General features: G+C 59.1%; 55 protein-coding genes (2 of these 55 only partly in view). 25 read left to right on the forward strand and 30 right to left on the reverse strand.

The genetic code is table 11. The features are described 5' to 3' along the window. Positions 1-214 carry the 5' end (the start) of a serine hydrolase domain-containing protein gene (locus tag CLV87_RS21170; RefSeq protein WP_099248199.1) on the reverse strand. The gene continues 914 nt to the left of window position 1, outside the view, so 214 of the gene's 1,128 nt are visible here — the first part of the coding sequence; its start codon is at positions 212-214; the stop codon falls past the left edge of the window. A 65-nt stretch (positions 215-279) separates the two neighbouring features. Further along, complete coding sequence (locus CLV87_RS21175) at positions 280-1,125, reverse strand: DUF6473 family protein (RefSeq protein WP_099249279.1); 846 nt, start codon at positions 1,123-1,125, stop codon at positions 280-282. 154 nt (positions 1,126-1,279) lie between these two features. Between CLV87_RS21175 and CLV87_RS21180 the strand changes: the two genes are divergently transcribed. Then, entirely contained in the window at positions 1,280-2,155 is an 876-nt protein-coding gene (locus tag CLV87_RS21180; RefSeq protein ID WP_099248197.1) for a 3-hydroxybutyryl-CoA dehydrogenase, read from the forward strand. A 9-nt stretch (positions 2,156-2,164) separates the two neighbouring features. On the opposite strand, the gene CLV87_RS21185 is transcribed toward CLV87_RS21180, so the two are convergent. Genes CLV87_RS21185 through CLV87_RS21215 form a run of 7 tightly spaced genes read right to left on the reverse strand, consistent with a single transcriptional unit; the run spans position 2,165 to position 7,594 of the window. Continuing rightward, entirely contained in the window at positions 2,165-3,046 is an 882-nt protein-coding gene (locus tag CLV87_RS21185) for a lysophospholipid acyltransferase family protein (protein ID WP_099248195.1), read from the reverse strand. A gap of 44 nt (positions 3,047-3,090) precedes the next feature. After that, a complete protein-coding gene (locus tag CLV87_RS21190; protein WP_099248193.1) occupies positions 3,091-3,369 on the reverse strand; it encodes an HPr family phosphocarrier protein in 279 nt (92 codons plus the stop codon). 36 nt (positions 3,370-3,405) lie between these two features. Beyond that, a complete protein-coding gene (locus tag CLV87_RS21195) occupies positions 3,406-3,795 on the reverse strand; it encodes a PTS sugar transporter subunit IIA (RefSeq protein WP_099248191.1) in 390 nt (129 codons plus the stop codon). Next, the gene (gene rapZ / locus CLV87_RS21200) at positions 3,792-4,736 is read right to left on the reverse strand and encodes an RNase adapter RapZ (RefSeq protein WP_235872011.1); all 945 of its coding nucleotides are present in this window, start codon (positions 4,734-4,736) and stop codon (positions 3,792-3,794) included. Before rapZ ends, CLV87_RS21195 begins: the two co-directional genes overlap by 4 nt. Next, positions 4,733-5,164, reverse strand: a complete 432-nt coding sequence (locus CLV87_RS21205; protein WP_099248189.1) for an HPr kinase/phosphorylase — start codon at positions 5,162-5,164, stop codon at positions 4,733-4,735. Before CLV87_RS21205 ends, rapZ begins: the two co-directional genes overlap by 4 nt. A 3-nt stretch (positions 5,165-5,167) precedes the next feature. Further along, on the reverse strand, positions 5,168-6,889 hold the full coding sequence (locus tag CLV87_RS21210) for a sensor histidine kinase (protein ID WP_235872012.1): 1,722 nt from the start codon (positions 6,887-6,889) through the stop codon (positions 5,168-5,170). Positions 6,890-6,892: 3 nt separating this feature from the next. Beyond that, positions 6,893-7,594 carry a response regulator transcription factor gene (locus tag CLV87_RS21215; protein WP_099248187.1) on the reverse strand — a complete coding sequence of 234 codons (702 nt, stop codon included), beginning with the start codon at positions 7,592-7,594 and terminating at the stop codon, positions 6,893-6,895. Positions 7,595-7,965: 371 nt separating this feature from the next. Here CLV87_RS21215 and CLV87_RS21220 point away from each other — a divergent pair, with 371 nt between their 5' ends. The 6 genes from CLV87_RS21220 (at position 7,966) to CLV87_RS21245 (ending at position 13,450) form a co-directional block, all read left to right on the forward strand. Then, entirely contained in the window at positions 7,966-9,564 is a 1,599-nt protein-coding gene (locus CLV87_RS21220; protein WP_099248185.1) for a phosphoenolpyruvate carboxykinase, read from the forward strand. Positions 9,565-9,721: 157 nt separating this feature from the next. Continuing rightward, positions 9,722-10,246, forward strand: coding sequence for a DUF3859 domain-containing protein (locus CLV87_RS21225; RefSeq protein ID WP_099248183.1), 525 nt, complete (start codon positions 9,722-9,724; stop codon positions 10,244-10,246). Between the two features lie 223 nt (positions 10,247-10,469). Then, a complete protein-coding gene (locus CLV87_RS21230; protein ID WP_099248181.1) occupies positions 10,470-10,970 on the forward strand; it encodes a type III secretion system chaperone family protein in 501 nt (166 codons plus the stop codon). A gap of 128 nt (positions 10,971-11,098) precedes the next feature. After that, positions 11,099-11,914: a pyrroline-5-carboxylate reductase gene (proC, locus tag CLV87_RS21235; RefSeq protein WP_099248179.1), complete on the forward strand. Its 816-nt coding sequence runs from the start codon at positions 11,099-11,101 to the stop codon at positions 11,912-11,914. After that, positions 11,907-12,245 carry a tRNA-binding protein gene (locus CLV87_RS21240; RefSeq protein ID WP_099248177.1) on the forward strand — a complete coding sequence of 113 codons (339 nt, stop codon included), beginning with the start codon at positions 11,907-11,909 and terminating at the stop codon, positions 12,243-12,245. The genes proC and CLV87_RS21240 overlap by 8 nt, the downstream gene beginning before the upstream one ends. 86 nt (positions 12,246-12,331) lie before the next feature. Continuing rightward, a complete protein-coding gene (locus CLV87_RS21245) occupies positions 12,332-13,450 on the forward strand; it encodes a beta-ketoacyl-ACP synthase III (RefSeq protein WP_099248175.1) in 1,119 nt (372 codons plus the stop codon). A gap of 2 nt (positions 13,451-13,452) precedes the next feature. Here CLV87_RS21245 and CLV87_RS21250 read toward each other — a convergent pair whose 3' ends face one another. Next, positions 13,453-14,616 (reverse strand): benzoate/H(+) symporter BenE family transporter, encoded by a 1,164-nt coding sequence (locus CLV87_RS21250; protein ID WP_099248173.1) that lies wholly within the window; start codon positions 14,614-14,616, stop codon positions 13,453-13,455. A 6-nt stretch (positions 14,617-14,622) separates the two neighbouring features. Further along, positions 14,623-15,225, reverse strand: coding sequence for a thymidine kinase (locus CLV87_RS21255; protein ID WP_099248171.1), 603 nt, complete (start codon positions 15,223-15,225; stop codon positions 14,623-14,625). Positions 15,226-15,557: 332 nt separating this feature from the next. Here CLV87_RS21255 and CLV87_RS21260 point away from each other — a divergent pair, with 332 nt between their 5' ends. Beyond that, entirely contained in the window at positions 15,558-16,016 is a 459-nt protein-coding gene (locus CLV87_RS21260) for a hypothetical protein (protein ID WP_099248169.1), read from the forward strand. Positions 16,017-16,031: 15 nt separating this feature from the next. On the opposite strand, the gene CLV87_RS21265 is transcribed toward CLV87_RS21260, so the two are convergent. Further along, positions 16,032-16,868: a hypothetical protein gene (locus tag CLV87_RS21265; RefSeq protein WP_099248167.1), complete on the reverse strand. Its 837-nt coding sequence runs from the start codon at positions 16,866-16,868 to the stop codon at positions 16,032-16,034. Between the two features lie 123 nt (positions 16,869-16,991). Further along, on the reverse strand, positions 16,992-18,374 hold the full coding sequence (rimO, locus tag CLV87_RS21270) for a 30S ribosomal protein S12 methylthiotransferase RimO (RefSeq protein WP_099248165.1): 1,383 nt from the start codon (positions 18,372-18,374) through the stop codon (positions 16,992-16,994). 104 nt (positions 18,375-18,478) lie between these two features. Here rimO and CLV87_RS21275 point away from each other — a divergent pair, with 104 nt between their 5' ends. Continuing rightward, on the forward strand, positions 18,479-20,548 hold the full coding sequence (locus CLV87_RS21275; protein ID WP_133840870.1) for a hypothetical protein: 2,070 nt from the start codon (positions 18,479-18,481) through the stop codon (positions 20,546-20,548). Here the strand turns inward: CLV87_RS21275 and CLV87_RS21280 are convergent. Next, entirely contained in the window at positions 20,545-21,141 is a 597-nt protein-coding gene (locus CLV87_RS21280) for a LysE family translocator (protein ID WP_166652823.1), read from the reverse strand. The genes CLV87_RS21275 and CLV87_RS21280 overlap by 4 nt on opposite strands. A gap of 94 nt (positions 21,142-21,235) precedes the next feature. Here CLV87_RS21280 and CLV87_RS21285 point away from each other — a divergent pair, with 94 nt between their 5' ends. Beyond that, on the forward strand, positions 21,236-22,126 hold the full coding sequence (locus CLV87_RS21285; protein ID WP_166652824.1) for a LysR family transcriptional regulator: 891 nt from the start codon (positions 21,236-21,238) through the stop codon (positions 22,124-22,126). Positions 22,127-22,181: 55 nt separating this feature from the next. On the opposite strand, the gene CLV87_RS21290 is transcribed toward CLV87_RS21285, so the two are convergent. Further along, a complete protein-coding gene (locus tag CLV87_RS21290) occupies positions 22,182-22,766 on the reverse strand; it encodes a GcrA family cell cycle regulator (protein WP_099248159.1) in 585 nt (194 codons plus the stop codon). 117 nt (positions 22,767-22,883) lie between these two features. Here CLV87_RS21290 and CLV87_RS21295 point away from each other — a divergent pair, with 117 nt between their 5' ends. After that, complete coding sequence (locus tag CLV87_RS21295; RefSeq protein ID WP_099248157.1) at positions 22,884-23,705, forward strand: ABC transporter permease; 822 nt, start codon at positions 22,884-22,886, stop codon at positions 23,703-23,705. On the opposite strand, the gene CLV87_RS21300 is transcribed toward CLV87_RS21295, so the two are convergent. Beyond that, positions 23,695-24,579: a LysR substrate-binding domain-containing protein gene (locus CLV87_RS21300; protein WP_099248155.1), complete on the reverse strand. Its 885-nt coding sequence runs from the start codon at positions 24,577-24,579 to the stop codon at positions 23,695-23,697. The genes CLV87_RS21295 and CLV87_RS21300 overlap by 11 nt on opposite strands. A gap of 100 nt (positions 24,580-24,679) precedes the next feature. On the opposite strand from CLV87_RS21300, the gene CLV87_RS21305 reads away from it, so the two are divergent. Then, entirely contained in the window at positions 24,680-25,894 is a 1,215-nt protein-coding gene (locus tag CLV87_RS21305; protein ID WP_099248153.1) for an acyl-CoA dehydrogenase, read from the forward strand. Positions 25,895-26,133: 239 nt separating this feature from the next. Here the strand turns inward: CLV87_RS21305 and CLV87_RS21310 are convergent, their stop codons facing one another. The 5 genes from CLV87_RS21310 to CLV87_RS21330 form a co-directional block, all read right to left on the reverse strand. Next, positions 26,134-27,405 (reverse strand): amylo-alpha-1,6-glucosidase, encoded by a 1,272-nt coding sequence (locus tag CLV87_RS21310; protein ID WP_099249271.1) that lies wholly within the window; start codon positions 27,403-27,405, stop codon positions 26,134-26,136. Between the two features lie 20 nt (positions 27,406-27,425). Next, on the reverse strand, positions 27,426-28,466 hold the full coding sequence (locus CLV87_RS21315; RefSeq protein WP_099248151.1) for an ABC transporter ATP-binding protein: 1,041 nt from the start codon (positions 28,464-28,466) through the stop codon (positions 27,426-27,428). Positions 28,467-28,479: 13 nt separating this feature from the next. After that, positions 28,480-29,295, reverse strand: coding sequence for a carbohydrate ABC transporter permease (locus CLV87_RS21320; RefSeq protein WP_099248149.1), 816 nt, complete (start codon positions 29,293-29,295; stop codon positions 28,480-28,482). Continuing rightward, a complete protein-coding gene (locus CLV87_RS21325) occupies positions 29,292-30,137 on the reverse strand; it encodes a carbohydrate ABC transporter permease (protein ID WP_099248147.1) in 846 nt (281 codons plus the stop codon). Before CLV87_RS21325 ends, CLV87_RS21320 begins: the two co-directional genes overlap by 4 nt. A 76-nt stretch (positions 30,138-30,213) precedes the next feature. Further along, the gene (locus CLV87_RS21330) at positions 30,214-31,479 is read right to left on the reverse strand and encodes an ABC transporter substrate-binding protein (protein ID WP_099249269.1); all 1,266 of its coding nucleotides are present in this window, start codon (positions 31,477-31,479) and stop codon (positions 30,214-30,216) included. A 229-nt stretch (positions 31,480-31,708) separates the two neighbouring features. Between CLV87_RS21330 and CLV87_RS21335 the strand changes: the two genes are divergently transcribed. Beyond that, positions 31,709-32,722 carry a LacI family DNA-binding transcriptional regulator gene (locus CLV87_RS21335; protein ID WP_099248145.1) on the forward strand — a complete coding sequence of 338 codons (1,014 nt, stop codon included), beginning with the start codon at positions 31,709-31,711 and terminating at the stop codon, positions 32,720-32,722. A 183-nt stretch (positions 32,723-32,905) separates the two neighbouring features. Here CLV87_RS21335 and CLV87_RS21340 read toward each other — a convergent pair whose 3' ends face one another. After that, positions 32,906-33,940, reverse strand: coding sequence for an AraC family transcriptional regulator (locus CLV87_RS21340; protein ID WP_099248143.1), 1,035 nt, complete (start codon positions 33,938-33,940; stop codon positions 32,906-32,908). 113 nt (positions 33,941-34,053) lie between these two features. On the opposite strand from CLV87_RS21340, the gene CLV87_RS21345 reads away from it, so the two are divergent. After that, a complete protein-coding gene (locus tag CLV87_RS21345; protein ID WP_099248141.1) occupies positions 34,054-35,811 on the forward strand; it encodes an acyl-CoA dehydrogenase in 1,758 nt (585 codons plus the stop codon). A 17-nt stretch (positions 35,812-35,828) separates the two neighbouring features. After that, on the forward strand, positions 35,829-36,629 hold the full coding sequence (locus CLV87_RS21350) for a crotonase/enoyl-CoA hydratase family protein (protein ID WP_208293362.1): 801 nt from the start codon (positions 35,829-35,831) through the stop codon (positions 36,627-36,629). 149 nt (positions 36,630-36,778) lie between these two features. Here CLV87_RS21350 and CLV87_RS21355 read toward each other — a convergent pair whose 3' ends face one another. From CLV87_RS21355 to CLV87_RS21385, 7 genes are all read right to left on the reverse strand, one after another. After that, positions 36,779-37,690 (reverse strand): LysR family transcriptional regulator, encoded by a 912-nt coding sequence (locus tag CLV87_RS21355; RefSeq protein WP_099248137.1) that lies wholly within the window; start codon positions 37,688-37,690, stop codon positions 36,779-36,781. Positions 37,691-37,764: 74 nt separating this feature from the next. After that, positions 37,765-38,811: an ABC transporter ATP-binding protein gene (locus tag CLV87_RS21360; RefSeq protein WP_099248135.1), complete on the reverse strand. Its 1,047-nt coding sequence runs from the start codon at positions 38,809-38,811 to the stop codon at positions 37,765-37,767. Continuing rightward, a complete protein-coding gene (locus CLV87_RS21365) occupies positions 38,808-39,800 on the reverse strand; it encodes an ABC transporter ATP-binding protein (RefSeq protein ID WP_099248133.1) in 993 nt (330 codons plus the stop codon). The genes CLV87_RS21360 and CLV87_RS21365 overlap by 4 nt, the downstream gene beginning before the upstream one ends. Positions 39,801-39,805: 5 nt before the next feature. After that, the gene (locus tag CLV87_RS21370) at positions 39,806-40,750 is read right to left on the reverse strand and encodes an ABC transporter permease (RefSeq protein WP_099248131.1); all 945 of its coding nucleotides are present in this window, start codon (positions 40,748-40,750) and stop codon (positions 39,806-39,808) included. Beyond that, a complete protein-coding gene (locus tag CLV87_RS21375; protein WP_099248129.1) occupies positions 40,747-41,727 on the reverse strand; it encodes an ABC transporter permease in 981 nt (326 codons plus the stop codon). The genes CLV87_RS21370 and CLV87_RS21375 overlap by 4 nt, the downstream gene beginning before the upstream one ends. 138 nt (positions 41,728-41,865) lie before the next feature. After that, positions 41,866-43,431 carry an ABC transporter substrate-binding protein gene (locus CLV87_RS21380; protein WP_099248127.1) on the reverse strand — a complete coding sequence of 522 codons (1,566 nt, stop codon included), beginning with the start codon at positions 43,429-43,431 and terminating at the stop codon, positions 41,866-41,868. A gap of 421 nt (positions 43,432-43,852) precedes the next feature. Further along, positions 43,853-44,509 carry a hypothetical protein gene (locus CLV87_RS21385; protein WP_133840872.1) on the reverse strand — a complete coding sequence of 219 codons (657 nt, stop codon included), beginning with the start codon at positions 44,507-44,509 and terminating at the stop codon, positions 43,853-43,855. 299 nt (positions 44,510-44,808) lie between these two features. Here CLV87_RS21385 and nadA point away from each other — a divergent pair, with 299 nt between their 5' ends. From nadA to CLV87_RS21405, 4 genes are all read left to right on the forward strand, one after another. Next, positions 44,809-45,849, forward strand: a complete 1,041-nt coding sequence (gene nadA, locus CLV87_RS21390) for a quinolinate synthase NadA (RefSeq protein WP_370739655.1) — start codon at positions 44,809-44,811, stop codon at positions 45,847-45,849. 6 nt (positions 45,850-45,855) lie between these two features. Next, complete coding sequence (locus tag CLV87_RS21395; protein ID WP_099248121.1) at positions 45,856-47,424, forward strand: L-aspartate oxidase; 1,569 nt, start codon at positions 45,856-45,858, stop codon at positions 47,422-47,424. After that, on the forward strand, positions 47,421-48,269 hold the full coding sequence (nadC, locus tag CLV87_RS21400) for a carboxylating nicotinate-nucleotide diphosphorylase (protein ID WP_099248119.1): 849 nt from the start codon (positions 47,421-47,423) through the stop codon (positions 48,267-48,269). The genes CLV87_RS21395 and nadC overlap by 4 nt, the downstream gene beginning before the upstream one ends. A 397-nt stretch (positions 48,270-48,666) precedes the next feature. Then, positions 48,667-50,316 (forward strand): class I SAM-dependent methyltransferase, encoded by a 1,650-nt coding sequence (locus CLV87_RS21405; protein WP_133840873.1) that lies wholly within the window; start codon positions 48,667-48,669, stop codon positions 50,314-50,316. 16 nt (positions 50,317-50,332) lie between these two features. Here the strand turns inward: CLV87_RS21405 and CLV87_RS21410 are convergent, their stop codons facing one another. Further along, a complete protein-coding gene (locus CLV87_RS21410) occupies positions 50,333-51,190 on the reverse strand; it encodes a LysR family transcriptional regulator (RefSeq protein WP_099248115.1) in 858 nt (285 codons plus the stop codon). A gap of 118 nt (positions 51,191-51,308) precedes the next feature. Here CLV87_RS21410 and CLV87_RS21415 point away from each other — a divergent pair, with 118 nt between their 5' ends. The 6 genes from CLV87_RS21415 to CLV87_RS21440 form a co-directional block, all read left to right on the forward strand. Then, entirely contained in the window at positions 51,309-52,751 is a 1,443-nt protein-coding gene (locus CLV87_RS21415) for an aldehyde dehydrogenase family protein (RefSeq protein ID WP_099248113.1), read from the forward strand. Further along, positions 52,751-53,749 (forward strand): membrane dipeptidase, encoded by a 999-nt coding sequence (locus tag CLV87_RS21420; RefSeq protein ID WP_099248111.1) that lies wholly within the window; start codon positions 52,751-52,753, stop codon positions 53,747-53,749. Before CLV87_RS21415 ends, CLV87_RS21420 begins: the two co-directional genes overlap by 1 nt. Beyond that, complete coding sequence (locus CLV87_RS21425) at positions 53,742-55,406, forward strand: hypothetical protein (RefSeq protein ID WP_099248109.1); 1,665 nt, start codon at positions 53,742-53,744, stop codon at positions 55,404-55,406. The genes CLV87_RS21420 and CLV87_RS21425 overlap by 8 nt, the downstream gene beginning before the upstream one ends. Further along, positions 55,403-55,987 carry a DUF3726 domain-containing protein gene (locus CLV87_RS21430; RefSeq protein ID WP_099248107.1) on the forward strand — a complete coding sequence of 195 codons (585 nt, stop codon included), beginning with the start codon at positions 55,403-55,405 and terminating at the stop codon, positions 55,985-55,987. The genes CLV87_RS21425 and CLV87_RS21430 overlap by 4 nt, the downstream gene beginning before the upstream one ends. A gap of 9 nt (positions 55,988-55,996) precedes the next feature. Then, entirely contained in the window at positions 55,997-57,007 is a 1,011-nt protein-coding gene (locus CLV87_RS21435) for an Ldh family oxidoreductase (RefSeq protein ID WP_099248105.1), read from the forward strand. Between the two features lie 91 nt (positions 57,008-57,098). Continuing rightward, positions 57,099-57,671, forward strand: partial view of a BCCT family transporter gene (locus CLV87_RS21440; protein ID WP_099248103.1) — the start only. Its footprint extends 1,260 nt past the window's final position; only the first 573 of its 1,833 coding nucleotides appear in the window; it begins with the start codon at positions 57,099-57,101; the stop codon falls past the right edge of the window.

The raw sequence follows: 57,671 nt of genomic DNA on the forward strand, positions 1-57,671 counted from the left end.
ACCGGAGCATCGCGGGTTGGGGGACATCCGCAGCCTTGTCGGGCTCCACAAACGGCCGGCCCGAAACTGTTTTGAACGTACCCGGTGCAGGCCAATGCGCGTCTGGAAACCCCTCTTTGGCCAGTACAACAAGCTGCGGGGCCAGAAGAAAAACCAAAAGGGTGGCCGTGATCGCCACCCCAATTCCAGATATCAGCCAAATTTTCCAACGCATGTCACTGATCCAGACCCAATTGCCTGGTTCATCTGAGCATCCGCCGTCAAACGGTCAAGGGCGCATTATTGCTCCTCCTCCTCGCGATCTGTCAGGCGACGCAGCACGCGTTCCAACACATCGGCGGCTTCTTCATGCGCGTAGGGCCCCATCAGCTCGGCGGCAGCGCAGGCGTCAAAATCGCTATAGACCATGCCCTTGGTCCCTTCCATCTGCGCGCTTTCCGAAGCCACGACCTCGGCCACCGCAGAAACGCGCGGGCGCAGGGTTTCGACCATCTGGCGAGTCACAAACAGCGGATCACCGTCCAACGGCGCGTCTGCACTGCTAGGGATCGCATGATCGGCAAACCACAGCAAAACCACCTGCCCGCGCAGCAAGGTCAGGATATGCTTCATCCGGGCGACCCAGGCCATGCGCAGCTCTTCGATCACGATCTCATAGCGGTCTTGCGAAATTTCGGCCAGTTTCCCGAGCATGTGCCGGACAAAGTGGAACTCAGTGAAATCCACTTCGGGATAGAGGGATTCCAGCCGTTCTGAGGCGCGCAAAAACCGGTCATTGCGACGCGGATGCACAGAATAATAGCGATTGGACATGTTCTGCGCGCCCATGATCTGAATGACCTTTGCGACGCTGGAAATCGCCAGATCCATCGAAGCCGGATCATTCAGGTACAGATCGACCCCGGCATTCACGACACCAAAATTCACGCACGCCACGGACATGCGTTTTTCAATCAGGGTCGGAAACGGCGTTTCAATAAATCGCCCATATGTTTCCGTTCCGCCTAAGAATGCGAAATATTCCTTGTCCAACTGTTTGCGCGGTCCGCGAAACAGCACCCGTGAACCGCCGTAGCGGCAAGGATAATATTCAAGGGCCCCATGGCCCCCGCCATGTACTGACATAACACCCACCTTTTCTTTCACCCGGAGCTAAGATTCCCTGAAATCCGTTTCGAAATGGCTAAAGTGCAAATGCGTCTATAAGTTTAGAGACCGCCCCTTGCAGCCCGGTGCAACACAGGCCATTGTTCAGCCAGATTACGAAGGGGACGCTCCGATGGAGATCAAATCAGTTGGTGTCGTAGGCGCAGGCCAAATGGGCAATGGGATTGCCCATGTCATGGCGCTGGCTGGCTATGATGTTCGTTTGAATGACATTTCCAAGGATGCGCTGGACAGCGCCGTTGCCCTGATCCAGAAAAACCTGGACCGTCAGGTCAGCCGAGGCAAGATCGAAGAGGGCGCGCGCGATGCCGCAATGGCGCGCATTCAGACCACCTTGGACCTTGGCGATATTGCCGGAACCGACCTGGTGATCGAAGCCGCGACCGAGCGCGAGGAAGTCAAACACAAGATTTTCGAAGCAATTGTTCCCAACTTGGCCGATCACACGATTCTGACCTCGAACACTTCGTCGATCTCGATCACCCGATTGGCATCGCGCACGGACCGGCCTGAAAAATTCATGGGCTTTCATTTCATGAACCCGGTTCCGGTCATGCAGTTGGTCGAGTTGATCCGCGGCATTGCCACCGATCAGGACACCTATCAATCCTGCCTTGGCGTGGTGGAATCCCTGGGCAAAACCGCCGCCAGCGCCGAGGATTTCCCGGCCTTTATCGTGAACCGGATCCTGATGCCAATGATCAATGAGGCGGTTTATACGCTTTATGAAGGTGTGGGGAACGTGAACAGCATCGACCAATCCATGAAGCTCGGGGCCAACCACCCGATGGGCCCGCTGGAGCTGGCGGATTTCATTGGCTTGGACACCTGTCTGGCGATCATGAACGTGTTGCATGATGGGTTGGCGGATACGAAATACCGTCCCTGCCCCTTGCTGACCAAATATGTCGAAGCAGGTTGGCTGGGTCGCAAAACGCAGCGCGGTTTCTACGATTATCGTGGTGAAACGCCGGTTCCGACCCGCTGAGTTTCAGCGTCAGAGCGTGTCTTTCAACGCCAAGGTACGCTCGCGCAGCCAGGCAACAAATTCGCGCTGCCCCCCTTCAAACCCTTTGATCTCCTCCGGGCCGATAGGCTCTCCGACAACGGGGGTCTGGGGGCGCTTGCAGGCGTGCACCACCTCGTGGATCAGCAACCCCTGACGAATGGTGGGCGAGATTTTGTTGGCGATCTGATACACCCGGCTGTTCTGCCCTGGGAAAAAGATCGGCACCACGGTTGCGCCGGACCGTTGGATCATTTTGGCGGTAAACGGGTTCCAACCCGCCTCAACAGCGGGGCCAAACATGGTCTCGCTCGACGCCACAACGCCCGACGGGAACAGCACAATCACGCCATTGCCCTTTAGGTGCGCCATGGCGCGAGCCCGCATCTCCAGGCTTTGCTCCCGCGCGTTTTCCTCATGCGGGAAGGGCACCGGGATCATGAAGGGATCGATTTCCTCGACACCGGTCAGCAGGCTGCGAGTAAGAATTTTGTAATCGGTGCGCACATGGCCAATGAGATGCGCCAGCACCATGCCATCAACCAACCCATGCGGGTGGTTGGCAACGATAACAACTGGACCAGTCTCAGGAATATTGCGGATTTGCTCTAACGGTGTCCTGAGCTCAATCCCCATCACCCGCAGGGCGCGGGTCCAGAATTCCTGCCCTTCGACCAGCCCTTCTTTTTCGAACCGGCGCACGATCCGCAGCAAAGGGATCTTACCGGTCAGCCATTCCATCACGCGAATGGTATTGGCCTTCCAGGGGTTGGTGAAAGTATTGGCGTAGCTGACCTTGCGCTTGTCGTAGGGAACGGGCTGGTGCACAGGGGCCGCTGTGTCCACCGTCGAGGATTGTGTGCTGTCCACCATCCGTCTGTTCAGTCCCGTATCCAGAGCCCGAGTTTGGACCCGGGCTAGCAATCTTCTCCGAAACGGTCAGCAACCAAGGCTTCGACCGCATCCGCCAAAGCCGTTGCATCCGGCCCAGACGTCTGGACTTCAATAGTGGTTCCTTTGGCGGCTGCCAACATCAAAAGGCCCATAATACTGTCGCCACCGGCAGACATTCCGTCGCGAGAGACCTCTGCCGTTGCGTCAAATCCTTCAACAACTTCGACCAGCCGCGCCGATGCACGGGCATGCAGGCCCTTTTCATTGATGATTCTCAGCTCGCGCGTGGTGGTTTCCGTCATCTTGAACTCTTGTCAGTGAATGGGTTCAGGGCACAATCAGGCCCGGATGTTCTGGCTGTCAATATATTTCCGCCCTGCCTCAAGCGCGACACGGACAGCATCCGCCACAGGCTTGTGACGCGATTTCGCCAGTTTGATCAACATCGGCAGGTTGGCACCATAAAGGATGCGGCGGTTTTCCGGCCGGCAGGCATTCAGCGACAGATTGGACGGCGAACCACCAAACATATCGGTAACGATCACCACGCCTTCGCCCTCATCCACATCATCTGCGGCGGCACAAATCTCGGCTTGTTTCGAGCTGCGGTCACAATCGGCCTCTATCGGGATGGCGGCCATGCCGGGCTGAGCCCCGACAACGTGTTCTACCGCTGCCAGATACTCTCCGGCCAAACCGCCATGTGCCACGATCACGATACCGATCACTCGGACGCCTCTCTTTCCGTCTTTGGGAGCGCACCAGGGGTGAATCGCACCCCACGCCGCTCCAGCTCGCGGTGCCTAGTTGACACCTGCCAGCCATTCTCTGCAAGGGCTGCTGCAACAGCTTCCGTCAAGGCAACCGAGCGATGTTTGCCGCCGGTACAGCCAAAACCAACGGAAAAATGCGCCTTGCCTTCGTCCACGCAGCCGGGCAGCACCACAGCCAAGAGTTCCATAATATGTTTAACAAACGCATCATAGCGTTTATCCGCAGAAACATATTCAAAAACACCAAGATCCAGCCCGGTATAGTCGCGCAGCTCGGTGTCCCAATGCGGATTGCGTAGAAAGCGGCAGTCAAACACCATATCCAGCCCCTGCGGCAGGCCTCTTTTGTAGGAAAACGAGTGAACGGACAGCGCCATGCCCTGGCCGGTTGCCGTCGAAAACCTGTTTTCGATTTCTGCCTTCAACTCGTGAACCGTCAACTCGCTGGTATCCAGCAGAATATCAGCCCGGGCTTTGACATCCTCAAGCAGCGCGATTTCACGGGCAATCCCGTCTGCGGGGCTTTCATCCGGGGCCAAAGGATGGCGGCGGCGGGTTTCTGAATAGCGACGTTGCAAAACGTCCGGCAGACTATCCAGGTAAAGCAACTCGCAAGTCAGTCCGGATTTCTCTGACAGAACCCCAGCCAGTTCCAGCAACCCCTCGATCGAAAAATCGCGGTTGCGCGCATCTATCCCAAGCGCCAAAGGCTGCGCGCCCGTCTCGGTCCCACCGATCAGACGCGGAATGAGGCTGAGGGGGATATTATCAATGGCCTCAAAACCCAGATCCTCAAGGGCATTGATCGCAGTCGAGCGCCCTGCCCCGGCAGGGCCGGTCACAAGGACAATCCGTTGGCTCGGCGCATTTGGCTGAGGATTGCTATGCTCTGTCACGTGTCTCTCCGACCGCCCTTCAGGAATTGAATAAGGCCTGCGGGGAAATAAGGAGACGAAAAGTTAAAAAGCAAGGGGACAGTAACCCCAAGTAAAGAAATATCGCGATCTGGAGGGAGACGGTCACATTCTTCGTGATCCAGATCCAGGACCGCCACCATTTGCGCGGTGCTCGCGAATTCGGCATGCAGTAACCCGATCCCGCGCGCCTCGATCAGGCCGGCCAATTCGGGATGTGGAGCCATGTTCAGCCCCGTCTCAGACCGGCTCACGATTGTGCGATCATCCGCAACAAGGCTGGCACCCAGCGCCATCAGCGACAATGTCAGCCCGGATTTACCTGATCCCGATCCGCCTTTGATCAGCAACCCACGCCCCTGCACGGCAACAGCGTTAGCATGCAGGTTCAGCGGGTCTTGGTCAGGCATGGATCAGAGCGGCAGGCCAACCACAAAACGCGCGCCCAGCGGTTCCGAGGTGACGTCAGCTTCGGTCGGGCGGATATTTTCCGCCCAGATCACCCCGCCATGCGCCTCAACGATTTGTTTGGAAATCGCAAGGCCGAGGCCGGAGTTATTGCCAAAATCAGATTGCGGGCGCGAGGTGTAGAAGCGTTTGAAGATCTTCGCCAACGCCTCTTCGGGAATGCCCGGCCCGGTATCTTCGACAACAACCAGCACGCGGTTATCGCGCCGACGCGCCCAGACGCGGATGGCATCACCGTCTTCGCAAAAGCTGATCGCGTTGGTGATGAGGTTGACGAAAACCTGCGCAAGGCGCGGCTCCAACCCGTGAATGGAAATCGGACGCCCCGGCAGATCGGTGATGAATTCGATGCCCTTTTGCTCGGCATCCTGACCGAGGAATTCGGTGATATTGCCCACCATTTCCATCAGGTTGAATTCTTGTTCCTCTTCCTTGACCAGCTCGGAATCCAGACGCGAGGCGTTGGAAATATCACTGACCAAACGGTCGAGTCGGCGCACATCATGGTCGATCACATCCAAGAGCTTGGTGCGATGTTCTTCCTTTTTGACCATGCGCAGTGATCCAACCGCCGAGCGCAGTGAGGCCAGCGGGTTCTTGATCTCATGCGCCACATCCGCAGCGAATTGTTCATTGCTGTCGATCCGGTCATAAAGCGCGCTCACCATGCCACGCAATGCGCCCGACAGGCGCCCGATTTCATCGGGACGCGCGGTCAAATCCGGAATGCGAATGCGCCCCGGAGCCACATTGCGACGGTGTCGGTCACGGCCAATCTCAGCCGCATCCGCGAGGTCCGAGATCGGGTTGGCGATGGTTGAGGCCAGGACAAGGCTCAGACCAATGGAAAAGAGCGTCGCGATAACAAAGACTTGCAGCACCTGCTCTTGCGAGGCGGAGACAGCGGCATCAATCTCGCGCGCCTGCGAGACCAGCGCCACGGTACCGATGATCGTATCCCCCTGCCGGATCGGCGACACCGCGTTGAAAAGCGAGCTGCCATCGGCGGCCTTGCCCTCGATCACGCGGGTCAAAGCCGGGTCGCCGTTTTCGATCAAACGGCGCATCTTATCCTCAAGGACCAGCTCGGGCTCTTGTGAAAAATAGGTCGCCAGGCCGGCCACCGATTGCCAGATCTGATGCAGGAAATTCGAAATGACCGTGGGCTGATTGTCATCATCAATGGCGTTCAGAATCGGAGCCATTGCGCCCGTTGCCTCGCCCACCAGGAAATTGCCGGTATCATAGACCAACAGCTGCGCACCCCGGCGCAGCTCGATCCCGGCGATGGTGCTTTCAATATCGATCCCGTCCGAGGTCGCCAGATTGACCGGTGCGCCCTGCGGCAGCTGCGCCTCAAAGATATCCGCGATCAGCTCAACCTCGGACTGCAATGCATTGGCGTGTTGGATAGCCAGCGTGTCGCGCGAGGAATTCATCCACAAAATACCCGCGACCAGCACGTTCAACGCAATCAGGTTAAACGTGATGATCTTACGGGTCAGAGGAGAGCGGTTGAGCGAAAACAAAGAACGCCGCGCGCGACTGTCGCGCAATTCTTTCTCAACCGTGCTGTCCGGGGCGATCCAATCATCACCCAAGACAACATCGGCATCGCGGCGATCCTCGTCGCCGCCGCCACTGGTCATACGTTCGGCCAAGGCCATTACTTACTCTTCGTTATATCGGTATCCGATACCGTACAGCGTTTCGATTGCTGAAAACTCATTATCCGCGGTGCGCATCTTTTTGCGCAGACGTTTGATGTGGCTGTCGATGGTGCGGTCGTCGACATAGACCTGATCGTCATAGGCAACGTCCATCAGCTGGTCGCGCGATTTGACGAAACCCGGACGCTGAGCCAGGGCCTGCAACAGCAGGAATTCGGTCACGGTCAGGGACACATCATTGCCCTTCCAGGTCACCGCATGGCGCAGCGGATCCATGGTGAGCGAACCGCGCGTCATCAGCTTGGTCTCTTCGGTGTCGCCAACAACGTCACCGGCCACAGCCTCTTGGCGGCGCAGCAGCGCGCGGATGCGTTCGACCAACAGGCGCTGGCTGAAAGGCTTTTTAACATAGTCATCCGCGCCCATGCGCAGACCCAGAACCTCGTCGATCTCATCGTCTTTGGAGGTCAGGAAAATGACCGGCATCTTGGATTTCTGACGCACGCGCTGCAACAGATCCATGCCATCCATGCGCGGCATTTTGATGTCAAAGACGGCCATATCGGGCATCTTTTTGTTAAACGCATCAAGCGCTGCTTGACCGTCATTATATGTCTCTACTTCGAAACCCTCAGCCTCAAGAGTCATCGAAACCGATGTCAGGATATTCCTGTCATCGTCCACTAGGGCGATTTTTGACATGGGGCATTCCTTATACTGCTCTGGTTGCCTGCTTTTTTTCGCCAGTATGGGGTATTTAGTGCTTTACAACAATCCCCAAGTGCGAATCAGGCAGGCTTCATTGCCACATTTCGGACGAAATCTGTTAATGAATGACCAAAATGCCTCACATTTATTGCCTCAGGGTTGAGCATGTGGGCGCAAACATCTGACCCTATCTTCGTTAACGACCGGCAGGGTTTCGCCATGGTATCGCTAAACTTTCATATGGTTGCGCTAACTGCGCTTTTGCGTCCTGTTCATAGCTGAAAGCGACGTGTTAAGGAGCTGTCACATTGCGGCCCCCAGCCGCAAGATTCTTACCAAGACAGCGCGCTACAGGAGCTACGCAAATGACATTTGGACGGGTAAACCCGCAATTCCGCCTCGAAGATCAAGGGATCGAAGGGTTGGGCAATGTCTATTACAACCTCATGGAGCCCGCTTTGATCGAAGCGGCCCTGAAACGGGGCGAAGGGTCTCTGGGCAAGGGTGGTTCCTTCCTGGTGACCACTGGCAAATTCACCGGCCGCTCCCCCAAAGATAAATTCATCGTCAAAACCGACAGCGTTGCCGACAGCATCTGGTGGGACAACAACGCCCCGATGACACCCGAAGGGTTCGACGCTCTGCATGCTGATATGCTCGAGCATATGAAGGGCAAGGATTACTACGTTCAGGATCTGGTTGGCGGTGCTGACCCCGCCAATGCCATCGACGTGCGTGTCGTATCCGAACTGGCCTGGCACAACCTGTTCATCCGCCACATGCTGCGCCGCCCGGATCGCGAAGATCTGGACACGTTCGAAGCGGATTGGACAATCATCAACTGCCCAAGCTTCAAAGCGACCCCGGAAAAGCACGGCTGCCGCACCGAAACCGTGATCGCGATGAACTTTGACAAAAAGACCATCCTGATCGCCAACACCGAATATGCCGGTGAGAACAAGAAATCGGTCTTTACCCTGCTGAACTACATCCTGCCGGGCAAAGGCATCATGGCGATGCACTGCTCTGCCAACCACGCCGTTGGCAATCCGGTCGATACGGCTGTGTTCTTTGGCCTGTCCGGCACCGGCAAAACCACCCTGTCCGCTGATCCCGAGCGCGTGCTGATCGGTGACGACGAACATGGTTGGTCGGATCGTGGCACCTTCAACTTCGAAGGCGGCTGCTATGCCAAAACCATCAACCTGTCGCCCGAGGCCGAGCCTGAGATCTACGCCACCACCGAGAAATTCGGCACCGTGATCGAGAATATGATCTATGACGAAGAGACACGCGATCTCGACTTCAAAGATGACAGCCTGACCGCCAATATGCGCTGCGCCTACCCGCTGCATTACATCGACAATGCGTCGAAAACCGCGCTGGGTGGTCACCCCAAGAACATCATCATGCTGACCTGTGATGCCTTTGGTGTTCTGCCTCCGATCGCGCGTCTGACCCCGGCGCAGGCCATGTATCACTTCCTGTCCGGCTTCACCTCGAAGGTGGCGGGCACCGAACGTGGCGTGACCGAGCCTGAACCCACATTCTCGACCTGCTTTGGTGCGCCTTTCATGCCGCGCCGTCCCGAGGCCTATGGCAACCTGCTGCGCGAAAAAATCGCCAAGCACGGTGCAACCTGCTGGCTGGTCAACACCGGCTGGACCGGTGGGGCCTATGGCGAAGGCTCACGTATGCCGATCCGCGCCACCCGTGCCCTGCTGCACGCGGCTCTGAATGGCTCGCTCAACAATGCCGAATACCGCAAGGACCCGAACTTTGGCTTTGAGGTTCCTGTCGCCGTTGAAGGTGTGGCCGAGCTGCTGCTGGATCCGCGCAAAACCTGGGACGACAAAGAGGCCTATGACGCACAGGCCGCGAAACTGGTCGAAATGTTCTCCAACAATTTCGAGCAGTATATCCCTTACATCGACGAAGACGTGAAAGCCGTCGCAATCGGCTAAGTCCTCTGCGATGTGACCATTTAACCCCCGGTTCGCCTGAGCCGGGGGTTTTTCTTTGGCATGGTTTTGCCTGCATTTGCCCAATCCAGAACTGCCAGCTTTCCTTTCTCGGCACAGACGCCGATAGTTCCTTCAACGTGTTCTTTGAGGTCTCACCATGCGCCTGTGCTGTTTTATTCTGATGTCTGCCCTGGTCGCGACGCACGCGCAGGCGCAGCAATCCCCGGTCGAAATGCTGGATTTCGGCGTGATCTGCGATGTCGAGACCAATGGCCAGATCGATGCGCCTGAAACCGCCTCGGGCGTGCTGAACCTCATCGACCAAAACCGCGAGATTGATGTGACCACGACCGAAGTTCCGGCCCATCTTGGCCTGAGCTTTGGGCTGCGCACCCGGATGCAGCCAGACACCAGCATGCGCGGGCTGCGCATGGTGGTCACACATCCGCCCATGGGTCCCAACAACATCACAAGGCAAAGCTGGGCCGCGCCAATGGCGGCCGGGCAGACCGGGGTCAACCTCTATACCTTCGACAATAAACACGAGCTGGTGAAAGGCATCTGGCGCTTTCAGCTGATGTTTTCCGACGCGGTTTTGCTGGAAAAGGTGTTTGAAGTGCTGCCCAAGGGCACGGTTCCGGCGGTTCAACACACATGCCTGGGCCAGAGTCTAACATCCTGACCGGACTCACTTATTCCCTTGTGGATATCTCGATATTCTGTGGACAACCTTAATCCATCCACAACTTATTGTGGGGTTAGGGAAAATATTGCTTTACTTACGACCCCTTACACATGCACCATATCTAGTAAGGGCTGCGGCTGCGTCCGCTGACCCTAGAGCAGTCAGCAAGCGTTGGCGGAACCTTTTCCTCACAACGCTATAACCAGAATGAGGTGGCAGCATGTCTCTGTCCGAGCACTATCTTGCAGATGACTTGCACCCGATCGACATTGTCGAACATATCGCGGTGCATAATGACTGGGAGTTCGAACGCCTGGCCGATGATCAGATCGCCATGGCGGTCGAAGGGCAATGGCGCACCTACTCGATCACCCTGGCCTGGTCCGGTGGCGATGAGACACTGCGCATGGTCTGCACCTTTGACATGGACCCGCCCAGCGACAAGGTCGATGTGCTGCATGAGGGGCTGAACCTGGTCAATGACCAATGCTGGGCTGGGTCCTTCAGCTACTGGGCCCCGCAAAAGCTGATGGTTTACAAATACGGCTTGGTTCTGGCCGGCGGCAATGTGGCCAGCCCGGAACAGATCGACACGATGATCAGCGCCGCGGTCCTGAGCGCCGAACGCTATTATCCCGCCTTCCAGCTGATGGTCTGGACAGACAAGACCGCCAAGGAATCCATGCAGGTCGCCATCGCCGAGGCCTATGGCCGCGCCTGACTGGGGTTAGGGGCGCTGCCCCGTCCTGGGACTCCCCGGGATATTTTTAGCCCAAAGAAACCAAAGGGTGCCATTGCGGTGCCCTTTTTCTTTGGCTACGCCTTGGGCAGGAAAGTTTGGGGGAAAGCATGAAAGACGGTGTCATCGCAGAGCGCGGTCTGGTCCTGTTGGGATGTGGCAAGATGGGATCGGCCATGTTGGAGGGCTGGCTGGCGCGTGGCTTGCCTGCAACGTCGGTTTGGGTGACGGACCCTTACCCATCGGACTGGGTCAAGGCGCAGGGCGTGCATCTGAACACCGAATTGCCCGACAATCCGGCGATTGTTTTGGTGGCGGTCAAGCCGCAGATGATGGGCGACGCCCTGCCAAGCCTGCAGGCGCTTGGCAATGGTGAAACGCTGTTTGTCTCGGTTGCGGCCGGTGTGACGATTGCCAATTACGAGGGTATTTTGGGCGCAGAAACCCCTATCGTGCGCGCCATGCCCAACACGCCCGCAGCAATCAGCCAGGGGATCACGGCAATCATTGGCAACAGCCATGCCAGCGCTGACCATCTTGATCTGGCGGAAAGCCTGCTGGACGCGGTGGGTCAGGTGGTGCGTCTGGACAATGAGGGCCAGATCGATGCCGTCACAGGTGTCAGCGGCTCGGGCCCGGCCTATGTGTTTCACATGATTGAATGCCTTGCCGCGGCGGGCGAAGAGCAGGGTTTGGGCACTGATCTGGCCATGCAATTGGCCATGGCCACGGTTGCCGGAGCTGGCACCCTGGCCATGCAAAGCGATGATAGCGCCGAACAGCTGCGCATCAACGTGACCTCGCCCAATGGCACGACGCAGGCGGGATTGGAGGTCTTGATGAACGGAGACACCGGCCTGCCGCCGCTGATCAAATCCACCGTCGCCGCCGCGACCAACCGATCCAAGGAGCTGGCCAATGGCTGAGATCACCTTTGACGACTTTCTGGCCGTCGACATCCGTGTCGGCACCATCATCCGTGCCGAACCTTTCCCCGAGGCACGCAAGCCCGCGATCAAGCTCTGGATCGATTTCGGCGCTGAGATTGGGGAAAAGAAAAGCTCGGCCCAGATCACCGCGCATTATACGCCCGAAGGGCTGGTCGGCAAACAAATCATGGGCGTGGTCAATTTTCCGCCCCGCCAGATCGGCCCCTTTATGTCCGAGGTGCTGGTGCTGGGCTTTTCCGATGACAATGGCGACATCGTTCTGGCCCGTCCGGATCAGCCGGTTCCTGCCGGTTCGCGCATGCATTGACGGCTCTGCGCCCAAGCTGACCTTGCGGCAAAGCTTGACCTTGGGGCCTCCTTGGGGTTTTCGTCTTTGCCCAAAGGAGACTTCGGATGTACCAGCCAGCGATCACCGGTCATGGGGTGTTCACCCCGCAGCAATCCATCAGCAACGAAGAGCTGGTCATAGCCTTCAACGCCTATGCCGATCGCTGGAACGCGGCCCATTCCGATGACATCGACGCGGGTAAAGTTGAGGCCATGGGCCATTCCAGCCCGGAGTTCATTTTCTCGGCCTCCGGGATCGAGCGCCGCTATGTGATGGACAAGGACGGGGTGCTGGACCCGGATCGCATGTATCCGAAGTTACCCTGCCGGGCCGATGAAGAGCCGGGCATCATGGCTGAAATGGGCGTGGATGCAGCCAACCAAGCGCTGGAAATGGCGGGGCTGACCGGTGCCGACATTGATCTGGTGATCTGCGCCGCCTCGAACCATGAACGCGCCTACCCGGCCATTGCCATCGAGATCCAGAACCTGCTGGGTGCAGGAGGCTTTGCCTTTGACATGAATGTCGCCTGTTCCTCGGCTACTTTTGGCATTCAGGCGGCGGCGGATATGGTGCGCTCGGGCTCGGTGCGCCGGGCGCTGGTGGTCAATCCCGAGATCTGCTCGGGCCATCTGGAATGGCGTGACCGCGATTGCCACTTTATCTTTGGCGACGTGGCCACTGCCGTTGTCATCCAACGCGACGAAGAAGCCAAGGGCGCGCATTTCACCATTCGCTCCACCAGCTGCGCCACCAAGTTTTCGAATAATATCCGCAACAATAACGGCTTCCTGCGCCGCACCCATGACCAGATGGAAGACCGCCGCGACATGCAATTCATGCAGAACGGGCGCAAGGTTTTCAAAGAGGTGCTGCCAATGGTCTCGCACCATATTCTGGAACACATGCATGAAACCGGTTGGGAGGCCTCGGATCTCAAGCGCATGTGGCTGCATCAGGCCAACAAGACCATGAACGACTTCATTGGTAAAAAGGTGCTGGGCCGTGTGCCTGCAGATGGGGAGCAGCCCAATATCCTGCAGGATTACGCCAACACGTCATCGGCCGGGTCGATCATCGCCTTTTCGCAGAACTCGGATGATCTGCAGCCCGGGGATCGCGGGGTGATCTGTTCTTTTGGCGCCGGGTATTCGGTGGGGTCTGTTCTGGTGGAACGCGCCTAGAGTCAGGAGGCGAGCCTGCGCTTGATCACATGCACCAGGCAACCGATCAGCAACCCCCAAACCGCCGCGCCCAGCCCAAACAGCGTGATGCCGGATGCGGTCACAACAAAGGTCAGCGCCGCCTCTTCGCGGGTTTCCTCAGCGCTGATGGCCGCTGCAGCTGAATTGGCAAATACATTGAACAAGGCCACACCCGCCAGAACGCCCATAGCCAAGGGCGGGGCAAGGCCTGCAAGATTGGTTACGCCCGCAGCGAATACCCCGAACACGCAATAGAATACGCCAGCCCAAACGGCCGCCATATATCGTTGGCTCTTGTCCGGATGGGCATTCTCATCGCAGCACATAGCGGCAGTGATCGCGGCAACGCAGGTCGAGGCCGCACCCCAAGGTGCGCTCAACACGCTGAATGCTCCGACAGTGGCGAACAACCGCCCGGCTGGGGGCTCATAGCCATTGGCCCGCAGGACGGATACACCGGGCAGGTTTTGGGTCGCCATGGTGACAATGAACAGCGGCACGCCAAGACCCAAAGCCGCCGATAGCGAGAAAACCGGCCAGACGAACACCGGATCGGTCACCACAGTGTCGATCTGCGGCAGGCCCGAATTGTGCCACAGCACCAGCAGAAACAGGGTCACCACCGCCGCCGGAACCGCAAATAGTCGCGAAAACCGTCCGACGATGAACCAGGTCACAATGATCGGCAGGGCGACCATGGGCGCGTCTGGCAAGGCTTTGAACGGAACCAAGCAGATCGACAGCAATACGCCCGACAGCATCGCCATGGTGATTGGGGCCGGAATTGCTGCGGCCAGTCGCGCCAATGGTTTCCAGAACCCGGAAATAACCCCCAGAACACCGGCAATGATAAAGGCCCCGACCGCCCCAGCGAACCCCGCCGCATCCGGAGCCGACACCGCCAGAAAGGCCGCGCCGGGCGTTGACCAGGCAACACTGGCCGGCACGCGATACCTGAGGCTCAGCACGATTGCGGCCAGCCCCATGCTGATTGATCCGGCCATTACCGCCGAAGCGGCCTGCGTAGGCGAGGCCCCCATGGCCTCGACCCCCGCCAGAAAGATCGGGAATGAACTGAAAAAGCCGACAATGGCGACAACCAGCCCGGTCCAAAAGGTCTGCGTATGGAAGGGCAAGGCTGTCATGTCACATCACCCTTTTTCGCCGCTTGGCGCACGGTCCCAGACCGCCTCACGCCAATGCCTGCGGCACAGGCTGACATAGGTCTCATTGCCGCCAATCTGAACCTGTTCACCATCCAACAAGACCCGCCCGTTTTCATCCTGTCGCACGACCATAGTCGCCTTGCGCCCACAATGACAAATGGTGCGCACTTCGCGCATCTCATCCGCCAGCGCCAGCAGGGCCGCCGACCCGGGAAACAGCTCTCCCCGGAAGTCAACGCGCAGCCCATAGGCCATGACCGGAACCCCCAGATCATCCACGGCGCGCGCCAATTGCCAGACCTGATCCTTGGACAGAAACTGCGCCTCGTCGATGAAAATACAAGCCACCTCGCCCTGGTTCAGCCGTGTTTCGATCTTGGCGAAAAGATCGGTGCTTGCGTCAAACAAATCCGCCTCGCGCGCCAATCCAATCCGCGAACCGATCTGCCCGGTGCCAACGCGATCATCAAAGGACGCGGTCAGCAAATAGGTCTCCATCCCGCGCTCATTGTAGTTATGCGCAGCCTGCAACAGCAAAGTCGATTTGCCGGCATTCATTGTCGAGTATTGGAAGTGCAATTTGGCCATGTGCAAGCATGTGCCGCAACTGCGTCTGAGGGGCAAGTCATCCGTCGGGAAAACCTGTAGGCTCAGGGTCTTGTTCTGGGGAAGATCCCCCGGGGGTCGCGGAACAAGACACCTGAGCCGACTGGTTGGACGAGAAGGGGCGGTTTACCAAAGCACACCCAGAGACCCATAAAAGTCGGCCCTTCCCTGCACAAAATCCGGTCTGGGAACCGGAAACTCGTCTAAACCCTATTTACTAGTGACGTTTTCTACATGACATTTCTGACTGAGAGCGGTAATGGGAAAGAACTTTGGCACTTCCCCGTGAACCGCGCGGGACAAGAGGACATCGCATGGCATCAGTGGGTCGTTACCTGAAAAAACACATCGAAGCGTTGGTGAAAGATGTGGGAATCGAGGCTGCCTGTGAGCTGACCGGGAAATCCAAGGCCACCCTTGGCCGCTATTACTCCGACTATCCCGAACACGAAGACCGCTTTATGCCCGTTGATGCCGTCGCCGCCCTGGAAGAGGCCGCGTCATACCCTCATGTCACAGCTGCCTTGGCCGAGCTCAAGGGGATCACGCTGCATTTTGACGAATCCCGGCGCAATTCCAAAAGCGAAGGCGGTGTTAATTCCGATGTGATCGCCCTGTCGCAACGCTTTGGCATGTTGATGGCGGAATATCACCAATCCATCGAGGATGGGATCATCTCGGCCAATGAGGCCAAGCGCCTGTTGAAAGAGACGCTGGCCCTGCAAAAAGTGCTGATCGATATGAAGCTGCACCTGGAAGAAGAGCAGGTCTGACGACCGAGATTTCTCTCAGGTCAAAAGCTCATTCTTAACGACATCCAAAAGCGCTGCTTTTTGTGCAGGGTTGACCTGCGCGATGCATCTGTCTGCCACCAGCTCCAAAGCCAACACTTTGGCGTCAGCTGTCGTGGCTTGACAGGCTTGCTCCATCGCAAAGACCCGTCGCATCGTATTGCGGTGCGAGCCAAACGCCGCCCTGATTTTCACATCCTTGAACTGCTTGGGTGACTGAAACCGGCTGAAGACCCACCAAAAGATCGGGTTGTTCACCTCGATCCCATAAGACACCAGCCTGAGCGACAGATCATACACGCGCTCAAGCTCATCGCGGCAGGACAAGACCGCGATGCCGAGCACCTTGATCGTGTTGCTATTGCTGTTGAACAGGTAGGGCGTCATCTGGCGCGGGTTCAAACCGTCCACCTCAGCAATCGCCGCCTCTGCCCAATCTTTGGCCCGCACGCCACCGGCCAAAAGATCCAGGTTCATGGCCACATTCAGATAGGAAAACACCAGATGCGTCCGATCCTTGCGCAACCCGTATCCGACCGGCATTTCGCGCACCTTGGGCCAGATCGACCACATCCTTTCAGACCGCGCCTTGGCCACCGCAACATCCACCTGCTCGATCACCTTATGAGACCCGGCAATCAGAGCATAGAAATGATCAAAGGACGTCAAAGCGCTGTCCGTTTCCAACGCATCCAGCACAATCAACTGCTCGGTCAAATCCTCAGGCCGCGTGGATTTCTTGTAAATCAAGCGCCGCGCCGCTTTGCGCCTTTGACGGGGCGGCATCGCGGCCAAAGCTTTCAATACCGCTTCGCCTGTTTGATCTGTATACATGTCAAACTCTTATCCGAATTCATGGCAGAAACATATGTGTTCCCACCTGGGTTCCAATACGCAGCTTATGTCTAAGAATTATGATGGGCAGAAAATTGCCCTAGCGGGAGGGGGAGGGGGAGGTTAAACCAACCGCCCCCAAAGGTCATATTCTCCGGCCTCATCCACCTCAACCTTGACAATCTGGCCGGGTTTCAACGCCTCCGCGCCCTCATCAATGAACAGGTTACCGTCAATTTCTGGCGCGTCTGCTTTGGTGCGACAGGTGGCGATGCCATCCTCGTCCACATCATCCACGATCACATCCATCACCTGACCAACCTTGGCCGCCAGTTTCGCCTCGGAAATGGCCTGCGCCTTTTCCATGAACCGATCCCAGCGCTCTTGCTTGACCTCTTCGGGCACATGATCGGGCAGATCGTTTGAGCGCGCGCCATCGACGTTTTCGTACTGAAAACACCCAACCCGGTCGAGCTGCGCCTCGTCCAGCCAATCCAGCAGGGTCTGGAACTCACCCTCGGTCTCGCCGGGATAGCCGACGATAAAAGTGCTGCGCAGGGTGATGTCGGGGCAAATGTCACGCCATTCCGCGATACGGTCCAAGGTCCGCTCAGCCGCTGCCGGGCGCGCCATGCGTTTCAACGTCTCGGGATGGGCATGTTGGAACGGGATATCCAGATAGGGCAGGATCAGCCCGTCGGCCATCAGCGGAATGATCTCGCGCACATGCGGATAGGGGTAGACATAGTGCAACCGCACCCAGGCCCCAAGCTGCCCAAGATCGCGCGCCAAAGCCGTGATCGGCTTGTCCATTGGCCGCGTGCCGGGCGGAACACCGCGCTTGAAATCCACCCCATAGGCCGAGGTATCCTGGCTGATCACCAGCAGTTCCTGCACACCTGCCTCAACCAGCTTTTCCGCCTCGCGGATCACGGCATTATGCGGGCGCGACACCAAGCGCCCGCGCATATCAGGGATGATGCAGAATTTGCACTTGTGATTACAGCCCTCGGAGATCTTGAGATAGCTGAAATGGCGCGGCGTCAGGCTGACGCTTGAGGCGGGCAGCAGATCGACAAACGGGTCCGGATCGGGCGGCACCACATCATGCACCGCATCCAGCACCTGTTCATATTGATGTGGCCCGGTCACCGCCTGCACTTTGGGATGCACGCCGGTGATATATTCCGGGTCCGCCCCCAAACAGCCGGTCACAATCACCTTGCCGTTTTCCTTCAGCGCCTCGCCAATCGCCTCAAGGCTTTCGGCCTTGGCACTGTCCAGAAACCCGCAGGTGTTCACAATCACCGCATCCGCACCGCTGTAATCGGGCGAAATTCCATAGCCCTCGGCGCGCAGCCGGGTGAGGATACGTTCGCTATCCACCAGCGCTTTGGGGCAACCAAGCGAGACCATGCCGATTGAGGGCTGGCCATCACGGCGCGTGTCACCAAGTTGCGCACGAGGGGCGAGATCGGGGCGGAGATCGGGCGGATTCTGAACCATGCGAGGGCTAATAGCGCGAGGTTCGGCGCGGGGAAAGGGTTTTGGTTGCGCGCCGGGGTATGGCGGCTAGGCTGGGGGCGAGATTTGAGCAAAGTGATTTCGTGATGAGTGATTATACCGTGACTTTGGATGAGATTGAGGGCGACGAGCCTTGGACAGCTGCCGAGCAGCGGTTGATTGAGGAGGCGCATTCGGGGGGCGTCCGGTTTGCGGATGAGGTGCCCGAGACCGCAACCGACGAAAACACCATCCGCGCCGCCCTGATCCGCCATGTGGTGCTGGGTGGCTGCGCCAAGTGCCGAGTGAGTGAGAAATCGGTCAAGGTTGCGGGAGCTTGGGTCACTGGCAGACTGGATCTTGAAGGATGTGACACCAGAAATGATCTGGTTTTGTTTGATTGTAACATGGACCAAGCGCCGCTCCTTCGGGATGCACATCTGGGTGCGGTCTATTTGTCTGGCAGTCATATGCCGGGGCTGGATGCCATCAGGCTCAAAACTAACCACAACATCCAGTTAGGTCAGGGCTTCGAATCCAAGGGACCTATAGACCTAAGCGCTGCGCAAATTGGCGGGCAATTTGCTTGTTCGGGCGGGAGATTTGAAAATCCCGAGGGCGACGCGATAATGGCTGACTCCATCTATGTGCAAGCCAGCCTTTTCTTTCGAGACGGGTTCTCTGCTGCAGGACGGGTGAACTTGTCGCACGCTACGATAGGTGGGCAAGTGGATTGCTCTGGCGGTACCTTTGAAAACCTTGAAGGTGATGCAATAGCTGCCAATGCCATATCAATCGGAGCCAGTCTTTTCTTGGGCGAAGGGTTTGAAGCCAGAGGGCGGGTTAATTTGACCCGTGCCGAGATTGTAGGCCAAGTAGCTTGTATCCGGGGGCGTTTCGAAAACCTCACAGGTGTAGCCTTAGTAGGCGATTCTATGTCCATAGGAGACAGCCTATTCCTAAGCGAAGGGTTTTCCGCCAAAGGGCAAGTAGTTTTGACTAACACAAGGATTGGCGGCCAAATGGCTTGCGTCGGTGGAGAGTTCTCGAACCCCTTCGGCGATGCGTTGACCGCAGACTCCATTTCGATCCGAACTGACCTTTTCCTAAGCATAGGGTTTTATGCCTCAGGGCGGGTGGACTTGGTGCGGGCAGACATTGGTGGCAACCTCATCTGTGTAGACGGCACATTTGACGGAGGGTTTGATGGCGAGGCGATGCGGGTGAAAGCCGGGTTCTTTTGGCGTGGAGTTGAAAAGGTCAGCGGCACCATCAACCTCACCGATGCCCATGTCGCCCGATTAGAGGATGATCTGGCCAGTTGGCAAATGGCCGACAAACTCATCCTGCACGGGTTTCGCTATGATCGCACTACTGGAGAGATGCCGTTAGAGGAGCGTTTGGCTTGGTTGGATCAAAAGTGGGAGCGCGACATCCCACCAGGACTTTCTGCAACTGTACGAGAATTTGGCAAAGGCGATCCTTTCTTCAAAGCTTATTTGCCAGAAAGCTACGGCAAAGATTTTGACCCGCAACCCTTTACGCAATTGGCGCGGCATCTTACAGCAAATGGTCAACCTTTCAGTGCCAGAATCGTTCGCCTCGAACGTGAAAAGCGGGAGCGAAGCGCCGAGCTTAGAAAGGCACTTGCTGCAGTCGATTTTAGCCTCTCGACAGAGGTAAATTTGATCTTTGTTATGCTTCGCAACGGCCTGGCGAGTTCGATTGCCTCGCTTTTCGATTGGCTGACCGACCTAATAAAAGCTACTGTTTTCTTTTTGCTGGTGTTTGCCTTCAACTGGATTGTTTACTCTCGAGCCTATGAACTTCACCAAATGGCACCGACATCAGACGTTGTACTAACGTCTACGGACTGGATCGAGCACGTTGGGTTGGTTGACGGCCAACTAGATAACGTCGCTTCTCCCACTTTGAAGGAATGGAACGAAAGTAAAACCGCGCAGGATTACACCACCTTCAACGCCGCGCTCTACGCGCTTGACCTTTTCATCCCGCTGGATGCATTGGGGCAAGAGGCGGCCTGGGCTCCTTCCCCCGCCCGTGGCTTGTGGGGAAAGATCGGATTTGCGACTGGGTGGATAACGCAAATGCTGGGCTGGGTCTTTACCGCCATCACCGCCGCCGCGCTGACCGGGTTTGTGGGGCGCAAAGATTAACTGCGCGCCCATTGCCACAGGAACAGCCCTACCAGGGTGATCAGCACCGATCCCATGGCGCGGCAGAGCAGGCGCATTTGGGCGGGGGTTTGGATCACGCGGGCCAGTTGTGCGCCGAACACCGCCCAGACGCCCACCCCGATGAAACACAAAAGCGACCAAAGCGCGATGACCACATAGAGGTCAGCGGTGCCCGGGCGCAGGTTGAACAGCGACAGCGCCGCCAGAATCGCCCCCCACGCCTTGGGGTTCAGCCATTGCAGCAGCGCCCCTTGCAGGAACCCGGGAACGGGTTGGTCAGCCCCCTGCTGCAAAGCGTCGGCGCGAAACAAAGGCAGCGCGATATAGAGGATCAACGCGGCTCCGGCCAGGGTCATCCCATCGGTGAACACGCTCGCCCCCTCGGGCAAAGCCGCCAGCCCAAGCCCCAGGATCAGCAACAGCCCGGCAAAGCCAATCGTCGCGCCACTGACAAAGGCAACGGTCTTGGCCACCCCGTTTTGCAACCCCGAGGCCAAGGTGATCACATTCACCGGCCCGGGCACAAAAGACATGGTAAAGGCAAACAAAGCGATGGGCAGCAGGCTGGGCATGGGATCTCCGTTCAGACATCCGCGCACTCTATTGCGCCGCGCTTTGGCACAAAATATGTTGCAATTTGATCTTACTGTTCGGCAAAGCGATGCAATGAGCCTTGAGCACCTGAAATCCATGGGCGTTTTCGCCGAGGTTGCCAGCAGCGGTTCCTTTCGAGGTGCGGCGCGGGCCTTGGAAATGACGCCCTCTTCGGTCGCCTACCATGTGCAACAGCTCGAGGAGCGGCTGGGCACGCCCCTGCTCTATCGCAGCACCCGTAAGCTCAGCCTGACCGAAGCCGGGCAGCGCTTGGCCGAGGCCGCGCAATCCATGCGCCACATGGCGGATATCGGCATGCAGGGGGCGGCCTCTGGTGCCGAACAGCTTCAAGGCGCGCTTCATATTTCCCTCACGGTTTCACTGTTACGCTCGCCCATCAGCTGCGCACTGGCGCGTTTTCAACAGCAAAACCCGGATGTCGCCCTGCGTTTAACCTATAGCGATGCTGCGCATGACCTGATTGCGGATCGTATTGATCTGGCACTGCGGGTTGGCACGCTGGACAGTTCCGCCCTGAAATGCCGCCGGATCTGGACCATGCAAAGGGCGCTGGTCGCCTCCCCCGATTTGTTGGCCCGACACAAGCCGATCCAACATCCCAATGACCTGGCCACAATCCCCTGGGTCAAACATGCCAACCTCCCCGAAAAGCGGCGTTTCACCTCCGCCACAGGGGAAACGCGGGACGTGCTTCAATACGGCGCGCTCAAGGTCGACAATATCGAGGCCATGGTGGATCTGGCGGTGAATGGCATGGCCCTCGCCTCCCCCCCGCGCCACTATATCGAAGCGCAGCTGCGCGACGGCAGCCTCGTCGAGATCCTCTCCGATTGGAAATTGGCCGAGATCCCGGTTCAAGCGATCTGGCCGGATACCAAGGTGGAAAACCCGCTGACACGGGCGTTCCTCATGGTCTTGGCGGCCGAGACCGGAATAAAGTAGAGCAACAAAAAAGGGCGCAACCTTGTGCGCCCTCGTTCATCCCAGTCACCCAAAATCAGCGGCGACGGTCGCGACGCGCGCTCATGGGTTGGAAGGCGACGCCGACATGGGCCTCGCAATAGGGTTTGCCTTGCTGGACGGGCAGACCACAGAACCAGAAATCATCGGTGGCCGGGTCACCCACGGGCCATTTGCAGGTCCGCTCGGTCAGCTCCATCAATGTCAGCTTCTTGGCTTTCTTCTCGACCTCGCTCACGCGGGCCAGAGCCTCGGGAGAGATTTCGTTGGCCGATGGCTGGGGTGGCAGCGGTTGGCCCGCTGGAATGATCTGCTTGCGCGCGGGCACAGGGGCCGGAGCCGCCGGAGCGGCCGCTGCTGGCTCGGGCTTGGGCGCTGGTTTTGGCTTGGGCGCAGCTTCGGCCTTGGGCTTTGGTGCTGGCTTGGGCTTTGGCTCTGCCTTGGCTTTGGCCTTGGCGTCGCCACCACCGGAACCGGCGCGGTTGGACAGGCCCAGACGATGCACCTTGCCGATCACCGCATTGCGGGTCACCCCGCCGAGTTCCTTGGCAATCTGGCTGGCAGATTGACCTTCTCCCCACATCTTTTTGAGCAGCTCGACGCGTTCATCGGTCCAGGACATCGCATATTCCCACTGAAAAAGCGGCCCCCCTTGGGACCGCCTGTCGTTTATTGAGTTCGCCCTATTCTAATCATTGCGAAACAAGTTACAAGGCGGCCCAGAAACCAAGAGGCCGCAATGTCACAGTCGAATCTGCAAAATCCTAGCTTTCAGCCCGGAAATCGACGTTTTGGAGCCGTGAACTGGCTTGGGCTGCAAACCCTGGCCAAGCGCGAGATCCTGCGATTCCTCAATGTCTGGACGCAAACCTTGCTGGCCCCTTTAGTGACGGCCGGGCTGTTCATGCTGATTTTCACCATCGCCATCGGGTCGAAACGCGGTGATGTGATGGGGGTTCCTTTCTCTTCCTTTATCGCACCCGGCATTCTGATGATGACCGTGATCCAGAACGCCTTTGCCAATACCTCCAGCTCTTTGGTTATCACCAAGGTGCAAGGCAATATCGTTGATACGCTGATGCCGCCGCTTTCGGCGCTTGAACTGGTGCTGGGTTATCTGGCAGGGGGCGTCACCCGGGGCATTATTGTCGCCATTGCCATTGGGCTGGCGCAGTGGCTGGTGCTGGGCATAGTGCCCGCTCACCCGCTGGTGGCACTGCTCTTTGTGATCATCGGCGCGGCGTTTTTGTCGGCGCTTGGCATGTTGGCCGGGATCATCGCCAACAAATTCGACCAGATGGCCGCGATCACCAACTTTATCGTCACGCCTTTGGCGTTCCTGTCCGGCACCTTTTATTCGGTCGAGGCATTGCCGCCGGTGCTGTACCAGATCACCCATCTCAACCCGGTCTTTTACCTGATCGACGGGGTGCGCTGGGGTGTTCTTGGAATCTCTGACAGCTCGCCTGTGCTTGGGTTTGTCGTCGCTTTGGGGGCCACCTTGGCCGCTTGCACACTGGCTTGGGTCTGGTTCAACCGGGGCTATCGGCTCAAAGCGTAAAGCGTTCGGCGCTGGCTTCGGTCAACCAATCGCGAAAGGCCACCAAGGCCGGGTAATCCGCCCGCGCCTCCGGCCAAAGCAGATAATATGCGCCGACCGCCACGGGCTGTGTGTCTTTGGCAATCTGCAACCCGTCCGGCAATGCTTCGGGCCGCGCCAGATAGTCAGGCACCAGCGCCACGCCCAAGCCCGCTTGGGCGGCGCGCAGCATGGTGCCAAACTGATCCACCACCATGGCTGGACGACCCGGCGCTGGCAGGGATTGCGTTTCAAACCAGCTGGGCCAGGCATCGGGGCGCGTTTCGATTTGCAGGCGTGGCAGATGCGCCATCTCGTTCTGCGCCAACAGGTCCGGTGTCGCCACGGCGATCATGTGCTCATCCCACAGCTTGAGCACCTCTACCCCCGGCCAACCGCCCTGCCCGTGCAGAATCGCGGCGTGAAAGTTTTGCTCTGCAAAATCAAACGGGGCGAGGCGGGTCGACATGTTCACGCTGATCCCCGGATGCTGTCGCAAAAACCCCGGCAGGCGCGGGGCCAGCCAATGGGTGCCCAGACTGGGCAAACAGGCCAGGTTCAACGCGCCACCATCGGGGTTTGTCTGCAAGGCAATCGTCGCGGTCTGGATCTGTGCCAACGCCCCGCGCACCTCGGCTGCATAGGCCGCCCCCCGCGCCGTGACCCGCAACCTCTTGCGATCACGCTCAAAAAGCACGCGCCCTGTCAGCGCCTCAAGCTTGGCAATCTGGCGGCTGACGGCGCTTTGGGTCAGGTCCAGCTCATGCGCCGCATCCGTGACCGAGCCCAACCGAGCCACAGCTTCAAAGGCGGTGAGCCAGGACAAGGGCGGCAAATGGCGGCGTGACAGGGACATATCATTCCTTTTCGGAATGAACTCATGCCAGAATTTTGTTTTGAGGTCCAGATTGCTGCGTTTATGTCATGATAAACCCGAAATTCCGAAAGGCCCCACCATGTCCTTAGATCTGTCGCCCCAATCGCAACCCGGCTTGTCCAGCTTTTCCTGGGAAGATCCCTTCTTGATGGAAAACCAGCTGCAAGAAGACGAGCGCATGATCCGCGACAGCGCCAAGGCCTATGCGCAGGACAAGCTGATGGCGCGGGTGACCGACGCCTTTGCCAAAGAGGAAACCGACCCCGAGATTTTCCGCGAAATGGGTGAGATGGGCCTGCTCGGCACCACCATCCCCGAGGAATATGGCGGGCTGGGTGCGGGCTATGTCGCCTATGGTCTTGTGGCGCGCGAGGTTGAGCGTGTGGATAGCGGCTATCGCTCGATGATGTCTGTGCAAAGCTCGCTGGTGATGTATCCCATCTATGCCTATGGCACCCCGGAGCAGCGCCAGAAATATCTGCCCAAACTGGCCAGCGGCGAATATATCGGCTGCTTTGGCCTGACCGAGCCGGATGCAGGGTCAGACCCGGGCAGCATGAAGACCACCGCCAAAAAGGTGGATGGCGGCTATGTACTGAACGGCACCAAGATGTGGATTTCCAACGCGCCCATCGCCGATGTCTTTGTGGTCTGGGCGAAATCCGACGGGCATGATGGCAAGATCAAGGGCTTTGTGCTGGAAAAAGGCATGAAGGGCCTGAGCGCGCCCAAGATTGAAGGCAAACAATCCCTGCGCGCCTCAATCACCGGCGAGATTGTTATGGACAATGTCGAAGTCTCCGAAGACGCCCTGCTGCCGAATGTATCTGGTTTGAAAGGCCCGTTTGGCTGTCTCAACCGCGCCCGTTATGGCATCAGCTGGGGGGCCATGGGGGCCGCCGAAGATTGCTGGCATCGCGCCTTGCAATATGGTTTGGACCGCAAACAATTCGGCAAACCACTGGCGCAAACGCAGCTGTTCCAGCTGAAACTGGCCAATATGCAGACCGAAATTGCGCTTGGCTTGCAAGCCTCGCTGCGCGTTGGCCGCCTGATGGACGAAGCCCAGGCCGCGCCCGAGATGATCTCGATCGTCAAGCGCAACAATTGCGGCAAAGCCCTTGAGATCGCGCGCCACGCCCGCGACATGCATGGCGGCAACGGCATCAGCCAGGAATTCCACGTCATCCGTCACATGGTGAACCTGGAAACGGTGAACACCTATGAAGGCACCCATGATGTGCACGCCTTGATCCTGGGCCGTGCGCAGACCGGGCTTCAAGCGTTTTTCTAAAGCTCGTCAAAGAGCTGGATGTGAAAAGGGGCCGCTTGGCCCTTTTTCTTCGCGATGAATTGGAAAGCTTAGACGTGTGATCGTCGTCCCGCGGGTTGGCGATGAAACTTCCGTTTCTGCCACTTTATCCCAGCAAAATTCTATCCTACATCCGTGTTCACCAAAACGTGCCAAAATCGCCATCCCGGGGGGCGGGACGGCGATCACGCGGCGGCCCAAGGGCCTTGATTCCGCGTGTGTCACTCCAACTGCGTCTGTGAAATGAACTCGATCACCATAGCCGCCGTCCAGGTAAAACGCGTCCCTCCGCAGGGCTCCCCGCTTTTGGGATCATAATATTCGGCGAACCCGCTTTGCTCGATCAGTTTGACGCTGCTCTGCGCGATGCGCTGTGCCACCGCCGTTTGCCCAGCGCGGCTGAGCCCGTCGCTGATCATGTAATTCACGATCAACCAGGCGGGACCACGCCAGTAGCGCTTGCCATCATAATCAGACGAGGCCGGATCGTGGCTTGGCACCAGATAATTGACCAGCTCCGCGATCTTTGTGATCCGCTCGGCGATGATGGCGGCGCGCTCGGACGGGATCTGGGCAAAAGCCGCCAGCAAACCACCGACCGAGGGGCTGTCGATCAGCTCGCCCAGCACCCGATCCTGACAGAGATACTGCCCATGCGCATCGCTCCACAGCGTGTCCATGGCCGCGATCCCTTTGCCAGCCTGCGCGCGCGAGCTTTCAGCGACCTCCACCTCGCCCAAAGCATCAGCCAAATCCGCCAGATCCATGCAAGAGCGAAGCAAGATCCCGTTAAAGCCAGGGTCAACAACCTGAAACGGCGAAGCATCATGCAGTTTGGAGTTGTCCCAGTCCAGGCTGCGGAACAGTTGCACCAGCCAGATATACCGCTCATATTGCGCCTGGGTTGGGCGGTGATCCGCATCCGCATGTTGCAGATCACGGCGGATAAAGGGCAAGACGCCGTCGGTCGGCACCCTCTCAAAGGCCGCATCCCAATCAACCGAGTTGTCGCGCCCGGATTCCCAAGGATGCAGGATGGCCACAAGCCCAGTGCCTTGCGGATCGCGATTGGCAAAGAACCAATCATGCCAGGCCTTGACCTTTGGCAGCAGCGCGCGGGCCTTGGCATCGGCCAGCTCGCGATCCTTGGCCCGATCAAACAGGCGCTTGATCGCAAACCCGGCCACGGCGGGCTGGGTGATCCCGGATGTAGGCACATCGCGCCCCGTGGCCCAGACATCGGGGCCGGGGAAATAGCCATCATCTTCCTTATGGAAGATGATATGCGGCACCATCCCGTCCTCCCATTGATGGGCAAACAAGGTCTCGATCTCGCGCCAGGCGCGTTCCTCATCAAAATAGGCCTGCCCCAGCGCAGTCAGGCAGCTGTCCCAATTCCATTGGAACGGATAAAGCCCATGGGTCGGAACCGTATAGGTGCCAAGATCGTTTTCGCGCAGAATCTCTGACGCGTTTTGCAAGAGCGATTGCATGTTATCTGTATCCTTGATCGTCATTTGACGGCGATTTGTGTGTCAGGGTCGAACCAGCGGATGCGGTCCTGCATCGGGGCCAGGGTCAGCGTGTCACCCATGGAGACTCGCAGATCACTATCCAGCACGGCGCGAAACAGCTTACCCTCAACCTCGCAGGTCACCAGCAAATGCGCGCCCAGCGGCTCGACCACTTTGGCCGTAGCGGTGAGCCCGGTTTCAGACAGGGTCATATCCTCGGGGCGAATGGCAAATTCCAGCGGCTTGTTGGCCGACGGCCCGGCAAAGCTCTGCCCGGCCACCAGAAACTGCCCCGCCCCTTGCGGTGTGGCATCGAGGAAATTCATCGGCGGGTTGCCGATAAAGCCCGCCACAAACCGCTCTGCCGGATCGCGATAGACATCGATGGGCGACGCCGCCTGTACAATCCGCCCCTCATGCATGACGCTGATGCGGTCGGCCATGGACATGGCTTCGACCTGATCATGGGTCACGTAAATCGCAGTGGTGTTGCTTTCAGCCAGCACGCCCTTGAGCTCGGCACGCATCTCCATGCGCAACAGCGCATCAAGGTTGGACAGCGGCTCATCCATCAGGATCACATCAGGTTCCATCGCGAGCGCGCGGGCCACGGCAACACGCTGGCGCTGACCGCCGGACAATTCACCGGAATAGCGTTTCAGCAACTGGTCGATATGCATCAGCCCGGCAGTGCGCTCGACCCGGCGCGTCACCTCATCATTGGGCAGTTTTTGCATCCGCAAACCAAAGCCGATATTTTCGAACACAGTCAGATGCGGAAACACCGCATAGTTCTGAAACACCATGGCGATGCCGCGATCTTTGGGCGGCAGGTGGTCAATGCGTTTGCCACCGATCCAGACCTCGCCCTCTGTGGCGGTTTCCAGCCCTGCAATGATGCGCAGCAGGGTGGATTTCCCGCAGCCCGAAGCCCCGAGCAGCACCATGAATTCCTGATCCGCAATGGTGAGGTTGATGTCATGCAGCGCCTGGTATTCCCCAAACCGCTTGGCGACGTTTTTGATTTCGATAACAGCCATTTCAGTCTCCGGCTTAGCGGTTGGCGATGCCCCACATCGCAAACAGGTATTTGCGAACGGCAAAGATGAAGATCAGCGCGGGCACAACAAGGATGAAGCCACCGGCGAATTTCAGATGCAGCGGGGAGGTGTCGAGGTTTTGCAAAAGGAAGGCGGTCAGGGTGCGGTTTTCGATTGTGAGAACCGCCGCCGCAAAGACTTCGTTCCATGAGATGACAAAGGCAAAGATCGCCGATGCGGTGATGCCGGGCAGGATCAGCGGCAAAACAACCTTGGTAAAGGCGGTCAGACGCGTGCAACCCAGGGTCCAGGCCGCCTCTTCCAGCTCAAGCGGGATGCCCGAGAAGAGAGAGAAGGTGATCAGCACCGAGAAGGGGATTGCCAATGTTGTATGCACCAGCGCGAGACCGAAAACAGTGTCGTCCAGCCCGGTGCGAATGAACATCACCGCCAAAGGCAGCGCCAGCAAGGGCAAGGGAAAGGCCCGCGTCAGCAGGATCAACAGACGGAACAATCCTTTGCCGGGAAAGTCGAACCGCGACAGGGCATAACCCGCAGGCGCGCCAATCAGGATCGACATGATCATGGTCATGCCCGCCACCAGGATCGAATTCTTGAGCGCGGTCAGCATCCCGGCAAACCCAGCAAAGAATTGCAGCGAGCCCAGGTCGAATTCCGGAACGAAACTCTTGGGGAAACTGTTCACCGTATCTGGCGAGCTGAGCGTGTTGATCAGCAGGAAATACAGCGGAACGATAACCCAGGCGCAGAGCAGAATGACCGAGGCGGTATAAAGGAACCGCCCGCTGGATTGGGTTTGAGCGTTCATATCGTGGCTCCTTTCGGGACACGCAGGGCGCGCATGATGATCAGGGTGAAGGCGATGGAAATCGCGAGGATGATCAGCGCCATCGCCGCCGCCGCACCATTGTTGAGCAGGTCAAACTGATAGGCATAGGTTTCGCCCATAAGGACCGGGAACAGGGTGCCGCCCAGCGCCGCAACAACGGCAAAGATCTCAAAGGCGAGGATCACGCGCAGCACCAAAGCGGTCTGCAAACTGGGGCGCAGCAAAGGTAGTGTGACACGGGTAAAGCGTTTCCAAGGTGACGCCCCAAAGACCTCGGCAGCCTCATAATATTCCTTGGGGATCAATCCGATACCCGCCACAAGGATCACCAGCATGATCGCAGTTGCGCGCCAGATCTCGGCCAGGGCAATGGCCAGGAACACGATGCCGGGGTTCTGATAGCTCAGGAAATTGGTCGGCCGGTCAATGGCGCCAACCGCCTGCATCATCGAGTTGAGGAAGCCGGATTGCTCAAAGATCGCGAGCCAGATGATCCCTGCCGCCAAATCGGAAATCCCCAGCGGGATCGTCCAGACATAAAGGATCAGATCACGACCCTTTTTCATACGGTTGACCATGGTGGCCATCAGCAGCGCCAGGGCCAGTTGCACCGGCACAACCGCGGCGGCCAACAACATGGTGTTTTGGAAAGAGATCGGGAATTTCCAATAACCGATCACGTCTTCGAAGTTCTTCAAACTCCAGCCGCCATCGACGCTAAACGCTTGCTGTGCCACCAGAATAAACGGGTAGAGAAAGAAAAGGCACAGGAACAGCGTCACGGGCAGGATCAATAGGTAAGGGAGGTACCGCGCATTCATGGCGCTGCTCCTGTGGTCAGTTCAGATTGTCAGGGTGGGGTGTCCGGGTCATCTCTGACCCGGACGCTGCACGGGTTTATTCAACCGGGCAAGCACCTTCGGAAGGTGCATCCGGGGCCCAGCAGGGCGCACCGGTTTCGTTCATGATCGCTTCCAATGCGCCTTTCTGGTCATCCAGAACGGTGCGGATGTCCTGATTGGCCAGAACAATGCGCTCAAACGCGTCGACAAAGACACGGTTGAAGTCACCGCCTTTGGAGCCCAGACCCGCAGGCAGCAGACCCGGATTGGCATCAGCCGCGCCGCTCATCTTGGCCACGGCACCACCGGCAGCCTGAACGGCAGGCGGCAGATCATCAGGCAGCGCCACATCAACAACCGGGAAGAAGTTGGTTGCTTTCAGCGTCGCAATCTGGGTTTCCGGCTTGAGCATATGGGCAACCAGCGCTTTGGCGGCATCCATATCAGGCGCGGTTTTCGGGATTGCCACACCGGCAATCACAGGCATGAACCCACGACCGGTTGGGCCAGCGGGGGCTGGGAAAGCAACGAAATCATCGGGACGTTCATTAAACGCCTGCGCCAGACGCGAGGTGTGGTCAAACGCGATCCAGACATCTTCGCTCAGCAGCTGTTCCTGAAGGAAGGAGAAGTTGGTCGAGGCCGGGTTTGTATGCGCCCAAAGCTTGCGGAAATCTTCCCAAGCAGTGACCGCCGCGTCAGAGGCAAAGGTGCGCACAACGCCGTTGGTATAGGATGGGTACAAATACCCTTGGAAGAAACGGTGCTTCAGCCCTTTTGGACCAGCAGGAAAGCCGAATTTCGCTTCACCCGTCGCCTCATGCACATTGGCCGCCCAGGCGATTAGCTGCTCATAGGTCAGCGCGTCAATATCTGCGCCCTCTGGCAGGTGCTCAAGCGCCTTCTTGTTGGCCGCCATAATATAGCTTGCCTGCATCCAAGGGATGTATTGCGCATCATCGGTGCCCAGCTTGGCCAGGTTATTGAACGTGTCAGAAGAGCTCATCACGCCCAGATCGCTCAAATCAACCAGGTTTTCCGGGTCCATCGCCGAGAAATCGCCATGCAGCGCGCCCAGCACACCAATGGTGCCCGACCCGGCCTGCAATTCCGCCTGCAGACGGGTCAGCCAGGGGCCGCCATCATTGGGCTGATAATCCACTTTGTCGCTGAAATTGCCCAGCACCTGCTCGCGCATCGCCTGCGCCTCCTCAACAGGTTTGGCTTGCGTCGACCAGAACAGAACATCCGCTTGAGCAACGCTCGCGCCCATGGTGAGAGCCAAGGCTGCTGCCCCGGCCAGTTTAAATCTGTGCGTCATGTCATCCTCCCAAAGATGCATTTCCAAGAATGCGGACTCCGCCTCAGGGCACCTAGGACAAAGGGGCCGTGGTGAGTCTCTGGTTAAAGATTGGTATAACGTTATACCTTCTGTCAATTCCCTTTTTGACGTTTTTTTGGGCGAAAACCTGAACCCGCAGCTTGAAAAGCGCTAAAAAACCAGCCAAACCTTTGTGTCATTGGTTAATCGCTGCACCAAAAACAGGCCCATGGCACGCAAACCGAAACTGGAAACCGTCGCGAAAGAGGCAGGAGTCTCGACCGCCACCGCATCTCAGGTGATGCGCGGGGCGGGTCGGATTTCCGATGCGACTCGCAAAAAGGTTCTCGAGGCGGCGCATAAACTGCACTACGTGCCCGACGGGCGGGCCGCCTCGATGCGGTCGGGTATCAATCGCGAGATTGGGCTGGTCATTCACCAGATCGCCAACCCGTTCAACGCCGAGGTGATCAGCGGGGTCAGCGACCTGCTCGAGGCCGAAGGGTTCCTCGTGTCGGTTCTCGACAGCCGTGATGATGTCGAACGCCAGCGCCGCAACATTCAGGCCTTTATCCGCAATGCCCGGGGCGGGCTGCTTTGGGTGCCTGCGGATGACACCGATGACACCACCTATGATCTGTTGCGCACCCATGGCATCCCGACCGTGACCTTCCTGCGCCATCTGCCCTCGGAACCCTTTGACCATGTTGGCATTCGCGACGCCGATGCCACCCGCAAAGCGACCGAGCATCTGGCCGATCTCGGCCACCGCCACATCGCCTTTCTGGGGGGCAAGTCACGCTCTTTCGTACGAACCGAACGCATTGCCGGATACAGCGATGTCATGCAAGAGCGCGGCCTGGCCGAACCGCTGGTCTGGGACACCGAGGATGACAAGATGTCGGGGATGGAGGCCATGGTCGCCCTGCGCGCCGCCCATCCCGAGGTAACGGCGATTGTTTGCAATGGTGACATGGTGGCAATCGGGGCCTCGCTGGCCCTGCAGAAAATAGGGCAGACCCCGGGGCATGACGTGTCCATCGTTGGTTTTGACGATGTTCAGGATGCCGCTGTCTCGACCCCGCCACTGACCACCATGGCCGTCTCGCCCTATCAGCTTGGGCGCAAGCTTGCGCAGATCATGCTGGACCGGCTGCAGGCCCCCGATACGCCACCGACCGTCACCCAGGTCGCCGCCACTCTGATCACCCGATCCACAACCGGCGCGCCGCCAGCGGGCTAGCACCCTACAAATGCCATTGACCTGTTTCCCCGGATTGCTCGCAATCCGGTTTGCGCCCGACCCCGCCCCCCAGGGCGGGCGCAAATTCTAATATCCTGTCGACATGCGTTACCGTCTCGGCAATACAAAACACGCACCCAACCGCACCGCGCCCACCCTCGGGGTCGGGCGCAAACCTCTGTCTTACTCGGCATCCCCCCCCTGCGACTGCGCCCGAAACTGCGCCGGCGTCACCCCTGTCCAGCTCAAAAACGCCCGGTGAAAGCTCGCTGGGCTGGCAAATCCGGTATCCTGCGACACAGCCTCGATGCTCTTTCCCTGCGCCAAATCTCGCATTGCCAGATCACGCCGCACCCCATCCTTGATGGCCTGAAACGAGGTCCCCTCGGCACGCAAATGCCGGATCAGGCTACGCGGCGTTACGTGCAATTCCTCCGCCGCCTCGCCCAAGGTCAGCCCCATACGATCCGACAAAAGCAGGCTTTCACGGATCCGCAAGGGCAGCGCATGTTCGCGCATCGCGGTAAAGATCCAGTCCCGCGGCGCGCGTTGCAAAAACGCCCTCATATCCGCCTCTTGCCGCGAAATCGGCAGCTCGCCCAGCTCTGCCGCAATGGCCAAACGCGAGGCAGCCCCCCCAAATTGCACCGGTCCGGGGAACAAAACCGGGTAATCCTGCGCAAATCCGGGCCGCTCAAAGGCAAACCCGACCCGCGCCAGCGGGATCTCACGAAACACCAGCCAGGACGCCACCCCATGCGCCAGTTTCAGAATCAACATCTGCCCAAATCGCGACAGCTCCGCCCCCTGCACTGGCTCAATCTGCAAGACCACCTCAGTGTCAGTCATGGTAAGGATCAGCTGGCAATCATCCAGCACCAAATTCCAAAAGGTCGAAAACCGATAAAGCGCCGCGGCAAGCGATGAGGCCCCCAGAACCGAGGCACATAGATGCTTGAGCGCACCAGGCCGCACCGTCCGGCTCCACAGCCCCATCATCTCATCACCCGTCTGAGCCACAACAATCTGATAAAGCAATGTTATTTGATCATGCGTCACGCGCCCACGCCCGTCCGGATCAGCCGCTTTGATCCCGCTTTCACGCAGCATAGACCGCACCTGAGCATCGGGAAATCGCCGATACAACGCATCCAGCCAATCCTGGACAAAGGCGCGGGACACAGTTGGCAGAACCGGGGCGATAGAGCGATTGGACATAACGTAACTTTCCACGATTTGTCACTTTCTGCAAATCATGTGTCTCTAACCGCGATAGCGCCAGACCCGCGCACCCGCTAAACAACCCCGACCCCAATCCAAGGAGAGACCCCGTGAGCTTTCGCGCCCCGGTTCAGGATATCGCCTTTAATATCCAACATCTCAGCGGCTGGTCCGATCTGACCGCCCTGCCCGCCTATGCCGATTTCGACCTCGATGACGTTCAGGCCATCCTCGAAGAGTTCGGCAAATTCTGCAGCGAAGAAATTGCGCCCTTGAACAAGCCCGGCGATGAGGCCGGATCGCATTACGCCAATGGCAAGGTCACCCTGCCTGACGGGTTTGACACCGCCTATGCCAAATGCGTCGAAATGGGCTGGCCCAGCCTGCCCCACCCGGCGGAGTTTGGCGGTCAGGGCCTGCCGCGCGTTGTCGGAGCCGCCGCGACCGAGATCCTGAACGCCGCGAATATGAGCTTTGCGCTTTGCCAATTGCTGACCGACGGCGCGGTCGAAGCGCTGTTGACCGCCGGATCGGAACAGCAAAAAGCCACCTATCTGGAAAAACTGGTCTCGGGCGAATGGACCGGCACCATGAACCTGACCGAACCGCAGGCGGGCAGCGATCTGGCTCTGCTGCGCACGCAGGCGAAACCCAATGATGATGGCAGCTATGCCATCAGCGGCACCAAGATCTTTATCACCTATGGTGAACATGACATGGCGGAAAACACCATCCATCTGGTGCTTGCCCGCCTGCCCGACGCCCCCGCAGGCGTCAAAGGTATCAGCCTGTTTCTGGTGCCCAAATTCATGGTCGGCAGCGACGGTGCGATTGGCGCGCGTAACGGCGTGCGCTGCGTCAGCGTTGAACACAAACTCGGGATCAAGGCCAGCCCAACCGCCGTGCTCGAATTCAACGAGGCCACGGGTTACCTGATCGGCGAGGCCCATGCAGGCCTGCAATATATGTTCACCATGATGAATGCCGCGCGTTTCGCCGTTGGCGTGCAAGGCATCGCCATTTCCGAACGCGCCTATCAGCAAGCGCTTGGGTACGCCCAGGACCGGGTCCAGAGCCGCCCCGTCGATGGCTCAGCCCGCGAGGCTGTGCCGATCATCCAACACCCCGATGTGCGTCGGCTGCTGATGCGGATGAAATCCCTGACCGAAGGCACCCGCGCCATGGCCTGTCAGGCCGCCGCCTGGCAGGATCTGGGCCATCACCAGGGTGACAAACGCGCCTCGGCCCTGTCCGAATTTCTCACCCCGCTGGTCAAAGGTTACAGCACCGAAATGGCCGTGGATGTGGCCTCTTGCGGGGTGCAAATCCATGGCGGCATGGGCTTTATCGAGGAAACCGGGGCCGCCCAGCATTACCGCGATGCGCGCATCCTGCCGATCTATGAGGGCACCACTGCCATTCAGGCCAATGACCTTGTGGGCCGCAAAACCCTGCGCGATGGCGGCGAAACCGCACTGGCCCTGGCGACCCAGATTGCCGAGACGGAGGCGGCGTTAAACGCCGGGTCCGGCGAGGCGCGCGCTGTCGCGGCCCGTTTGACCGCCGCCCGCCAAACCTTTGAAACCGCTGTCACCTACCTGACAGAGACCGCCCCCAAGGACCCGAACGCCGCCTATGGCGCTGGGGTTCCTTTCCTCATGCTGGCGGGCAATCTGGTGGCCGGTTGGCAATTGGCCCGCGCCCTGCTCGCCGCCGAGGCCAACCGTGATCAAGACCCGCACTTCATGGCACAAAAGATCGCCACCGCCCGCTTTTACGCCGATCACATCCTGCCCGAAACGCAGACCCAACTGACCCGCATCACCGACGGGGCTGACAGCCTCGCCATGGCCGTTTTTGACGCCTGAAAGGACCTGACATGACCCTGAAAATTGATCTGACCCGGTTCAAAAACCTTGCCCTTGATCCGCAAGAGGATGGCGTTTGGATTGTCACGCTGGACCGCGCCCATAAACGCAACGCGCTAGATATCGACACGATCGAAGAGCTGGTTGATTTCTTCTCAGCCGCCCCGCGCGCCGGGGTCAAAGCCGTTGTGCTGGCCGGGGCGGGTGACCATTTCTGCGCTGGTCTCGACCTGATCGAACATCATGACCAAGACCGCAGCCCGGCCGATTTCATGCATGTCTGCCTGCGCTGGCACGAGGCGTTCAACAAGATGGAATATGGCGGCGTCCCGGTGATTGCCGCCTGTCAGGGGGCCGTCGTGGGCGGCGGGCTCGAGTTGGCCAGTTCCGCCCATATCCGCGTGATGAACGAAACCACCTATTTCGCCCTGCCCGAAGGTCAGCGCGGGCTGTTCACCGGTGGTGGGGCCACCATCCGCGTTGCCGATTTGGTCGGCAAAGATCGCATGATCGACATGATGCTAACCGGCCGCGTCTATCATGGCCAAGAGGCGATTGACCTGCATTTGGCACAATACATGGTCGAAGGATCGGTCATGGATAAGGCGCTGGAAATCGCTCGCCGCACCGCTGAAAACCTGCCGCTGACCAACTTTGCCATCTGCTCGGCCATCAGCCATATGCAAAACATGTCAGCACTGGACGCCGCCTATGCCGAGGCCGTGGTGGCCGGGGTTGTGAACACCCAGGCACCTGCGCGCGAACGCCTCGCCGCCTTTGCCGACAAATCCGCCGCGCGGGTGCGGAAAGACGCGTAAACTGGCCTCGACGAACAATAGATTTTTCGTCGTTCGAAACAGAGGTTCGCGCCCGCCCGGGAGGCAGGGTCATGCTGAAAGCATGCCTCTGGCATGAGCGCGAACCGGATCGCAAGCGAACCGGGACATTCCCCAATAACCAAAACCTCTCACCCCGACGCCGCGCGGATCTCGTTCCACAGCCGTGACAGGGTCGGCTTGGCGTTTTCAACGCTGCGATACAGCCGCACTTCCAGCTCTTCGACAAAGCTTTCATCGCCGATCTGCATCAAGCGCCCCTCATCCAGCTCTTCCCGGCACAGCTCGCGGGGCAGCCAGCCCATGCCAAACCCCTCAAGGATCATCGCCTTGACCGAAATCGCCAGCACATTGCGGTTCATCACCAGGATCTTGGGCCCGTCCATCTGGCCGCGCAGCAGGGAATCCACCACCGCGCGCAAGGCCGAGGCCGTGCCATAGGACAAAAGCGGGACAGGCTTGTTCTGCCCCTTGCCCATATGGAACAACGGCCCCTCAGCCCCGCCTTTGGCCACCGGAATGAAATCATCGCGCCCCAAGGTGATATACTCACATTGCGCTGCCTCCAGCGGGGCGAGGAAATCCATCGAGGGGTGCCAATAGGTCAGGATCACATCGCAATACCCCTGCTGCAGAGCCGAAACAAACTGATCCGCCGCCCAGGATGTCGAATTCAGGTCAATATCCAACCCGCCCTGTTCCACCAATGGCGCGATATGGGTCTTGTAATGCGTCATGTACAGCGATTGCGAGGTGGCAAATCGAATGACGTTTTCCCCCGCCGCATCAATGACCTGACAGCGCTCAATCGTTTCCTCAAAGGTGCGCAGCATCACCCGCGCCTGACTCAGAAACACTTCGCCCGCCGGTGTCAGCGACAGGGGCAAGGTCTGGCGGTTGATCAGCTTGACCCCCACCGTATCCTCCAGCGCGCGAATGCGGCGCGAAAAGGCTGGCTGCGAGACATTGCGCTCTTCGGCCGCGCGCGAGAAATTCTTCTGCGCGACCAAAGCCTCAAAATCTCTGAGCCAGATGATATCCAAAGTGGCGGTTTCCGTTTGCCTTAGGGGGACGGGATGAACCCACCCAACCTGGGTATAGGCCGCGTTTTACGGCTTCAAATTTCGGGCGACAATCGCCCCTCTTCTACTGCGTGACAAGCCACCATCGCGCCATCGGGTTGCACGATCGGGCGCGGTTTTTCCTCGCGGCAACGCGCATTGGCCGAGGCGCAGCGCGATTCAAACGGGCAGCCCGGTGGCAAATTGATCGGCGTGGGAATTTCCCCTTTCAGCCGGATATGGTTCGGCTTGTCATCCTTGAGCTGCGGCACCGCCGAAAGCAGCGCCTTGGTATAGGGATGTTTCGGGTTGGAAAACAGCGTGCGCGTATCCGCCAATTCGCAGACCGACCCGAGATAAAGCACCACAACCCGTGTGCCAAAATGCTCAACCACGCTGAGATCATGGGTGATGAACAAATAGGTCAGCCCGCGCTCTTCCTTGGCCTCAAGCATCAGGTTCAGCACCTGCGCCTGGATCGACACATCCAGCGCCGAGATCGGCTCATCCGCGATGATAAACTCCGGATCCACCGTCAAAGCGCGCGCAATGGCGATGCGCTGGCGTTGCCCGCCGGAAAATTCGTGCGGATAGCGCGAGGACCAGCTGGGATCGACCCCGACCGATTTCATCACCTCAGCCACCTTGGCCCGCACCTCGCCGCGCGACAGGCCCGGATTGTGATAGCGTACCGGCTCTTCCAGCGCTTGCTGGATGGTCATGCGCGGGTTGAGCGAGGCATAGGGGTTCTGGAAAATCATCTGCATCTTTTTGCGCAGATCCAGCAATTGCCCGCGAGATTTATTATCAATCCGCTGGCCGTCATAATGAATTTCACCCGCCGAAGGCTCCAACAGCCCCGCCACCAGCCGCGCCACGGTGGATTTGCCACAGCCGGATTCGCCAACCACACACAGCGCCTCGCCGCGCTTTACCTCAAGCGAGACATTGTTCACCGCATGGACCGAGCGTTGTTCGCGGGTAAATCGCCCGCCTTTGAACTTCAGCGTCTCCAGAAACCCCTTATCCAGATCAAAGCGTTTCTCGACATTGCGCAGCTCCAGAATGGTTTGCGTCTCAACTTCTGCTGTCAGATCCTTCATGCGCTTTCATCCTCCAGCACGGTATTGTGCAGCCGATTGACCTCGTGGCAGGCCACCTCGACGCTGGCATAAGACACGGTTTCAGGGCGTGTGCTGCGGCAATGATCCACCGCATAGGGGCAGCGCGGGTTAAAGGCGCAGCCGGTCGGGATCGCCGCCAACCCCGGCATATTGCCCGGAATTTGTTTCAACCGATGCCCGGGCAGGGTTTGCTGCGGCAACGCATTGATCAGCCCTTGGGTATAGGGGTGTTGCGGATCGTTGATGATCTCGCGCGTCTTGCCCGCCTCGATGATGCGGCCCGCATACATGACCAGCGTGCGCTCAGTCATCTGGCTGACAACGCCAAGGTCATGGGTGATCAGGATCAGCCCCACCATGTTCGAGGTGCAAAGCTCCAGCAGCAGCTCCATGATGTCGGCTTGAATGGTCACATCCAACGCCGTTGTCGGCTCATCCGCGATGATCAGTTGCGGCTCGAGCAGCAGCGCCATGGCAATGATGATCCGCTGTCGCATCCCACCCGACAGCTCATGCGGATATTGCGCCAGCCGTTCCTCCGGCGAAGGGATATAAACCTCGCGCAGCTTCATGATAGCGATCTGCTCCGCATCGGCGCGTGACAACCGGCGATGGGCTTGCAAGGTCTCAACCATCTGCTGGCCAATGGTCAGTACCGGATTCAGCGTCACCATCGGATCCTGAAAGATCATCGCCATGCGATTGCCCCGGATCGAGCGCATCTTGCGGTCGGGCAGCCCGGCGATCTCTTCGCCCTCAAACTGGATCGAGCCGCTGTCGATAAAACCCGGACGGCTGAGCAGGTTCATCAGGCTGAACCCGGTGATCGACTTGCCCGCGCCGGATTCCCCGACAATGCCCAGCCGCTCGCCCTTGCCCAGATCAAAGCTGATCTGGTCCAGCGCGGTGACAGTCTGGTCGCGCATGGCGAATTTCACCGTCAAATCTCGGACGGAAAGCAAAGACATGGCGCTTATCCTTTGTAGAGTTTCGGGTTCAGCACGTCGCGCATCCAGTCGCCAAGCAGGTTGATGACCAGAACCAGCACCACCAGAACCACGCCGGGAATGGCGGTGATCCACCAACTGCCCGAAAAGATATAGTCAAAACCCGAGCTGATCAGCGAGCCAAGCGAGGGCTGGCTGGGCGGCATGCCCAGACCCAGAAAGCTGAGCGAGGCCTCAGAAATGATCGCGTTGGCCACCTGCACTGTCGAAATGACAAAGATCGGCGACAACGAGTTGGGCAGGATATGGCGCACCATGATGCGCCCTGCGCCAAAGCCCAGCACGCGGGCGCTGTCCACGTATTCCTTCCTTTTCTCGGCCAGCACAGTGGCGCGCACGGTGCGGGCATATTGCGGCCATTCCGCCACGCCAATCACCGCAATCAGGAAAAAGATCGCGTATTGGTTAAAGGTCTCCGAGCCAAACATCGCCTGCGTCACCGCCAGAAAGATGATCGCCACCATCAGCGTCGAGAAAGACAGCTGAATATCGGCCAGACGCATCAGGATATTGTCCAGCCGCCCACCGATATACCCGGCGATCAGGCCAATCGAGATGCCCAGAAAGGCCTGCAACCCCACCGCGCACAGCCCAATGATCAGCGACAGGCGCGTGCCATAGAGGATCGTCGACCACAGGTCGCGCCCCTGATCATCGGTGCCCAGAATGAACTCGGGCTCTGACCCCTCGACCCAGGCCGGAGGGTATTCGCTGTTCATGATGTCAATCGAGGCCGGATCATAGGGATCAAACGGCGCTATGACAGGGGCCAGCAGCGACATCACCGCAATGATCAGAAAGATCACCAGCGACACCACCGCCACCGGATTGCGGCGAAAGCTATAGGCCATATTGCTCTGCCAGATCCGCTGCAGACGGGTTGGCTCTCCAGTGTCGACCATGCTGCTCATGCGCCCATCCTCGCCAGATTTACGGTTGGATTCACAAGGCCATAGATCAGATCGACAATGGTATTTGTGACCACAAAGATAAAGCCGACCACGATCAGATAGGCCACAATCAGTGGGGTATCGACCCGGTTCACCGCCTCAAGAAACATGAACCCCATGCCCGGCCACTGAAACACCGTCTCGGTCAGGATCGTATAGGCCACCATGGTGCCGATCTGCACACCACCCACGGTGATCACCGGCAGCAACGTGTTCTTGAGCGCGTGGACAAAATAGATGCGGAAGGGGTGAATGCCCTTGGCCTTGGCGTATTTGACATATTCGCTTTGCAGCACTTCCATCATCTCGGCCCGGATCAACCGCACAAACAGCGGCAACATGATCGAGGCCAGCGCGATGGAGGGCAGCAGAATATGCGACCAGCCATCCAGGCTGGCAAAATTGGTATCCCAATAGCCAAACACATGCACCACATCGCCGCGCCCATAGCTGGGCAGCCACTGATATTCGACGGAAAACACATAGATCATCAGGATCGCGGTCAGGAAAACCGGGATCGAAATGCCGACAATCGACGCGCCCATGATGACCTTGGCCAGTACATGGTTGGGCTTGATCGCCGTATATACGCCCAGCGGCACCGACAGGCCAACAATGATCAGCGTCGCGCCAAAAACCAGCTCCAGCGTCGCAGGCAGCTTTTTCAGGATCACGTCAACCGCCGGTTCCTTGAAGAAATAGGATGTCCCCAAATCCCCCTGCACCGCATTGCCCAGAAAGCGCAGATATTGCGTGAAAAAGCTGTCATTCAGCCCCAGTTCATCGCGCAATTGCTGGCGGGTTTCCTCGGACACCGATTGCCCGACCAATTCGCGCAGCGGATCCCCCAGATTGTCCTGGATGGCAAAGCCGATCAGCGAGATGGCCAGCATCACCGCAATGGCTTGGAAAAGTCGTTTGACGAGGTAGGCGAGCATAACACCACCATGGCTGTTTCACTGAAAGCGAGGCATCACTGCTTATAACGCAAAAAGCTGCGCTGTATGCCCCGGTCACAATGAAAGGAAGAATGGGAAAATCCGGGGCGAACCAAGGCCCGCCCCGGCAGGAGGATCTTACTCGACGACCAGGTCACCAAAGTAAGGGAAGTTGAGGGCGTTCACGATCGCCCCTGCTTTGACATTGGATTTCGCTCCCCATGCCAGATTTTGCCAGTGCAGCGGGATAAACGCCGCTTCTTCGTACAGGATACCTTCGAGCTTTTGCAGCATCTCGGCGCGCTTGGCTGTGTCGGTCTCGGAATTCGAGTCCATCATCAGCTTGTCGGCCATTTCGTTGCAATAAGCGCCCGAGTTATACTGACCATTGCCGGTGGCTTCGTCCGGGCAGGCCGACAGGAACTGGTGAAAGTTCGCGCTGTCTTCGGTATCCGCGTGCCAGCCGATCATCATCATATCCGCAGCGCGCTCGTCGAATTTCGGCCAGTATTGCGCCTTGGGCATGGTCTGCAGATCAACCTTGATGTTGATCTTGGACAGCATCGAGGCCACCGCCTGCGCGATCTTGTCGTCGTTCACATAGCGGTTGTTGGGCGCCATCATGGTGATCGAGAAGCCGTCGGCATAACCTGCCTCAGCCATCAGCGCCTTGGCTTTCTCCAGATCGAAACGCGGTGTCAGTGCCTCGTTATAGCCGAGGTAACCCGCCGGTGAGGCCTGCGCCCCCACGGTGCCAAAGCCACGCATGATCTTTTTCACGATGGCGTCGTTATTGACCGCATAGTCAATCGCCTGACGCACGCGGGCATCCTTGAACGCCTCAACCCGGTTCTGGTTCATCTGGAACGTGATGATCCGCGTGCCCGGCATGGTGATCAGGTCAACCCCATCCGCGCTTTCAACCCGTTTCAGATCGGTCGGCGGAACCGGCGCGATAAAGTCCACGTCACCCGACAGCAGGGCTGCCACGCGGGTTGGGTCTTCTTTGATCGGAGTCAGGATGATCTGATCGACATTGCCGGGGCTGGCCGTGTCCCAGTAGCCGTCAAACCGGTCAAACACCACTTTGACGCCCTGCTCACGCTCAGTCACGACAAACGGGCCGGTGCCCGACACATTGCGCGAGGCAAAGCTGTCGCCATGCTTGACCAGCTCGGCCTTGTCTTTGCCATCATCGGTGGTGCCGGAATAAAACGCGCTGTCCATCGGAAAGATGTAGGTCGCGGTGTGCAGCACCAGCGGGTACGGCTCGGATGTTTTCAGATCGAATGTCATGTCGTCGACGACTTCGACATCGGTGAACAGCGCAAAGATGCCTTTGAAATCCGGGCTCTCTTTGAGGCGGTCAAAGGTCCAGTCCACATCCTTGGCGGTCAGCGCGTTGCCAGAATGAAAGGTCACGCCGCTGCGCAGTTTGAACCGGGTGGTGGTGGCGTCGATCTGTTCCCAGCTTTCCGCCAGGCGCGGCTCGAATTGCAGATCCTGCGTCCAACGCACCAGCGGGTCAAAGACCATGTGGGACAATTGCAGCGTGCCGCCGGACAACTGCTCATGCGGATCCAGCGAAACCGGGTCGGCGTCATAGGCGACTTTGACAGTGGTTTCCGCTTGGGCTGAGTTGGCTGCGATCCCGCACATGACGGTCATCGCTCCAGCCGCGGCAATGCGGATGAATGACTTCATTTCTATCTCCCTCCGTATCGGAGCCCCTACACGGGCTCTTCGAACGATGTCCGAATTGGTAGGCCAACCCCGCCCCAATGCGCCAATGCTTATTTTGAATTGCCTATGCGCGGGCCGAATATGGAGGGGTAACCGCTTGAAAAGAAAAGGCCGGACGTGAGTAAACCTGTCGCTTGCCTTGGTCCTCAACCGTATGGGAGGACCCGCTCAACGAGCTTCAACGGAAGATTCCGGTGCTTCGCAATCCGCAAAACGAAGTGAACCACCCTCTCAACCACCGGCCAAGTTTACCTCGGTACTCCTTACTCAATCCAACCCGATTTCTGGTGTCACGCAATGTCAACTATGAGCCCAAACCTACAGATTGCTACTTGGCAGCGAATTTCGGTTTCTTCATTGCACGGCGGCAATTTTTGTTGTTCTACATCTCAATCAGATGAACTTTGTCCTGCCGTACTGCTGCAAGAACTTGCCCGTTGTCGGTTTCGAATTTGAATAGAAACGTCGGCGCAGAGTGCAGACCCACTCCGAATTGCTTTTCTCGGGATTCTATCTTGTCAAGTTTTGCAATCGTTTCAAACACTGCTTTCGCCTTGTCTGGTTCATCAAAGAACATGGCTTCTTCGTCAACCCAAGTGTATGCAAGCAATCTGACGTCTGAGCTTTTGCTAAGCTCAAAGACTTCGTTTAGCGCAAGCAATGCAGCTCCATTGGCATCGGTATATCCTTGCCTTGGAATGCAAGATAAAAGGCTGGCAGCCATACGCTTCCACGCTAAAGCAGACTTCTCAATGCGATCCCCGTAGAAGAAAGCCGCTGCAACTGCAGAAAATGGTACAAGGCTGTTTAAGAATTCATACGCAACCGCTGGCCAATCCGCCCCAGATCCAAAGTCGGCCTCATATGCTGATGAGTAACGATCGCGATCAAAGTCGCGTAGCTTAAGCCCAACCGTGTCTTCGAACAGCTCTGAGTCGTAATCTAGAGAAGTGTCGAAAACCGTGATCGAGTTTTCCGGGAAAATTGTTTTGCCATATCTGTCTTTGACCATCCTCACAGGATCACCCAAAGCTGTCATTCAAGCAAGGTCATTTGACGTCCGCTTCGTCCGCGAAGCCACCCTCGAGAAACGAAGATAAGCAAGCACCCGTTCATCCCACCAGACCTGTGTGGGTTCCCACACAGCCCCACCATCCAAAAGACCATTTTAGGAAACATAATTCCTAAAGGCGTCTTTTTCACGGTGAAACCGTCCTTCTTTTCCCATTTTGCCCCTGTTAGCGGCTGACATATGCTCTGAGCCGCCTAATTGGCATGGCAAATCCTTATACAACTGGTGTAAGGAGCCGAAAACCTGAGGAGGCTACCTTGCTGGATATGACCCAAGTCCGCTCCACCCTGTCCGATCACTATGATCTGGAACCCTCTGTCAGCCTGGCTGAAGAGCTCAAGGAGATCTATGCCCGGATGGACCGTGTTGTCACGCCGCCGGACTGGGTGACTTATGCCCCTTACGTGCGCGCGATCAACCAGCTCAAGAAAGAGCGTAACGCGGTGATCCTGGGCCATAACTACATGACGCCCGAGATTTTCCATGGCGTGTCCGATTTTGTCGGTGACAGCCTGCAACTGGCGATGAAAGCCCAAGAGGTCGAGGCCGATGTGATCGTGCAGGCCGGCGTGCATTTCATGGCCGAAACCAGCAAAATCCTCAGCCCGGAAAAAACCGTGCTGATGCCGGATATGCAGGCGGGCTGTTCGCTGGCCGAAAGCATCACCGCCGAGGGTATCGAAGAGATGCGCGCCAAATATCCCGGCGCGCCGGTGGTGTCCTATGTGAACACCACGGCCGAGGTCAAAGCCGCCTCTGACATCTGCTGCACCAGCTCCAACGCCGTGCAGATCGTCAACGCGATGGAAAGCGACACGGTCATCATGACGCCGGACCAGTATTTGGCGCAGAACGTTGCCAATGAGGCCGACAAAAACGTCGTCTACTGGCCCGGTTCCTGCATCGTGCATGAACAATACACCGCCAAAGACCTGCGCGATTTCCGCGAATGGAACCCCGGCACCCGCCTGATCGCGCACCCGGAATGCCCGCCCGACGTGGTGGCCGAGGCCGATTTCAGCGGCTCGACCAGCGGCATCATCAAATATGTGCATGACGAAAAGCCTGAAAAGGCCATGCTGATCACCGAATGCTCGATGGCGAGCAATATCGCTGACGAGTTGCCCGAGGTGGATTTCGTCGGCCCCTGCAACATGTGCCCCTATATGAAGAAGATCTCGCTCGAGAAGATCCTCTATGTGCTGCACACGATGGAAAATCAGGTCGAGGTGGATGCGGAAATGGCAGACAAGGCGCGCCTCTCCGTGCAGCGCATGATCGATCTGTCGCGTAAATTGGGCCTGTGATCTGACATGACCTCCCTCACCACCGATCGCATCATCATCATTGGTGCGGGGCTGGGCGCGCTTTATGCCGCTTTGAAACTGGCCCCGCGTCCGGTGGTGATGATCTCACCTGAAACCTTGGGCGAAGGGGCCAGCTCTGCCTGGGCGCAGGGCGGTGTTGCGGCGGCGATGGATGCCGCGGACAGCCCGGAAAACCACGCCCGCGACACAGTGGGTGCCGGTGCAGGCACGGTGGACCCCAAGGTTGCCGATCTGGTCACCCGCGAGGCGCGCGACTACATCCTTGACCTCACCTCACTCGGCACGCCCTTTGATCGCACCGAGGATGGCGAATACGTGCTGTCCCGTGAAGCGGCGCACAGCTTTGCCCGCGTCGTGCGCGTCAAAGGTGACCAGGCCGGGGCCGAGATCATGGGCGCCCTGATCGAACAGGTGCGCGAAACCCCGTCTATTCAGGTGCTTGAGGGCAGCATGGCCACCGCGCTTGAAACCACCGATGGGCGCGTCACTGGCGTTGCGATCCAAAGCGCGGATCAAGCGCGCTCGGGCCAGATCATGCTGCGCGGCGCGGCTGTGCTCTTGGCCGGGGGCGGCTCTGGCGGGCTTTATGCGCTGACAACCAACCCACCGCGCATTCGCGGTCAGGTCATTGGCATGGCAGCGCGGGCCGGGGCGAAAATCTCGGATGCGGAATTTGTGCAATTCCACCCCACCGCCATGGATGTCGGCGAAGACCCGGCCCCATTGGCGACCGAAGCCCTGCGCGGCGAAGGGGCGATCCTGATCAACAAACACGGCGAACGCTTTATGACCGCCATTCACCCGGACGCCGAACTGGCCCCGCGTGATGTGGTGGCCCGCGCGATCTTTGCCGAGGTGCAGGCGGGCAATCGCCCCATGCTCGACACCCGCGAGGTGCTGGGCGAACGTATCAAGGATCTCTTCCCTTCTGTCGCCGAATATTGTGCCCGCAATGGCATTGATCCCGCGACCCAGCCCATCCCCGTCGCCCCGGCGGCCCATTACCATATGGGCGGCATCGCGACCGACACTTCGGGCCGCGCCAACCTTGACGGGCTTTGGGTCTGCGGCGAAGCCTCCTCGACCGGGCTGCACGGGGCAAACCGCCTTGCCTCTAACGGCTTGCTCGAGGCGCTGGTCTATGCCCGCATCTGCGCCGAGGATATCGCGGCCCATATCCCCGAAACCACCGATGCGCCCCTGCTGAACATCACCTATCCCGAGGGCGGCACAGCCCCGGATGAGACCGCTGTCGCCGCCCTGCGCCGCGTCATGACCGATCATGTGGGCGTGGTGCGCCATGCGAAGGGGTTGAAACAGGCCCTGCGCATTCTGGCGCAACTGGAACAGGATCACGGCGACAGCCCGTCCTTCCTCAACATGTGCGCCACCGCGACCCTGATCGCCGCCGGTGCCCTGCAACGCGAGGAAAGCCGTGGCGCGCATGAACGCTCGGACTTTCCCGATACCCTGCCCGGCCCCGGCACCCGCTCCCATACCTATCTGACTGAGGCCCGCGCCCTGCGCGACCAGATCTGCAAGGAAAACGCATGAGCTTTGCCAGTGTCCCCGACCTGATCCTAGAACCGATGATCCGCAATGCCCTGATGGAAGATCTCGGCAGCTATGGCGATGTCACCACCCGCGCCGTGATCCCGGCAGGCACCACCTATGAGGCCCGCATCAATGCCCGCGAAGACGCGGTTGTGTCGGGTATGCAGGTCGCCCGCATTGCCTTTGCTCTGGTCGATGCGTCGCTCGAGATCGAAACCTTGGTGGCAGATGGCCAGCCCTGCCGCAAAGGCGATACGCTGATGGTGATCAAGGGCGCGGCCGCCTCGATCCTGTCCGGCGAACGCGTGGCGCTGAACTTTGCCGGGCGTTTGACCGGCATCGCCAGCAAAACCGCCGGGTTTGTGGCGCAGACCAAGGGCACCAAGGCCCGCGTCACCTGCACCCGCAAAACCACGCCTGGCCTGCGTCTGGTGGAAAAGCTCGCCGTGCTGCATGGCGGTGGCTTCAACCACCGCTACTCCCTGTCCGACGCGATCCTGATCAAGGACAACCACATCGCCGCCGCTGGTGGCGTGCGTCAGGTGCTTGAGGCGACCAAGGCCCAGGCCAGCCATATGATGGCCGTAGAAATCGAGGTCGACACGCTCGAGCAACTGGCCGAAGTGCTCGAGGTTGGCGGGGCCACCACCGTCTTGCTCGACAATATGGACAATGATCAGCTGCGTCAGGCCGTGGCCATGGTCGATGGCCGCATGGTAACCGAAGCCAGCGGCAATGTCACCTTGGAGCGCATCGCCTCCATCTCGGCAACCGGGGTCGATTACATCTCATCCGGTGCCCTGACCCATTCCGCCCGCACCGTCGATCTGGGTCTCGATTTCTAATTTGCTTGTCGGCACCTAGTCACCTGGAACTGAAATCCGCGACATCGATAAATAGTCGCCAGATAGGTTCGCGCCCGGCACCGAGGGTGGGCGCGAACCTATCTGGCGAACGGGTTGTGGCATCAGATAGCTGTGCAACTTGTTGAAACATTATGACGAATTCACGCCCGCCGCTTTACCGAAAGCAAACCTTTGGTTTGACGGGCGGGGTCATGCTGAAAGCATGCCTACGGCATGAGCGCGAACCGGATCCCGAGCGATCCGGGGGCTTTAGCATTTTGGCAAGTACTTCACCTCCAGGGGACCAGACTCTGCCCCCCTAAATCCGGCGCCGTTGAAAGACTAAATTTACCAGTTTTAAGCTAGCTTCCCCTTGTCTCAGCAAGAGGAAGATTTCATGCATGTTTCGGCGCAATCGGCCCCATCCCCCCAACCCGAAACCTTTGTACCCGGCTCTCCCAATGTGCCCTCACCCGAAATCGCGGCCTTCCTAGACCTCCCCAACCACGCGCCGACCCGGCAGGGCTTTTTGCAATCGCTCAGCCAGATTGACCCGGCCGCCCCGCGATCCGATGCTCTGACCCAGGCCCTGATCTTGGCCCTGTCGGCTCGCAATCTGGATATGCGCCCAGCTCAGGAATTCGTTCAGCACGCCCTATTTTATGAGGTCAGCGCCGACGACGCCCAAGCCCGTGTGTCCCTGCCCCCGTCAACCGTCAGCCTGATCACCGCTTTTCTCTATCACCGTTGCAATGACTCGCTGAACCTCGAACCTGCCCTTATCGACCTGCGTGCGGGACTGTTGGGTTTTGCCCAAACCGGTGCCGCTCCGGGCGAGGATCAGATCGCCCTGGCCGAGGCTTTGGCACGGCACAGTTTCACCAATGAATATATCTGGGAGGTGACTGAGACCGAACAGGCGCAGATCGACCAACTGACCCAAGCTCTGTCGCAAACCATCGAAAGCGGTGGCAATGTCTCGGCCTTTGCCCTGTTTCTGGTCGGGGCTCACCAGCCTCTCGACACCATCCCCGCCCTGCGCAATTGGGTGCTTGGCCTTGCTCGGCAGGATGTCACGGCAGTGCCTGACACCCTGCGCCTCATGGTTCTCGATCGCCTGATCGAGGATGACATTGCCATCGACACCCTCACCCCGATCCAATCCGAAACCTCGGCCAAGGTCCGCGCCCAATATGAGGAAAACCCCTATCCGCGCTGGCGTCACCTGCCCACACCTACCCCCTGTGACAGTGTCGAAACCTATGTCGCCGCCATGCTGGACCAACCGCCGGTATCGACCGCCAACACATCCTTCAACCCCAAGGTTCTGATTGCCGGGGCGGGCACCGGGCAGCACCCGATCTTTGTCGCGCAAAACCTGCCCACCGCCGCGGTTCTGGCCGTCGATCTCAGCCGCGCCAGCCTCGCCTATGGTATCCGCGAGGCCGCCATGCGCGATGTCAAAAACATCGCCTTTGGTCAGGGGGATATACTGCAACTGACTGGCGTTGAACAGGAATTCGACCTGATCGAATCCATGGGCGTGCTGCATCACATGCAGGATCCCGAACGGGGGCTTCAGGCCCTTGTCCAAGCTCTGAAACCCGGCGGCTATCTGCGCCTTGGCCTTTACAGTGAAACCGCCCGCCGCGCTGTGACCTCGGCCCGGCAACGCTTTGCCACAGGTGCTTATGGCGATGATCTGGCCAGCATCCGCCAATTCCGCCGTGACCTGCTCGACGCACAAGAAGAGCACGCCGTCCCGCTCTGGGCCTTTAACGATTTCTACAAAACCTCCGAGTTCCGCGACCTTGCCATGCATGTGCAGGAACACCAATTCACCCTGCCCGCGCTCAAATCCCTGCTCAAGCGTAACGGTCTGACCTTTCTCGGCTTTTCCAACCCCAGCGCCACCGCCGCCCTGACCAAGATGCCCGCCAGCCAGGCCAAACGCCGCCGCCGCGATTTCCAGGCCTGGGAGCGGTTTGAAAAGCGCAACCCAGACGCCTTTGCCAATATGTATCAGTTCTTTTGCGTGAAAAACTGACCCCAAAGCCAGACGACTAATCCGACCAGTTCATCGACCGGATCACCCCCTCAACCCCGGCCACCGCCTCGGGGGCGGATGGGGTTTCGCGCGCATATAGATAGACCTGCCGGGTTTCCGACAGGCCTTCGACCGCGCGAAACACCAACCCGCCAGACCCGCGGCGCAGGACCGTGCGGGGCAGCAAAGTCGCCCAATCGCCTTCGCGGATCATGGCCAGCAGCGACTGGATATTATAGACCGACACGTCGACTTGGCTCAGATGCGCTTGGATCGCCGGGCTCTGGATCTGGTCACATAGCGCATTGCGCAGAAACGGCATGGCAAACACCTCACCCACCGGTACGGGCGCAACACCCCGGCCCAGCGCATGCCCATCCGACAGGACCAGGCCAAAGGCATCGCTGAACAGCAGCGACGACGCCACCCCGTTCAGCGACTGCTGCGTCGAGGCAAGGCCGATATCCGCCCAGCCCTGCGCCAGCGCCTCAACAACCTGCACCGTATCCGCATCGCGCAGCTCAACCTTGAGGCCGGGGAAATGCCGGCTGGTGTAGCGGATGATCAGAGGAAAGGCCAAAGCCGCCACCGAGGGCACCGCCGCGATTCGCAAAACCCCCTGTGGCGCGCTGGCGAGGCGTTCAATCGCCTCAACCGTACCGTCAAAATGTTTCAACTGGTTTTCCCCCAGCTGAAACACCTGCTCGCCCAACGCGGTCAGCCGGTTCTTGCGCTCGCTCTCAAACAGCGGCCCGCCCAGATGCGCCTCAAGCTGTTTCAATGTCATGGAAATTGCCGACGGAGTCCGCCCCAACCGGTCCGCCGCATGGGCCAGATTGCCCGCCTTGGCCACTGCACAAAAGCAGCGGAGCATTTCCACCTTGATCGCCAAATTTCAAACTTTCTGAAGTTAGGTTCAGAAGTTTGAGTTTGACTGACATTATACCCAATGTCCACCATGCAGCACACCTTTCCTAACCCCGAGTTGACCCGTGACCCACAAGAACCTGATTGCCGGCGAATGGCTGGCAGGCGATGCCGAAATTGAAAACCGCAACCCATCGGATCTGAGCGATCTGATTGGCATGTTTGCGCAGGCAAGCTCGGATCAGCTTGAGGCCACGCTGGATCAGGCGCAGGTCGCGCAGCGCGAATGGGCGGCCTATGGGCTGGAACGCAAACAGGCTGTTCTGAACGCCATTGGCACCGAATTGATGGCCCGCGCCGAAGAGCTGGGCACCCTCCTGTCGCGTGAAGAGGGCAAACCCCTGGCCGAAGGCAAAGGCGAGGTTTTCCGCGCCGGGCAGTTCTTTACCTATTACGCCGCCGAATGCCTGCGCCAAATCGGCGAAAACGCCGATAGCGTGCGCCCGGATATCGAAATTGATGTCCGCCGCGAAGCTGTGGGCACCGTTGCCATCATCAGCCCCTGGAACTTCCCCACCGCCACCGCCTCGTGGAAGATCGCTCCGGCGCTCTGCTATGGCAATGCGGTGGTCTGGAAACCGGCCAATATCACCCCGGCCTCCGCCGTGGCTCTGGCCGAGATCATCAACCGTCAGGACATCCCCAAGGGGCTGTTCAGCCTCGTCATGGGGGCCGGTCGCGCAGTCGGCCAGCGTCTGGTCGAAAGCCCCAAGGTCAACGCGATTTCCTTTACCGGCTCGGTCCCGGTGGGCAAGGGGATCGCCGCCGCCGCCATTCAGAACCTGACCAAGGTGCAGATGGAAATGGGGTCGAAAAACGCCTTGGCCGTGATGGATGATGCCGATCTGGATCTTGCTGTCACATTGGCGCTTGGCGGGGCCTTTGGCGGCACCGGTCAGAAATGCACCGCCTCCTCCCGGCTCGTGGTCCACGCTGCCGTGCATGATGCCTTTGTTGAAAAACTCGTGGCAGGCACGCAGGCGATGAAAGTGGGCCACGCGCTGGAAGCGGGCACTCAGATGGGCCCGGTGGTCAGCCAGCAGCAGCTTGACGAAAACCTCGCCTATGTGGATCTGGGCAAATCCGAAGGGGCCGAACTGGCCTGTGGCGGCGCGCGGCTCGATATGGCGCAGGATGGCTATTACATGTCGCCGGGCGTGTTCCTGAACACCACCAACGACATGCGCATCAACCGCGAAGAGATGTTTGCGCCGCTGACCAGCGTGATCAAGGTGGACAGCTATGATCAGGCCCTGGCAACGGTCAACGACACCAATTTCGGCCTGACCTCGGGCATTGTCACCACATCCTTGGCCCGCGCCTCCCATTTCCGCCGCAACGCCCGAACCGGCGTAGTCACCGTCAACCTGCCCACCGCAGGCACCGATTACCACGTGCCCTTTGGCGGGCGCGGCGACAGTTCCTATGGGCCGCGCGAACAGGGCAAGGCGGCGGCAGAGTTCTACACCACAGTCAAAACCGCCTATATCAGCGCCGGGCCGGTCTGATGCGGTCGGGGTTTCTGATTGATTGCCTGCAATATGCCAACTGGTCGGAAAAGATCTTTTGCCAGTTGCGCGAGGGCGGCGTGGACGCGATCCACGTCACCATCGCCTATCACGAGAATTTCCGTGAAACGGTGCTGAATTTCGAACAGTGGAACCGCTGGTTTGAACAATATCCCGATCTGATCATGAAGGGCCTCTGGGCCAGCGATATTGAACGCGCCCGCGAAACCGGGCGCACCGCGGTGTTCTTTGGCTTTCAAAACCCCTCGCCTATCGAGGACGATATCGGCCTGGTCGAGATCGTCCACACCCTTGGCGCGCGCTTTATGCAGCTGACCTATAACAACCAATCGCTTCTGGCGACGGGCTGTTATGAATCCGAAGATACCGGCCTGACCCGCATGGGCAAACAGGTGGTCAAAGAGATGAACCGCGTCGGATTGGTTGTGGATATGAGCCATTCCGCCGATCGCTCGACCATCGAGGCTGCCGAGTTTTCCGAACGCCCCATTGCCATCACCCATGCCAACCCGCATGACTGGTCCCCCGCTCTGCGCAACAAGCGTGACAAGGTGATCCGCGCGGTGACCGAACATGGCGGGATGCTGGGCTTTTCCGTATATCCCCACCACCTGAAAGACAAATCCGCCTGCACGCTGACCAGCTTTTGCGAGATGATCGCGCGCACGGCTGACACTTACGGGGTCGAGCATCTCGGCATTGGCACCGATCTTTGTCAGGACCAGCCCGACAGCATCGTCGAATGGATGCGAGTCGGGCGCTGGACCAAACAGATCGACTATGGCGAAGGCTCTGCCTCTGCGCCCGGTTTCCCGGACATGCCCGATTGGTTCAAGGACAATCGCGACTTTGGCAATATCGAGGCCGGGCTGCGCGCCACCGGGATGAACGAGACCGAAATCGCCGGGATCATGGGGGGCAATTGGCACCGGTTCTTTGCAGAAAACTTTACGCCAATGGGGGCCAGCCATGGGTGAGATGCGCGCGCCTGAAACCGTCATGACCCTGTCGCGGCTTGGCTCATTGCACCAATGCCGCCTCAGCTTTATGCGCCAATTGACCCGCCGCATGGCGCGCGAGGGCTGGGCCTTCACCCGCCGCGCATTCCAGATCGACGCCCAGGGCGTTGGCCATGCGGTCTATACGGCCCAGGGCCCCGAGCGCGCCTATTCCCTGATCGCCTTCGCCCATGACCTCCCCCCCGACATGCGCAGCGACCGGGTGATCGCCACCGCCTGGGACGCCACCTTTACCCTGTTTGACGGCATCCCCAGCGCGGCGGATATCCAGGAGCTGGCGAAAAACGTCCCCCTGCAAGAGGCCGGGCGCGTCAGTGAAAGCTCTCTCTCCGTCTCGCGCGCCAACCGATCCGTGCGCCTGTGGGAACATGTGGTCGATGCGCTCTCCAAAGGGCAGCAACCGGCCAAAGCGCAACTGGAGGCGGTCGGTTATCTGATGCGCACCACCGCCGTCTATGGCTCGGGCAAGCTTGGCGCGGCAGATCGCGAGATGACCGCCCAGCGCCCCGAAATGCAGGCCCCGTTTCAGGTCGAAATGCTCTCGGTCTTTCTGACCCGCTGGTTTGTGCGCGACCTTGTCGAACATATGGCACAGCAGCGCGGCGGCGACACAGCCGTCCCGCTTGACCCTGTGCTGGCCCAGGACCTTGGCATCGGCAACTCCACCGGGCTTGGCATGGCGCCCTATATCGTCAACCACCCGATCCTGTTCAACAACTGGATCACCGCCCGCGAACAGGCCATCGCCAAGGTCCGCGCCCTGCCCTCGGCCACGCCCGAGCAAGTCGCGCTGTTCCGCGACCTTGTCACCCGCAGTCAGACCCTTGTCGCGCGCTGGCGCTCGGATCACCCGCTTCAGATCGTCAAACTGTCCAAGCTGACCGGCGACATGGCCGCGCTGCAAACCTGGCTCGCCGCGATGGACCTGTCCGATAACACCCCCTGGAACCGCCTGATGCTCTGGGCCGAGGATGTGCTCAGCGAAGAGGGCCAAGAGCTGATCGCCTCGCTGATCCTCGAACCTTACGGCGATCTGGTCGATGCGCTCGGGGCAGAGATGGCCGATAGCAGCGGCGCTTTTATCATCGACGGGGCCATGCCGATTGGCAAAATCCGCGAGTTGATCCACACCAGCTTTGGCCCCTTGCTCGATCTCGACTGGTCGGCGCGCGAAAACTGCGCCCGCGCCTGGTATGTCTCTGAGGAAAAGCTGGAACCGCGTCTGGGCGAACGCTTTGAGGAACCGGTTGCCGATTACGAACAGCCCCTCGCCCCGGCCCGCGACGCAGCCGCCGCGCTGGCAACCCTCTCCGCATGGCAGGCCGACACTCCGGTGGCGGATTTCCTCGCCCAGCATCCGGAACATCGCCACACCATCCGCCGCGCGCAAATCGCGCAAATCGCGCCCTATGGCGAAATCCGCTCCAACACCATCGGCGCAGATGTCCTCCCCATCGACATGCTGCGCGCCAAGCTTTCGTTCTTTGGTGTCACGCGTTTTGACCCGCGCTCTGACCGTTGGGTGCGGGTCAATATGTATTCCGGCGCGCCCTATCCGCAGGATCTGACCCCGGCCAATGCCGATCTGTGGGTCTATCCGGAGGCCACGTCATGAGCTTTGCCCTCAACGAAATCGAAGCCACCGCCAAAAAGGCGACGCGCGGCGCCTGCTACCCTTGGGGCCTGGCCGAAGAGGCCGCCAAAGCCACGCGTTGGCTCTGCACCCAAGGCTTGGACGGGGTCGCCATTTTGGCCGCTGCCCTGACCCAGCCCAGTTCACCAACAGCACCCTTGATGATCTGCGCCTGTTTTCTGGACCGCGCCTATGCCCTGCCGCAAACCAAAACCGCGACCGAGGTCAAATTGACGCCGGGCATGTCGCCGCTCTTGCTCTTGCCCTTTGTGGCCATGGCCGCGCGCCAGATTGGCTCGGTTCTGACCCTGTCCTGCGCTGAGGCAAGCGCCACAACCGACGGCACCGGGCTTTGCCTGACCGGCACCTTGCCCGACACCGCCACCAGCGTCTCGGTCTCGCTGGGGGGCACGCTGACCGCACCGCTGGCGCAAACCTCCCGCGCCACGCCTGCACCTGACAGCTGGGCCGAGCTGAACCGCCTCGCCCACCGCACCTATGCCCCCGCCACCGAGGAAAGCCGCCTGCGCGGTGCTGGCGCCGGGCTTTCTGACAATGACTAAGAGAGATCCATGACCGACACCCGCACCCTGACCCTCTCCGAAATCGAAGACCTGTCCTTGCGCGCCTTGATGGCCGCAGGTACATCCGAGGCCAATGCCCGCCCGCTTGCCGCCGCCACCGCGGCGACCGAGGCGGACGGGGTGGCCAGCCATGGCCTCGCCTATATCCCGATCTATTGCGAGCACGTGCAATGCGGCAAGGTTGATGGGCAGGCGACCCCGATTGTCAGCCAACCCCGCCCCGGCGTGGTCAAGGTTGACGCCGCCACCGGCTTTGCCCATGCGGCCATTGATGCCGGTTTCGACAGGTTGATCCCACTGGCGCGCGAACAGGGCATTGCGGCGTTGGCGATTACCAACAGCTATAATTGCGGCGTGCTGGGCTATCACACCTATCGTCTGGCACAGGCGGGCCTTTTGGGGTTGGGCTTTACCAATGCCCCAGCCTCGATCGCGCCTTCAGGCGGTTCAAAACCGGTTGTCGGCACCAACCCGTTTTCCATTGCCGCGCCGGGCAGCGACGGCCAGCCCGCCGTTTTGATCGACCAATCCGCCAGCACCATCGCCAAATCCGAAGTGATGAAACACGCCCGCGAAGGCAAGCCCATCCCCGAAGGCTGGGCGCTGGACGCCGATGGCAACCCGACCACCGATCCCGAAATCGGGCTCAAGGGCTCCATGGCCCCCTCGGGCGGATACAAAGGGGTGGGCATCGCCCTGCTGACCGAAATGATGGCCGCCGCCATGACCGGCGCAACCCTGGGCATCCATGCCTCGCCCTTCTCGGGCACGGCGGGCGGGCCGCCAAAGACCGGCCAGATGTTTTTGGCCATTGACCCTGGGGCCACCTCGGACGGGGCCTTTGCCCAGCGCATGACCCAGCTGGTCGAGGCCATTCACACGCAAGACGGGGCACATCTGCCCGGCGACGGGCGCGGCGCAAAACGACTCGCCGCCGCTGAAAACGGAGTCGCCGTCAACACCGCAACACTCGCCCGGATCGACGCCATTCTGGGCTGATCACGGCGGAAACGGTTCAAATATGTCGGTGCACAAACAAGGTAAACGCCTTGTCTGTGTTTTCATGAACCGCGTTTATGGGAGGAAACGCATGTCAGTAAAACAACCATTCACCGAACTGGAGGTCAAAAAAGCCTCTAGCGGTTTTTACAAGGATCACAGCGTCGAAATTGCGCTGCTGTCCAAAGGGATCATGGTCGCGCTGGTGCTCTGGGCACTGATCTGGCCCGCCAATGCCAATGGCGTTCTGGGCAGCCTGAACTGGCGCCTGCTTGAGGATTTCAACGCCTTTTATGTGATCATTGTCGGCGTCTTTGCCTTTTTCCTGGCGGTCGTGGCCCTGCTGCCGCGCACCGGCAAGCGCATCATGGGCACCCCGGGCGAAAAGCCGGAATTCTCCAATTTTTCCTGGTTCTCGATGATGTTCGGGGCCGGTCTGGGGGTTGGCCTGATGGTCTTTGCCACCGCCGAGCCTCTGGGCCTCTGGGGGTCAAACCCGGTTGTTCTGGCCGGAGAGGTTGCTGGCAATAGCGAGGAGGCTATTCAATCCGGCTACCGCTACACCTTCCTGCATTATGGGTTTCACGCCTGGGCCATCTATGTGGTGACCGGTCTGTCGCTGGCCTATTACGCCTATACCCGCGACATGCCGCTGACCATCCGC

The organism is Pelagimonas phthalicica, assembly GCF_004364805.1.
GTDB classification, from domain to species: Bacteria; Pseudomonadota; Alphaproteobacteria; order Rhodobacterales; family Rhodobacteraceae; genus Pelagimonas; species Pelagimonas phthalicica.

Bases quoted from the DNA above. Each gene is read 5' to 3' on its own strand.
- CLV87_RS21175 (WP_099249279.1), bottom strand. From the start codon at position 1,125: ATGTCAGTACATGGCGGGGGCCATGGGGCCCTTGAATATTATCCTTGC.
- CLV87_RS21180 (WP_099248197.1), top strand. From the start codon at position 1,280: ATGGAGATCAAATCAGTTGGTGTCGTAGGCGCAGGCCAAATGGGCAAT.
- CLV87_RS21185 (WP_099248195.1), bottom strand. From the start codon at position 3,046: ATGGTGGACAGCACACAATCCTCGACGGTGGACACAGCGGCCCCTGTG.
- CLV87_RS21190 (WP_099248193.1), bottom strand. From the start codon at position 3,369: ATGACGGAAACCACCACGCGCGAGCTGAGAATCATCAATGAAAAGGGC.
- CLV87_RS21205 (WP_099248189.1), bottom strand. From the start codon at position 5,164: ATGCCTGACCAAGACCCGCTGAACCTGCATGCTAACGCTGTTGCCGTG.
- CLV87_RS21210 (WP_235872012.1), bottom strand. From the start codon at position 6,889: ATGGCCTTGGCCGAACGTATGACCAGTGGCGGCGGCGACGAGGATCGC.
- CLV87_RS21215 (WP_099248187.1), bottom strand. From the start codon at position 7,594: ATGTCAAAAATCGCCCTAGTGGACGATGACAGGAATATCCTGACATCG.
- CLV87_RS21220 (WP_099248185.1), top strand. From the start codon at position 7,966: ATGACATTTGGACGGGTAAACCCGCAATTCCGCCTCGAAGATCAAGGG.
- CLV87_RS21225 (WP_099248183.1), top strand. From the start codon at position 9,722: ATGCGCCTGTGCTGTTTTATTCTGATGTCTGCCCTGGTCGCGACGCAC.
- CLV87_RS21230 (WP_099248181.1), top strand. From the start codon at position 10,470: ATGTCTCTGTCCGAGCACTATCTTGCAGATGACTTGCACCCGATCGAC.
- proC (WP_099248179.1), top strand. From the start codon at position 11,099: ATGAAAGACGGTGTCATCGCAGAGCGCGGTCTGGTCCTGTTGGGATGT.
- CLV87_RS21240 (WP_099248177.1), top strand. From the start codon at position 11,907: ATGGCTGAGATCACCTTTGACGACTTTCTGGCCGTCGACATCCGTGTC.
- CLV87_RS21245 (WP_099248175.1), top strand. From the start codon at position 12,332: ATGTACCAGCCAGCGATCACCGGTCATGGGGTGTTCACCCCGCAGCAA.
- CLV87_RS21250 (WP_099248173.1), bottom strand. From the start codon at position 14,616: ATGACAGCCTTGCCCTTCCATACGCAGACCTTTTGGACCGGGCTGGTT.
- CLV87_RS21255 (WP_099248171.1), bottom strand. From the start codon at position 15,225: ATGGCCAAATTGCACTTCCAATACTCGACAATGAATGCCGGCAAATCG.
- CLV87_RS21260 (WP_099248169.1), top strand. From the start codon at position 15,558: ATGGCATCAGTGGGTCGTTACCTGAAAAAACACATCGAAGCGTTGGTG.
- CLV87_RS21265 (WP_099248167.1), bottom strand. From the start codon at position 16,868: ATGTATACAGATCAAACAGGCGAAGCGGTATTGAAAGCTTTGGCCGCG.
- rimO (WP_099248165.1), bottom strand. From the start codon at position 18,374: ATGGTTCAGAATCCGCCCGATCTCCGCCCCGATCTCGCCCCTCGTGCG.
- CLV87_RS21275 (WP_133840870.1), top strand. From the start codon at position 18,479: ATGAGTGATTATACCGTGACTTTGGATGAGATTGAGGGCGACGAGCCT.
- CLV87_RS21280 (WP_166652823.1), bottom strand. From the start codon at position 21,141: ATGCCCAGCCTGCTGCCCATCGCTTTGTTTGCCTTTACCATGTCTTTT.
- CLV87_RS21285 (WP_166652824.1), top strand. From the start codon at position 21,236: ATGAGCCTTGAGCACCTGAAATCCATGGGCGTTTTCGCCGAGGTTGCC.
- CLV87_RS21290 (WP_099248159.1), bottom strand. From the start codon at position 22,766: ATGTCCTGGACCGATGAACGCGTCGAGCTGCTCAAAAAGATGTGGGGA.
- CLV87_RS21295 (WP_099248157.1), top strand. From the start codon at position 22,884: ATGTCACAGTCGAATCTGCAAAATCCTAGCTTTCAGCCCGGAAATCGA.
- CLV87_RS21300 (WP_099248155.1), bottom strand. From the start codon at position 24,579: ATGTCCCTGTCACGCCGCCATTTGCCGCCCTTGTCCTGGCTCACCGCC.
- CLV87_RS21305 (WP_099248153.1), top strand. From the start codon at position 24,680: ATGTCCTTAGATCTGTCGCCCCAATCGCAACCCGGCTTGTCCAGCTTT.
- CLV87_RS21310 (WP_099249271.1), bottom strand. From the start codon at position 27,405: ATGCAATCGCTCTTGCAAAACGCGTCAGAGATTCTGCGCGAAAACGAT.
- CLV87_RS21315 (WP_099248151.1), bottom strand. From the start codon at position 28,466: ATGGCTGTTATCGAAATCAAAAACGTCGCCAAGCGGTTTGGGGAATAC.
- CLV87_RS21320 (WP_099248149.1), bottom strand. From the start codon at position 29,295: ATGAACGCTCAAACCCAATCCAGCGGGCGGTTCCTTTATACCGCCTCG.
- CLV87_RS21325 (WP_099248147.1), bottom strand. From the start codon at position 30,137: ATGAATGCGCGGTACCTCCCTTACCTATTGATCCTGCCCGTGACGCTG.
- CLV87_RS21330 (WP_099249269.1), bottom strand. From the start codon at position 31,479: ATGACGCACAGATTTAAACTGGCCGGGGCAGCAGCCTTGGCTCTCACC.
- CLV87_RS21335 (WP_099248145.1), top strand. From the start codon at position 31,709: ATGGCACGCAAACCGAAACTGGAAACCGTCGCGAAAGAGGCAGGAGTC.
- CLV87_RS21340 (WP_099248143.1), bottom strand. From the start codon at position 33,940: ATGTCCAATCGCTCTATCGCCCCGGTTCTGCCAACTGTGTCCCGCGCC.
- CLV87_RS21360 (WP_099248135.1), bottom strand. From the start codon at position 38,811: ATGAAGGATCTGACAGCAGAAGTTGAGACGCAAACCATTCTGGAGCTG.
- CLV87_RS21365 (WP_099248133.1), bottom strand. From the start codon at position 39,800: ATGTCTTTGCTTTCCGTCCGAGATTTGACGGTGAAATTCGCCATGCGC.
- CLV87_RS21370 (WP_099248131.1), bottom strand. From the start codon at position 40,750: ATGAGCAGCATGGTCGACACTGGAGAGCCAACCCGTCTGCAGCGGATC.
- CLV87_RS21375 (WP_099248129.1), bottom strand. From the start codon at position 41,727: ATGCTCGCCTACCTCGTCAAACGACTTTTCCAAGCCATTGCGGTGATG.
- CLV87_RS21380 (WP_099248127.1), bottom strand. From the start codon at position 43,431: ATGAAGTCATTCATCCGCATTGCCGCGGCTGGAGCGATGACCGTCATG.
- CLV87_RS21385 (WP_133840872.1), bottom strand. From the start codon at position 44,509: ATGACAGCTTTGGGTGATCCTGTGAGGATGGTCAAAGACAGATATGGC.
- nadA (WP_370739655.1), top strand. From the start codon at position 44,809: ATGACCCAAGTCCGCTCCACCCTGTCCGATCACTATGATCTGGAACCC.
- CLV87_RS21395 (WP_099248121.1), top strand. From the start codon at position 45,856: ATGACCTCCCTCACCACCGATCGCATCATCATCATTGGTGCGGGGCTG.
- nadC (WP_099248119.1), top strand. From the start codon at position 47,421: ATGAGCTTTGCCAGTGTCCCCGACCTGATCCTAGAACCGATGATCCGC.
- CLV87_RS21405 (WP_133840873.1), top strand. From the start codon at position 48,667: ATGCATGTTTCGGCGCAATCGGCCCCATCCCCCCAACCCGAAACCTTT.
- CLV87_RS21410 (WP_099248115.1), bottom strand. From the start codon at position 51,190: ATGCTCCGCTGCTTTTGTGCAGTGGCCAAGGCGGGCAATCTGGCCCAT.
- CLV87_RS21420 (WP_099248111.1), top strand. From the start codon at position 52,751: ATGCGGTCGGGGTTTCTGATTGATTGCCTGCAATATGCCAACTGGTCG.
- CLV87_RS21425 (WP_099248109.1), top strand. From the start codon at position 53,742: ATGGGTGAGATGCGCGCGCCTGAAACCGTCATGACCCTGTCGCGGCTT.
- CLV87_RS21430 (WP_099248107.1), top strand. From the start codon at position 55,403: ATGAGCTTTGCCCTCAACGAAATCGAAGCCACCGCCAAAAAGGCGACG.
- CLV87_RS21435 (WP_099248105.1), top strand. From the start codon at position 55,997: ATGACCGACACCCGCACCCTGACCCTCTCCGAAATCGAAGACCTGTCC.